General features: G+C 62.2%; 53 protein-coding genes, 1 tRNA gene and 1 pseudogene (2 of these 55 running past the window's edge). 26 read left to right on the forward strand and 29 right to left on the reverse strand.

Annotated elements, in window-relative coordinates:
- From NKI24_RS02705 to NKI24_RS02735, 7 genes are all read left to right on the forward strand, one after another.
- Positions 1–1102 carry the 3' portion of a heme lyase CcmF/NrfE family subunit gene (locus NKI24_RS02705; protein WP_352449040.1) on the forward strand. 887 nt of this gene lie to the left of the window's left edge, so 1102 of the gene's 1989 nt are visible here — the last part of the coding sequence; its start codon lies beyond the left edge, outside the window; its stop codon occupies positions 1100–1102.
- Positions 1099–1563: a cytochrome c-type biogenesis protein gene (locus NKI24_RS02710; protein WP_084641257.1), complete on the forward strand. Its 465-nt coding sequence runs from the start codon at positions 1099–1101 to the stop codon at positions 1561–1563. The genes NKI24_RS02705 and NKI24_RS02710 overlap by 4 nt, the downstream gene beginning before the upstream one ends.
- Positions 1564–1679: 116 nt before the next feature.
- Positions 1680–3236, forward strand: coding sequence for a Do family serine endopeptidase (locus NKI24_RS02715; RefSeq protein ID WP_352743232.1), 1557 nt, complete (start codon positions 1680–1682; stop codon positions 3234–3236).
- Between the two features lie 300 nt (positions 3237–3536).
- Positions 3537–4211, forward strand: a complete 675-nt coding sequence (locus NKI24_RS02720) for a response regulator transcription factor (protein ID WP_352454335.1) — start codon at positions 3537–3539, stop codon at positions 4209–4211.
- A gap of 6 nt (positions 4212–4217) precedes the next feature.
- On the forward strand, positions 4218–5687 hold the full coding sequence (locus tag NKI24_RS02725) for a sensor histidine kinase (RefSeq protein ID WP_352591936.1): 1470 nt from the start codon (positions 4218–4220) through the stop codon (positions 5685–5687).
- Positions 5687–8653 (forward strand): bifunctional [glutamine synthetase] adenylyltransferase/[glutamine synthetase]-adenylyl-L-tyrosine phosphorylase, encoded by a 2967-nt coding sequence (locus tag NKI24_RS02730; protein ID WP_352743235.1) that lies wholly within the window; start codon positions 5687–5689, stop codon positions 8651–8653. The genes NKI24_RS02725 and NKI24_RS02730 overlap by 1 nt, the downstream gene beginning before the upstream one ends.
- Positions 8654–8798: 145 nt before the next feature.
- Positions 8799–9278 carry an EF-hand domain-containing protein gene (locus NKI24_RS02735; protein WP_352679799.1) on the forward strand — a complete coding sequence of 160 codons (480 nt, stop codon included), beginning with the start codon at positions 8799–8801 and terminating at the stop codon, positions 9276–9278.
- Between the two features lie 110 nt (positions 9279–9388).
- Here NKI24_RS02735 and NKI24_RS02740 read toward each other — a convergent pair whose 3' ends face one another.
- The 4 genes from NKI24_RS02740 to pepN form a co-directional block, all read right to left on the reverse strand.
- Positions 9389–9826, reverse strand: a complete 438-nt coding sequence (locus tag NKI24_RS02740; RefSeq protein WP_352743238.1) for a type II toxin-antitoxin system PemK/MazF family toxin — start codon at positions 9824–9826, stop codon at positions 9389–9391.
- The gene (locus NKI24_RS02745; protein WP_352454340.1) at positions 9823–10083 is read right to left on the reverse strand and encodes a type II toxin-antitoxin system prevent-host-death family antitoxin; all 261 of its coding nucleotides are present in this window, start codon (positions 10081–10083) and stop codon (positions 9823–9825) included. Before NKI24_RS02745 ends, NKI24_RS02740 begins: the two co-directional genes overlap by 4 nt.
- Before the next feature lie 126 nt (positions 10084–10209).
- The gene (locus tag NKI24_RS02750) at positions 10210–12534 is read right to left on the reverse strand and encodes a PAS domain-containing sensor histidine kinase (protein ID WP_352622511.1); all 2325 of its coding nucleotides are present in this window, start codon (positions 12532–12534) and stop codon (positions 10210–10212) included.
- A 189-nt stretch (positions 12535–12723) separates the two neighbouring features.
- Entirely contained in the window at positions 12724–15369 is a 2646-nt protein-coding gene (gene pepN, locus NKI24_RS02755; RefSeq protein ID WP_352743241.1) for an aminopeptidase N, read from the reverse strand.
- Positions 15370–15523: 154 nt separating this feature from the next.
- Here pepN and NKI24_RS02760 point away from each other — a divergent pair, with 154 nt between their 5' ends.
- Both NKI24_RS02760 and NKI24_RS02765 read left to right on the forward strand, forming a co-directional pair.
- The gene (locus tag NKI24_RS02760) at positions 15524–15748 is read left to right on the forward strand and encodes a hypothetical protein (RefSeq protein WP_352743504.1); all 225 of its coding nucleotides are present in this window, start codon (positions 15524–15526) and stop codon (positions 15746–15748) included.
- Positions 15745–16722, forward strand: coding sequence for a DMT family transporter (locus NKI24_RS02765; protein WP_502901424.1), 978 nt, complete (start codon positions 15745–15747; stop codon positions 16720–16722). Before NKI24_RS02760 ends, NKI24_RS02765 begins: the two co-directional genes overlap by 4 nt.
- Here the strand turns inward: NKI24_RS02765 and NKI24_RS02770 are convergent, their stop codons facing one another.
- The 3 genes from NKI24_RS02770 to NKI24_RS02780 form a co-directional block, all read right to left on the reverse strand.
- On the reverse strand, positions 16723–17538 hold the full coding sequence (locus NKI24_RS02770) for a helix-turn-helix domain-containing protein (protein WP_352743243.1): 816 nt from the start codon (positions 17536–17538) through the stop codon (positions 16723–16725). It abuts the gene before it with no gap.
- A gap of 105 nt (positions 17539–17643) precedes the next feature.
- Positions 17644–18525 carry a uracil-DNA glycosylase gene (locus NKI24_RS02775; protein WP_352743245.1) on the reverse strand — a complete coding sequence of 294 codons (882 nt, stop codon included), beginning with the start codon at positions 18523–18525 and terminating at the stop codon, positions 17644–17646.
- Between the two features lie 37 nt (positions 18526–18562).
- Positions 18563–19207 (reverse strand): hypothetical protein, encoded by a 645-nt coding sequence (locus tag NKI24_RS02780; RefSeq protein WP_352743247.1) that lies wholly within the window; start codon positions 19205–19207, stop codon positions 18563–18565.
- Positions 19208–19436: 229 nt separating this feature from the next.
- Between NKI24_RS02780 and NKI24_RS02785 the strand changes: the two genes are divergently transcribed.
- On the forward strand, positions 19437–21116 hold the full coding sequence (locus NKI24_RS02785) for an electron transfer flavoprotein-ubiquinone oxidoreductase (protein ID WP_023677807.1): 1680 nt from the start codon (positions 19437–19439) through the stop codon (positions 21114–21116).
- Positions 21117–21227: 111 nt separating this feature from the next.
- Complete coding sequence (locus tag NKI24_RS02790; RefSeq protein ID WP_352743249.1) at positions 21228–21824, forward strand: DUF922 domain-containing protein; 597 nt, start codon at positions 21228–21230, stop codon at positions 21822–21824.
- 30 nt (positions 21825–21854) lie between these two features.
- Here NKI24_RS02790 and NKI24_RS02795 read toward each other — a convergent pair.
- From NKI24_RS02795 to NKI24_RS02815, 5 genes and pseudogenes are all read right to left on the reverse strand, one after another.
- Positions 21855–22704 (reverse strand): annotated as a pseudogene (locus NKI24_RS02795) (endonuclease/exonuclease/phosphatase family protein).
- A gap of 80 nt (positions 22705–22784) precedes the next feature.
- A complete protein-coding gene (locus NKI24_RS02800) occupies positions 22785–24287 on the reverse strand; it encodes an AMP nucleosidase (RefSeq protein WP_352620711.1) in 1503 nt (500 codons plus the stop codon).
- A gap of 80 nt (positions 24288–24367) precedes the next feature.
- Positions 24368–24562, reverse strand: coding sequence for a hypothetical protein (locus tag NKI24_RS02805; RefSeq protein WP_352449027.1), 195 nt, complete (start codon positions 24560–24562; stop codon positions 24368–24370).
- Positions 24563–24603: 41 nt separating this feature from the next.
- Positions 24604–24756, reverse strand: a complete 153-nt coding sequence (locus tag NKI24_RS02810; RefSeq protein ID WP_023677802.1) for a hypothetical protein — start codon at positions 24754–24756, stop codon at positions 24604–24606.
- A gap of 210 nt (positions 24757–24966) precedes the next feature.
- Positions 24967–25311: a DUF2147 domain-containing protein gene (locus tag NKI24_RS02815; RefSeq protein ID WP_023677801.1), complete on the reverse strand. Its 345-nt coding sequence runs from the start codon at positions 25309–25311 to the stop codon at positions 24967–24969.
- 459 nt (positions 25312–25770) lie between these two features.
- Between NKI24_RS02815 and NKI24_RS02820 the strand changes: the two genes are divergently transcribed.
- Positions 25771–26037: an SEL1-like repeat protein gene (locus NKI24_RS02820; protein WP_010915070.1), complete on the forward strand. Its 267-nt coding sequence runs from the start codon at positions 25771–25773 to the stop codon at positions 26035–26037.
- 378 nt (positions 26038–26415) lie between these two features.
- Positions 26416–27537: a branched-chain amino acid ABC transporter substrate-binding protein gene (locus NKI24_RS02825; RefSeq protein WP_352743252.1), complete on the forward strand. Its 1122-nt coding sequence runs from the start codon at positions 26416–26418 to the stop codon at positions 27535–27537.
- 98 nt (positions 27538–27635) lie between these two features.
- Here the strand turns inward: NKI24_RS02825 and NKI24_RS02830 are convergent, their stop codons facing one another.
- The 11 genes from NKI24_RS02830 to NKI24_RS02880 form a co-directional block, all read right to left on the reverse strand.
- Complete coding sequence (locus NKI24_RS02830; RefSeq protein ID WP_352743253.1) at positions 27636–29624, reverse strand: acetyl/propionyl/methylcrotonyl-CoA carboxylase subunit alpha; 1989 nt, start codon at positions 29622–29624, stop codon at positions 27636–27638.
- Positions 29625–29735: 111 nt separating this feature from the next.
- Positions 29736–30110 (reverse strand): hypothetical protein, encoded by a 375-nt coding sequence (locus NKI24_RS02835; RefSeq protein ID WP_023677798.1) that lies wholly within the window; start codon positions 30108–30110, stop codon positions 29736–29738.
- Between the two features lie 43 nt (positions 30111–30153).
- Complete coding sequence (locus NKI24_RS02840) at positions 30154–30534, reverse strand: hypothetical protein (RefSeq protein WP_245274740.1); 381 nt, start codon at positions 30532–30534, stop codon at positions 30154–30156.
- Between the two features lie 29 nt (positions 30535–30563).
- The gene (locus NKI24_RS02845; RefSeq protein WP_352743487.1) at positions 30564–30938 is read right to left on the reverse strand and encodes a hypothetical protein; all 375 of its coding nucleotides are present in this window, start codon (positions 30936–30938) and stop codon (positions 30564–30566) included.
- Between the two features lie 115 nt (positions 30939–31053).
- Positions 31054–31584 carry an O-acetyl-ADP-ribose deacetylase gene (locus NKI24_RS02850; RefSeq protein ID WP_352743255.1) on the reverse strand — a complete coding sequence of 177 codons (531 nt, stop codon included), beginning with the start codon at positions 31582–31584 and terminating at the stop codon, positions 31054–31056.
- A gap of 1 nt (position 31585) precedes the next feature.
- Complete coding sequence (locus NKI24_RS02855) at positions 31586–33193, reverse strand: carboxyl transferase domain-containing protein (RefSeq protein ID WP_352743258.1); 1608 nt, start codon at positions 33191–33193, stop codon at positions 31586–31588.
- Between the two features lie 4 nt (positions 33194–33197).
- Complete coding sequence (locus NKI24_RS02860; RefSeq protein ID WP_023677795.1) at positions 33198–33581, reverse strand: type II toxin-antitoxin system VapC family toxin; 384 nt, start codon at positions 33579–33581, stop codon at positions 33198–33200.
- On the reverse strand, positions 33578–33970 hold the full coding sequence (locus tag NKI24_RS02865; RefSeq protein ID WP_352449021.1) for an AbrB/MazE/SpoVT family DNA-binding domain-containing protein: 393 nt from the start codon (positions 33968–33970) through the stop codon (positions 33578–33580). Before NKI24_RS02865 ends, NKI24_RS02860 begins: the two co-directional genes overlap by 4 nt.
- 82 nt (positions 33971–34052) lie before the next feature.
- Positions 34053–35216, reverse strand: a complete 1164-nt coding sequence (locus tag NKI24_RS02870) for an isovaleryl-CoA dehydrogenase (RefSeq protein ID WP_352743260.1) — start codon at positions 35214–35216, stop codon at positions 34053–34055.
- Between the two features lie 48 nt (positions 35217–35264).
- Entirely contained in the window at positions 35265–35927 is a 663-nt protein-coding gene (locus NKI24_RS02875; protein WP_352743262.1) for a TetR/AcrR family transcriptional regulator, read from the reverse strand.
- Between the two features lie 148 nt (positions 35928–36075).
- On the reverse strand, positions 36076–36354 hold the full coding sequence (locus tag NKI24_RS02880) for an acylphosphatase (protein WP_352449018.1): 279 nt from the start codon (positions 36352–36354) through the stop codon (positions 36076–36078).
- Positions 36355–36551: 197 nt separating this feature from the next.
- On the opposite strand from NKI24_RS02880, the gene NKI24_RS02885 reads away from it, so the two are divergent.
- Positions 36552–37052, forward strand: a complete 501-nt coding sequence (locus tag NKI24_RS02885) for a MarR family winged helix-turn-helix transcriptional regulator (RefSeq protein ID WP_352449017.1) — start codon at positions 36552–36554, stop codon at positions 37050–37052.
- Positions 37053–37084: 32 nt separating this feature from the next.
- Here the strand turns inward: NKI24_RS02885 and NKI24_RS02890 are convergent, their stop codons facing one another.
- Entirely contained in the window at positions 37085–38191 is a 1107-nt protein-coding gene (locus NKI24_RS02890; protein ID WP_352743264.1) for a pyridoxal phosphate-dependent aminotransferase, read from the reverse strand.
- Between the two features lie 120 nt (positions 38192–38311).
- Between NKI24_RS02890 and NKI24_RS02895 the strand changes: the two genes are divergently transcribed.
- Together NKI24_RS02895 and NKI24_RS02900 are read left to right on the forward strand one after the other, a co-directional pair.
- Positions 38312–39964, forward strand: a complete 1653-nt coding sequence (locus NKI24_RS02895; protein ID WP_352449015.1) for a tetratricopeptide repeat-containing sulfotransferase family protein — start codon at positions 38312–38314, stop codon at positions 39962–39964.
- Between the two features lie 80 nt (positions 39965–40044).
- Positions 40045–41697, forward strand: coding sequence for a tetratricopeptide repeat-containing sulfotransferase family protein (locus NKI24_RS02900; protein WP_352449014.1), 1653 nt, complete (start codon positions 40045–40047; stop codon positions 41695–41697).
- Positions 41698–41960: 263 nt separating this feature from the next.
- Here the strand turns inward: NKI24_RS02900 and NKI24_RS02905 are convergent, their stop codons facing one another.
- Positions 41961–43112 carry a porin gene (locus NKI24_RS02905; RefSeq protein ID WP_352743266.1) on the reverse strand — a complete coding sequence of 384 codons (1152 nt, stop codon included), beginning with the start codon at positions 43110–43112 and terminating at the stop codon, positions 41961–41963.
- A gap of 449 nt (positions 43113–43561) precedes the next feature.
- Here NKI24_RS02905 and NKI24_RS02910 point away from each other — a divergent pair.
- The 4 genes from NKI24_RS02910 (at position 43562) to NKI24_RS02925 (ending at position 46583) form a co-directional block, all read left to right on the forward strand.
- Positions 43562–43652, forward strand: a tRNA-Ser gene (locus tag NKI24_RS02910).
- A gap of 187 nt (positions 43653–43839) precedes the next feature.
- Positions 43840–43965, forward strand: a complete 126-nt coding sequence (locus tag NKI24_RS02915) for a hypothetical protein (protein ID WP_352449012.1) — start codon at positions 43840–43842, stop codon at positions 43963–43965.
- A 124-nt stretch (positions 43966–44089) separates the two neighbouring features.
- Positions 44090–45286, forward strand: coding sequence for a porin (locus NKI24_RS02920; protein WP_352449011.1), 1197 nt, complete (start codon positions 44090–44092; stop codon positions 45284–45286).
- A 238-nt stretch (positions 45287–45524) separates the two neighbouring features.
- Positions 45525–46583, forward strand: a complete 1059-nt coding sequence (locus NKI24_RS02925) for a tyrosine-type recombinase/integrase (RefSeq protein WP_502895000.1) — start codon at positions 45525–45527, stop codon at positions 46581–46583.
- Between the two features lie 306 nt (positions 46584–46889).
- On the opposite strand, the gene NKI24_RS02930 is transcribed toward NKI24_RS02925, so the two are convergent.
- The gene (locus NKI24_RS02930; RefSeq protein WP_352743269.1) at positions 46890–47783 is read right to left on the reverse strand and encodes an alpha/beta fold hydrolase; all 894 of its coding nucleotides are present in this window, start codon (positions 47781–47783) and stop codon (positions 46890–46892) included.
- 230 nt (positions 47784–48013) lie between these two features.
- The gene (locus NKI24_RS02935; RefSeq protein ID WP_352743491.1) at positions 48014–50053 is read right to left on the reverse strand and encodes a lytic transglycosylase domain-containing protein; all 2040 of its coding nucleotides are present in this window, start codon (positions 50051–50053) and stop codon (positions 48014–48016) included.
- A 326-nt stretch (positions 50054–50379) separates the two neighbouring features.
- Here NKI24_RS02935 and dapA point away from each other — a divergent pair, with 326 nt between their 5' ends.
- From dapA to NKI24_RS02955, 4 genes are all read left to right on the forward strand, one after another.
- The gene (gene dapA / locus NKI24_RS02940) at positions 50380–51261 is read left to right on the forward strand and encodes a 4-hydroxy-tetrahydrodipicolinate synthase (protein ID WP_352449009.1); all 882 of its coding nucleotides are present in this window, start codon (positions 50380–50382) and stop codon (positions 51259–51261) included.
- Between the two features lie 25 nt (positions 51262–51286).
- Positions 51287–51766, forward strand: coding sequence for an SsrA-binding protein SmpB (gene smpB, locus NKI24_RS02945; protein WP_023768487.1), 480 nt, complete (start codon positions 51287–51289; stop codon positions 51764–51766).
- Between the two features lie 106 nt (positions 51767–51872).
- Positions 51873–52601 carry a GH25 family lysozyme gene (locus NKI24_RS02950; protein ID WP_352743271.1) on the forward strand — a complete coding sequence of 243 codons (729 nt, stop codon included), beginning with the start codon at positions 51873–51875 and terminating at the stop codon, positions 52599–52601.
- Between the two features lie 107 nt (positions 52602–52708).
- Positions 52709–53230: a hypothetical protein gene (locus tag NKI24_RS02955; protein ID WP_352743273.1), complete on the forward strand. Its 522-nt coding sequence runs from the start codon at positions 52709–52711 to the stop codon at positions 53228–53230.
- Between the two features lie 30 nt (positions 53231–53260).
- Here NKI24_RS02955 and NKI24_RS02960 read toward each other — a convergent pair whose 3' ends face one another.
- Together NKI24_RS02960 and NKI24_RS02965 are read right to left on the reverse strand one after the other, a co-directional pair.
- Positions 53261–53938 carry a uracil-DNA glycosylase gene (locus NKI24_RS02960; protein WP_352743275.1) on the reverse strand — a complete coding sequence of 226 codons (678 nt, stop codon included), beginning with the start codon at positions 53936–53938 and terminating at the stop codon, positions 53261–53263.
- Positions 53935–54516: a LabA-like NYN domain-containing protein gene (locus tag NKI24_RS02965; RefSeq protein WP_352449005.1), complete on the reverse strand. Its 582-nt coding sequence runs from the start codon at positions 54514–54516 to the stop codon at positions 53935–53937. Before NKI24_RS02965 ends, NKI24_RS02960 begins: the two co-directional genes overlap by 4 nt.
- A 279-nt stretch (positions 54517–54795) precedes the next feature.
- On the opposite strand from NKI24_RS02965, the gene rpoZ reads away from it, so the two are divergent.
- Positions 54796–55197: a DNA-directed RNA polymerase subunit omega gene (gene rpoZ, locus NKI24_RS02970; RefSeq protein ID WP_023677773.1), complete on the forward strand. Its 402-nt coding sequence runs from the start codon at positions 54796–54798 to the stop codon at positions 55195–55197.
- Between the two features lie 111 nt (positions 55198–55308).
- Positions 55309–56126, forward strand: partial view of a RelA/SpoT family protein gene (locus NKI24_RS02975; RefSeq protein ID WP_023677772.1) — the 5' end (the start) only. The gene runs 1411 nt beyond the window's last position; only the first 818 of its 2229 coding nucleotides appear in the window; it begins with the start codon at positions 55309–55311; the stop codon falls past the right edge of the window.

A 56126-nucleotide genomic window follows, 5' to 3' on the forward strand; every position in this document is an offset into this window, starting at 1 on the left:
GCTGACCTCGGTGCACGCATTCGCCACCGATCCGACGCGTGGCGTGTTCATCCTCTGCATCCTGACGCTGTTCATCGGCGGCTCGCTGGCGCTGTTTGCCTTGCGCGCCTCCCGGCTGACGGCCGGCGGCCTGTTTCACCCGATCTCGCGCGAAGGCGCGCTGGTCCTGAACAATCTGTTCCTGACCACCGCCACCGCCACCGTGCTGGTCGGCACGCTCTACCCGCTCGTCGTCGAAGCCCTGTCTGCCGACAAGATTTCGGTCGGCGCGCCGTTCTTCAACCTGACATTCGGCCCGCTGATGGTGCCGTTGCTGGTCGTCGTGCCGTTCGGGCCGCTCCTCGCCTGGAAGCGCGGCGACATTTTCGCCGTCGCCCAGCGCCTGATGGCGGCTTTCGCGGCGGCGCTGCTCGCCGTGCTGGTGACGGCCCTGTTCATCGATGGCGCTTCGGTGTTGGCGGCACTCGGTGTCGGCCTTGCCTTCTGGCTGATCTGCGGCGCGCTCACCGATCTCGCCGTCAAATCCGGCTTCGGCACCGTCGTGCCCGCCACCATGCTCAGGCGCTTCGCCGGCCTGCCGCGCTCGGTCTTCGGCACAGCGCTTGCGCATCTCGGCCTCGGGCTGACAACGCTCGGCATTGTCGGCACGCTTTGCTTCGGCACCGAAAAAATCTTGGCGATGCATGCCGGCGAGACCGTCGAACTGTCCGGCCACAAGCTGCGCTTCGAGGGGCTCTATCCGGCCCAGGGGCCTAACTACAGTGAGGATCGCGGCCGCTTCGCCCTGCTAGGCGCCGACGGCAGCGTCGCAGGCGAGATCACCTCGGCCAAGCGCTCATATCCGGTGCGCCAGATGACCACAACCGAATCCGGCATCAGGACGATCGGCTTCAGCCAGCTCTATCTTTCGCTTGGCGACGAGGGCAGCGATGGCTCTGTGGTCGTTCGTCTGTGGTGGAAGCCGCTGGTGACGCTGATCTGGGGCGGCGGACTGGTGATGATGGCGGGCGCGGCGATGTCGCTGCTCGACCGCCGCCTGCGCGTCGGCGCACCGTCGCGCCGCAAGGCTGCGGCCGGCGTGCCATCGGCGAGCCCGCAATGAAAAGGGTCACGCTGGCCTCGCTGGTCCTGCTGCTTGCGCTGTTGTTCGCCGGCGCCGCGCAGGCGGTCAAGCCCGACGAGGTGCTCGCCGACCCGGCACTCGAGGCGAGGGCGCGCGCTTTGTCGGAAGGCCTGCGCTGCATGGTCTGCCAGAACCAGTCGATCGACGAGTCCGATGCCGACCTCGCCCGCGACCTGCGCATCCTTGTGCGCCAGCGCCTGGTCGCCGGCGATACCGACCGGCAGGTGATGGACTATGTCGTTTCGCGCTACGGCGAATTCGTGCTGCTGAAGCCACGCTTCAATCTGCGCAATGTTTTGCTCTGGGGGACGCCAGTTCTTCTGCTGCTCGTTGGCGGGACATTCATCCTGCTGGCCGCCCGTTCGCGCCGTTCGACGGTGACCGCTGCATTAACTGCCGAGGAACAGGCGGCGCTGGACAAGATGCTCCGCCGCGATTGATCGATACATTACGAAAGTTTCATGTACCGGAAATGGCGCCGTAATGTGCGGCCCTCTATTTCCTTTGTCGAGGATGCCAATCAAGGGGCGTCCCTTGAAAAGAGGATACGAGAACCATGAATGTTGCCCCCAATTCATATCTACGCACCCGCAAACGCCTTCTGGCCGCAGCCGCATCCCTGGCCATTGCCGGCGCGATCGGCTTTGGTGCTGTTGCCACCGGGACAGCCCCGGTGCTGGCCGACGCCGTGCGTGTCGAGGCACCGCAGGTCCCGAGCTTCGCCGATGTGGTCGATCGCGTTTCGCCGGCGGTCGTCAGCGTGCGCGTCAAGGCCAAGATCCAGTCGACGGCCGATGACGGTTCCGGCCAGATGGACGACGAGGACGGCTTAGGCAATCTTCCCGACAACCCGCAGCTGCGCCGGTTCTTCCGCGAATTCCGCGGCTTTGGCGATCAAGGCGGCGATCAGGGCCCGAACGGAATGCGCCGTTTTGGACACCGTGACCGCAACAACGACCAGCCGCGGCCGGTGGCGCAAGGGTCCGGTTTCTTCATCTCCGATGACGGCTATCTCGTCACCAACAACCATGTCGTCGAGGAGGGCACCGCCTTCACCGTGGTGACCAATGACGGCAAGGAACTCGACGCCAAGCTGATCGGCACCGATCCGCGCACCGATCTTGCCGTGCTCAAGGTCGATGACGGCAGCAAGTTCACCTATGTGGACTTCGCCGATGATTCCAAGGTTCGCGTCGGCGACTGGGTGGTGGCTGTCGGCAATCCGTTCGGCCTCGGCGGCACGGTTACCGCAGGCATCGTTTCGGCCCGCGGCCGCGATATCGGCGCCGGCCCCTATGACGACTTCATCCAGATCGACGCCTCGGTGAATCGCGGCAATTCGGGCGGCCCGACCTTCAACCTCAACGGCCAGGTCGTCGGCATCAACACCGCGATCTTCTCGCCCTCGGGCGGCAGCGTCGGCATTGCCTTCGACATTCCCGCTTCGACCGCCAAGCAGGTCGTGCAGGATCTGATGAAGAACGGTACAGTCCAGCGCGGCTGGCTCGGCGTCGAAATCCAGCCGGTCACGCCCGAAATCGCCGAGTCGCTTGGCCTTGGGTCCGGCAAGGGCGCGCTCGTTGCCAGCGCGCAGGACAACGGTCCCGGCAAGAAGGCCGGCATCACCGCCGGTGACGTGATCACCCAGGTGGACGGCAAGGACGTTGCTTCGCCGAAGGAACTCGCCCGTCTGATCGGTGCTTACCCGCCCGGCAAATCTGTCGATGTCACGGTGTGGCGCAACGGCAAGAGCGAGGCGGTTAAGGTCGATCTCGGCAAGCTGCCGTCGAGCGACAAGCAGGCCTCGGCCGACCAGCAGCCTGCCCCCGCGCCGAAGACCGACACGCTCGCCGATCTCGGCCTGACCGTCACCAAGTCTGACGATGGCAAGGGCCTTGTGGTGACCGATGTCGACCCCGACAGCGATGCCGCCGATCGCGGCATCCAGCCCGGCGACGTCATCACCTCCGTCAATTCGGCGGAAGTGAACGGCACCGGCGACGTCGACAAGGCGATGGCCGACGCGGTGAAGTCCGGCCGCAAGGCGGTGCTGATGCAGATCACCCGCGACGACAGCAACCGCTTCGTCGCACTGCCTGTCGCCAAGGGCTGACGACCGGTTCGACTTTTCCGGTGCGGCGGTTTTCAACACCCCCGAGCCGCCGCACGGGAAAGCAAGGGCCTGAATACGCTAGTCAGTCATCGTGTTCCGCCCCAGCGGCAGCGGGCTTCCCATCGCCCGCTGCCGCTCGAACATGCCGCTCAAGGCGTGAAGCAGTTTTAGGCTACGACATGCTAAAACAAAGACTTACCGCGTATCCCTGAATCACTTTGTTCGCGATACGCCATGGAGAAGGCCACGATGCATATGCCGGCCACTCAATCTTCCAGCGAAATCGCGTATAACGGTTCTATGAAGATTCTCGTCATAGAAGACGATCGCGAGGCAGCCGACTACCTGCAGAAGGCGTTCGCCGAGGCCGGCCATACCGCCCATGTCGCCGGCGACGGCGAAACCGGCTTCGCGCTCGCCGATTCCGGCGACTATGACGTCATGGTCATTGACCGCATGATGCCGCGCCGCGACGGCCTGTCGGTCATTGCCGGGCTCAGGTCCAGAGGCAATACGACGCCCGTGTTGATCCTGTCGGCGCTCGGCGAAGTCGACGACCGGGTCACCGGTCTGCGCGCCGGCGGCGACGACTATCTGACCAAACCCTACGCCTTTTCCGAACTGCTCGCCCGCGTCGAGGTGCTGAACCGCCGCGCTAGCGCCAGGGAAGCCGAAACCGTCTACCGGGTGGGTGATCTCGAACTCGACCGGCTGTCGCACTCGGTGCGCCGCGCCGGGCGCGAGATAACGCTGCAGCCGCGCGAGTTCCGCCTGCTCGAATATCTGATGCGCCATGCCGGCCAGGTGGTGACGCGCACCATGCTGCTCGAGAATGTCTGGGACTACCATTTCGATCCGCAGACCAACGTCATCGACGTTCATATCTCGCGGCTGCGGGGCAAGATCGAGAAGGGCTTCGACAAGCCGATCCTGCACACGGTTCGCGGCGCCGGCTACATGCTGAAAAGCGGCTAGAACCCCATGACTCTTTCCGTGCCGGCCATCATGAAGACGACGGCAGCGCGGCTTTCGGCGCTCTACCTCCTGCTGTTCGCCATCTGCGCGGTGCTGCTCGTGTTCTACATGACCTCGCTGTCGGCGCGCATGCTGACCGGCCAGACCCAGGACACGATCAACGACGAGGTGCTCGGCCTCGCCCGCGCCTATCAGCGCGGCGGCTTGCCGCTGCTGGTCCGTGTCGTCGAGCAGCGCTCCCGCCAGCCCGGCGCCAATCTCTATCTGATCGCCGATGCCAACGGCCAGATCCTGACCGGCAACGTGCAGAGCCTGGAGCCGGGGGTGATCGAGGCCGAGGGCTGGACCACCGAACCGTTCTCATACCGCCGCTTCGGCGAGGGCGAGCTCGAGCGGCAGCGCAACCCGGTCTCCGACCCGAACGAGCCCGCCCAGAGCGAAGTCCAGGCCGAAGGCGAGAAAGGCCACAACGCCATTGCCCTGGTGCTGCGCCTACCCAACCAGATGATCATGCTGGTCGGCCGCGACCTCGGCGAGCCGGAGCGCTTCCGCGCCGTCATTCGCCGCGCCTTGATGCTGGCGCTCGGCATGATGGGCGTCGGCGGGCTGCTGATCTGGTTCTTCGTCGGGCGCGCGGCGCTGAAGCGCATCGACAGCGTGTCGGAGGCGAGCCGCCGTATCATGGGCGGCGATCTTTCCGGCCGGCTGCCGGTCACCGGCGCCGGCGACGAGTTCGACCGGCTGTCGGAAAACCTCAATTCCATGCTGGCCAGGATCGCCACGCTGAACGAAGGCCTGAAGCAGGTCTCCGACAATATCGCCCACGACCTGAAGACGCCGCTGACCAGGCTGCGCAATCGCGCCGAGGCGACGCTTTCCGGCAAGCACAACACCAGCGACTACCGGCAGGCGCTGGAAGGAACGATCGCCGAATCCGATCAGCTGATAAAGACCTTCAACGCCATCCTGATGATCTCGCGACTGGAAGCCGGCTATTCCTCGGAAAGCACCACCAGGGTTGATCTGGCCGCTGCCGTGCACGACGTCGTCGAACTCTACGAGCCGGTAGCGGAGGAGGCGGGCGTGACGCTCGAAACTTCGGTGCAAGGTTCCTTCGCCGTCAACGGCAATCGCGAGCTGATTGGCCAGGCGCTGTCCAACATCGTCGACAACGCGATCAAATATTCGACCGACTCGACCTCCAGGCCTACGGTTCGCGTGACGCTGGAGCGTGTCGGTAGCGAGATCAGACTCGCCGTCTCCGACAACGGCCAGGGCATTCCCGATGATGTCGACCGCGCCAGGGTGACCGAGCGTTTCGTGCGGCTGGAAAAGAGCCGCTCGCAACCGGGTTCCGGCCTTGGCTTGAGCCTCGCCAAGGCGATCGTGACGTTCCACAATGGACGGCTTGAGCTTCTGCCCGGCAATCCCGGATTGTCGGTCGTCATGAGTTTTCCCGGGCGGGAGGATCGCTGATGGTGGCGAGGATGGCAGTGCGACGCCTCGAAACGGACTGGCTGTTGAAGCCGGCGATAAAGCTCGTTCCGCTGGATGCAAGCCGCGCCAGGCAGGAATTGTCGGAGATCGCCGACGCCGCGCGGCAAAAAGAACTGCCGCGACTGGCGAAATTCTTGGCAGGCAAGGGGGTCGTCCAGGATTTCCTCGCCGCCGTGTTCGACCTGTCGCCGTTCCTGCGCGATACCGCGCGCCGCCGGCCGCGGATACTCGATGCGCTTTTCGACGGGAGCGTCGAGGCGCGGCTGTCATCGATCGGCGCCGCGGTCGACAAGGCGGCACGCGTAGAGGCCGTCTCCGAAAGCAGCCTGATGATGGAGCTGCGCCAATGTAAGGCGGAGGCGCATTTCCTGATCGCCTTGGCCGATCTCGCCGGCGAAGCCGAGACCTCCCTGACGGTGCGGCGACTGAGCGACCTTGCCGACGCCTGCACGCGTGCGGCCGTCGATTTCCTGCTCCGCGACGCGCATGAGCAAGGCAAGCTCCGATTGCCGGATGCCAAAAATCCGGCGCGACGCTCGGGCTGGATCCTGCTCGGCATGGGCAAGCTCGGCGCGCATGAGTTGAACTTTTCCTCCGACATCGACCTCGTCGTCTTCTTCGACCCCGATGCGCCAGCTGTCGTCGATCCGCTCGATGCAACCGAGCTGTTTTCGCGCCTGACCCGCCGGCTGGTCCGCATTCTCCAGGACCGCAGCGAGCATGGTTATGTCTTCCGCACCGATCTCAGGCTTCGTCCCGACCCCGGCTCGACGCCGCTGGCGATCCCGGTCGAGGCGGCGCTGCGCTACTATGAGGCGCGCGGCCAGAACTGGGAGCGCGCCGCCATGATCAAGGCGCGCCCGGTGGCCGGCGATGTTGCTGCCGGCGCCGTGTTCCTGAAGGAACTGCAGCCCTATATCTGGCGCAAATACATGGACTACGCGGCGATTGCCGACGTCCATTCGATCAAGCGCCAGATCCACGCCCACAAGGGCCATGGCGAGGTCGCGGTCAAAGGCCACAACGTCAAGCTCGGCCGCGGCGGCATCCGCGAGATCGAGTTCTTCGTCCAGACCCAGCAACTCATCGCCGGCGGCCGCTTTCCCGAACTGCGCGGCCGCGAGACCGTGCCGATGCTCGGCGAGCTCGCCGCGCGCGGCTGGATCACCGCCGACGCGCGCGATGCGCTCACCAGGCAATACTGGTTCCTGCGCCGCGTCGAACATGCCATCCAGATGGTTGCCGACCAGCAGACGCATATCCTGCCGGAGGACGAAGAGGGGCTGGAGCGCGTCGCCCGCATGCTGGGCTTTGCCGATGCGGCAGGCTTTGCCGAAACGTTCCGCGCGGCGCTGCACCAGGTCGAGCGCCACTATGCAGCGCTGTTCGAAACCGCGCCGGAGCTTTCGGCCGGCATCGGCAATCTGGTCTTTACCGGCGACGTCGACGATCCCGATACCTTGCAGACCTTGCAGCGGCTCGGCTTCCAGCGGCCGAGCGACATCTGCCGGGTTATCCGCGGCTGGCACTTCGGCCGCTACCGCGTCACCAGGTCGGCGGAAGCGCGCGAGCGGCTGACCGAACTGACGCCGGCGCTGCTGCAAGCCTTCGGCCAGACGCGGCGGGCGGACGAGGCAGTGATCCGCTTCGACGAATTCCTTGCCGGCCTGCCTGCCGGCATCCAGCTGTTTTCGCTGCTGCAGTCGAATCCGGCTTTGCTGAAGCTGATGGCGACTATCATGGGCGCGGCACCGCGGCTGGCCGCCATCATCACGCGCCGGCCGCATGTCTTCGATGGGCTGCTCGATCCGGCGCTGCTGAGCGAACTGCCAAACCGCGCCTATCTGTCGGCGCGCCTTGCCGCCTTCCTCGAAGGCGACAGAGCCTATGAAGACGTGCTCGACCGGCTGCGCATCTTTGCTTCGGAGCAAAAATTCCTGATCGGCGTCAGGCTGCTTGCCGGGTCGATCGACCCGCCGCGCGCCGGCCGCGCTTTTTCCGATCTCGCCGACCTGACCATCGAGGCGGCATTGCAGGCGGTGATGGCGGAATTCGCTTTGCGTCATGGCTATATTGCCGGCGGCCGGGTCGCGCTGCTCGGCATGGGCAAGCTCGGCAGCCGCGAACTGACGGCGGGCTCCGACGTCGACCTCATCCTGCTCTACGATCACGACGCCGATGCGGAGGAGTCCGACGGCGACAAGCCGCTTGCCCCCTCGCATTACTACAGCCGGCTGACACAGCGGCTGATCGCCGCTGTTTCCGCGCCGACCGCCGAGGGCGTGCTCTACGAGCTCGACCTTCGCCTGCGGCCGTCCGGCAACAAGGGGCCGGTGGCCACCCATGTCGACGCCTTCAAGAAATATCAGCGCCAGGACGCCTGGACATGGGAGCACATGGCGCTGGCGCGCGCCCGCACGATCGGCGGCGATGCCAAGCTCTGCCGCGAGGTCGAGGGAGAGGTTGCCGCAGTGCTCGCTCTGCCGCGCGATCCAGCCAAGGTGATGGCCGAGGCATCCGAGATGCGCGCCATGGTCGACAAGGAGAAGCCGCCGCGCGATCCCTGGGACATCAAGCTGATCCCGGGCGGCCTCATCGATCTCGAATTCATTGCCCAGATTGCGCTGATCACCGGAAAGATCGAAGCCGGCCGCAGGGCCACCGGCACGGCTGAGGTCCTGTCGCGCCTGGCGCCGGATTTCGCCAGCGCCCAGGTCAGGCAGGAACTGGTGGATGCCTATTCGCTCTATCTGGCGCTGACCCAGATGATACGGCTTTGCCTCACCGGCGCGTTCGAACGCGACGACGTTCCGCCAGGGCTTTCGGATCTGCTTCTGGCAGTCACCGACCTGCCGGATTTCGGGGTGCTTGAAGCGCATGTCGGGGAGACGTCGCAGAAGGTCAGAAAGGATTTCGACCTTCTGCTTCGTGCGAAACAACCGTGACGGCAACCAGCCGTACGGGCGAGAGCATCGGGCCCAAAATTGCGACCTGCTTTGGGAGGTTCCGATGTTCAATCAAAGAGATAGAGCGGGGGATTGAAGGTCCGCCGCTCTAGCATCGGGGGTGACGATGCAACAGGAGAAGACCATGAGAAAGACAACCAGACTTGCACTCGTTTTCGCAGCCCTGGCCGGCGCCGTCGGCACCGCTGCCTATGCAGACGAGCACTCCGGGGCCGGGCCGCGCGACGGCATGATGATGCGCCTCGGCAAGGTCATAAAGGACAATGACGGCACCATCACCTTCGACCAGTTCTCCGACGCCATGAACGCGCGGCTGAAGAAGATGGTCGCCGACAATGGCGGCAAGCTGACCGTGGCACAGCTCGCCGACGCGCTGGAGAAAGCACGCTTCGAGCAGATGGCCAGGCGCATCATCGCCCGTTACGACACCAAGGGCGACGGCACGCTGACCGCCGATGACATCACAACCCGCCAGAAGAAGGTCTTCGCCATGCTCGACCGTGACAATGACGGGAAAATCGAGAAGAACGAACTGCCGAAGGGTCCCGGCGGTCACCGCCAATGGGACGGCGAGGGCAATGATGGCAGTGACGGCATGCAGTGAGAATTGATAACGCTCCGGCGGTGCGAGCCGCCGGAGACTTATGTGCGCGTCGACGCCTGAATCACCAGATCGGCCCAACTGCGAACGGACGGTGTTTCCACCGCATTCAGCTACTCTGTTCGGCGAGTCCGGTGCAGGGCGCGGCTTGTGTGGACCTGCAAAATCCGGTCGCGCAGATGGGCATAGAAGCGCGGCGGCAGCATGCCGTAATCAAAGCGGGACGGCTTCGTCCCTGGAATGGGCCTCAAATCGGGACCCGGCCAAAGGAATTCATTGATCTCGGTCACGATGATCCACGACGGCATATCGTCGAGACCGAGGTGGGTTTTGAGTGGCGCAGGTATTTCTATTGCATCCGCATGATCAGCCGGAGCTGAGTGGGTAATCGGAACCACCGTTACAACTTCACGCCCCTCCACGATGCGACGGGCGGCGACAATTGCGCAGGGCCGGCTCTTGCGGCCTTCCTCCGCGCCTTTTTTGTTTTCTCTCGCCCAGAGATAGGAATAGGAAATCACCAGACCGGGGACAGGTTTTGGGAGGCTCACGGTGTCCAGTCTTTGAGCATTGCATCAAGTCCGGCGTATTGGGTCGGGACGGCGCTTTCGCCGATGGCGTTCAGCGTCTCGTCGTCCAATTCCTCGACCGGGCGGGCGACCCGTCCTCTGACCAAAACCTCGAACATAGCCGCTGACAGGAGTACTGTATGGGTCCGCCCATTCTTTGTGATTGCAACCGGCGTGCGCTGGGCGGCATCCTGAAAGCGTCCGACATTCTGCTGGAATTCCGTTGAAGTCACTCGCATCACAAGCCCTCCTGTTTATCTAAAATAGATAAAATAGACAGATTTATCAAGGGAAAGTTCTCGCGTTGCAGGGCGGCGCGCAAGCGCATGTTCGACTGATCATGCTGGGCCTGATCACGAAATCATTCAGGCAGCCGCCCTGACCGCCTGCGCGGCTTTCTTGATCGGAATGCGTACCGAGACGATCGTGCCGACGCTTTCGGTCGAGCGGATCTTCAACGCGCCACCCTGAAGCTCGGCCAGCGAGCGCGAGATGGCGAGGCCGAGGCCGGAGCCGGCATGGCTCTTGGAGAACTGGTTTTGCACCTGTTCGAATGGCCGCCCGAGCTTGCTCAGCGCCGCCTTCGGGATGCCGCAGCCATTGTCCTCGATCGTCAGGATCAGCGCGCTGGAAATGCTGCGGGCTCTGACCGAGATGTGGCCGCCTTGCCCGGTGAACTTCACCGCATTGGACAGAAGGTTGATGAGGATCTGCTTGATCGCCCTGCGGTCGGCGAACAGCGTCAGCGAATCGGCGATGCGGGTTTCGACGGTAATCGACTTTTCCGCCGCCTGCAGAGAAACGACGCGAACCGTCTCCCTGATGAGCGGGCAGAGATCGATTTCTTCCTGATCCAGGGCGAACTGGCCGGCCTCGATCTTCGACATGTCGAGGATGTCATTGATCACACCGAGAAGATATTTGCCGCTGCCGTTAATGTCGGTGGCATACTCTTCGTAGCGCGGCGAACCCAGCGGCCCGAACAGCCGCCGTTCCATCAGTTCCGAGAAGCCGATGATCGCGTTGAGCGGGGTGCGCAACTCGTGCGACATGTTGGCCAAGAATTCGGATTTGGCCCGGTTTGCCGCTTCGGCGCGCTCGGTTTCCTTCATGTATTTGCGATTGAGTTCGACGAGCTCACGCGCCCGTTCTTCTTCCGCGCGGCGGGCAAGGCTGAGGTCATGGATTGTCGCCATCAGCCGGCGCTCGCTGTCGACCAGCTTCTCCTGGTGCAGCTTGATCTGGGTGATGTCGGAGCCGACGGAGACGGTACCGCCGTCCCTTGTCCGCAACTCATTCACCTGCAGCCAGCGGCCGTCGGCAAGCTGGCGCTCGAAGGTCACGCCTCCTTGCGGTCCGTTGGTGTTGGCAAGCCGCCGCTCCGAGGCGAAGGCCAGCATGCGTTCCTCCAGAACGGCGCGCGGAGCGCCCGGCATCACGTCGCGATCCAACAGGCCGTTGTCCTGCTGGTATTTGGAATTGCACATGATCAGGCGCTCGGACGAATCCCACAGCACGAAAGATTCGTTGATGTTTTCGATGGCCGTCCTCAGGCGCAGGTCCGCCGCTTCGGAGCGCAGCGCCAGATGCCGCTGCTCGGTGACGTCGACGGCGATGCCGATCAGCTGGATCTCCGGCGCTTCCGGGTCGATAACGTGTGCTCTTGCGCGCATCCAAACCCATTGCCCGTCGGCATGGCGCATCCGGAACACCTGGTCGATATGGTCGATCTCGCGTGCGACGATCCTGTTGGCGAGTTCGAACAAATCGCCGTCCTCGGGATGAATGATTTCATCGACTTCGCCGAACGACAGCATCGTGTCACAAGGCTCGTAGCCCAGCATGTCGTACATCGAGCGCGACCAGTACATCTTGCCGCGCACCATGTCCCAATCCCACAGGCCGCAGCGGCCGCGCACCAGTGCCATGTCGATGCGCTGGTGGGCTTCGAGATAGATGCGATCGGCGGCCTGGGCGCGCGCCGCCTGGCCGAAATAGGCGTAGAGGATGATGATCAGCACGCCGGCCGTCAGCACGAACAGCGTGACGTTGAGTGAGACAGTCTTGCGCCAGGCGTCAAAAACTGCCTCCTGCGGCACGAACGCTGCCGCGGCACCCCTTCGGCCATTCGCCAGGCTCACTGCCGCGTACCAGTCCTGTCCGCCGATGTTGACCTCCATTACCCCGGCGCGGTCGCCGAACATGAACAGCGGCTGCCCGCCCTGCACGACGCCATCGAGCGATCGCCCCTCCCAGTGCATCGACTGCGGCGATACGGCAATGATCTTGAAGGCGCTATCGGTGATCGCCAGTACGTGGCTTCGGCCCATCGCGCCCTGACGACCGGTGCTCTCCAGCAGGTCCTGGATCGCGCCGGGCGCGGAAACCATGGTCGCGTCGGCGATCGAACTGGCCAGTTGGCCGGCGGCCAGCGCAAGGATCGCCTTGGCGTCGCGCTCGATCTCGTCGCGCTCGTTCATCAGCGACAGAAAGCGCAGTACTGCGATGATCAACAGAAACATGATGATGAGGGCCGGGATCGATCGCCGCAACAGCGGCTCGGCTGCCAGCAGCCGTCGGTAGGCAGGTTCGGCGATGAGCCGCGTATTGCCCGCGAGTCCGTCGCTTCGCGCCTCGCGACGCTCAAACGCCGTCCCACCGGGCGCGCCCCACGCGTCCGCCTTCGCCATAAATGGCACTCCCCGATTTTCTGTCCCGCTTGACGATCCGGCAACGCCGCACTTCCGAATCGTCACTAAAGAATCAAAGGTGATTCGCCTTGTCCAGAGGCGCGGCGAAAAAAGATTAAAAATCGACTAAAATAATGGGGTTTTCGGGTGGTCTTCCCTTTTTCCCACAAGGGGAGAACGGGAGGTCGCTTACGCCAGGGTGCGCTCGACGATGTCTCGCAAATCGGCCGACAGCTTCTCGGTATTGGCGATCGAAAGCAACGCCTCCCTTGCCTTGGCCTGCCGCACCGGTTCGAGCGAGCGCCACGACCTGAGCGCCGTCGCCAGCCTGGCGGCCACCTGCGGGTTGCGTTTTTCGACCTGCAGCACCGTTTCGACGAAAAGCCGGTAGCCTTGGCCGTCGGCGCGATGGAAGCCGGTCTGGTTGGCGCTGGAAAACGTACCGATGAGTGCCCGTACTCGGTTCGGGTTGGCCATCGAGAACGCCGGGTGGCTGGTCAAGGCGCGCACCGCGTCCACGGTTTGCGGGCTGGGCACGCTGGCCTGGGTCTGGAACCATTTGTCCATGACCAGCGGATCGGTTGCATATTTCGCCTCGAAATCGGCCAGTGCCTTGGTCGCCTCAGGTGAGCCATGGTGACGGTGCGCAAGAACGGTCAACGCCGCGGCACGATCCGTCATGTTGGTCGCCGATTGGAAGTGCCCGGCAGCGAGTCCCGCACCTCCCGGCAGCAAGGAGAGATAGTCCAGCAGGACATTGCGCAGCGCCCGCCGCCCGGCACTGGCCGCGTCCGGGCTGAACGGGCCATTGTCGGCGAGCCGATCGTAAAGTTTTGAGAATATCTCGCGGTTGGCCTCGGCGATCGCAACTGCCAGCGCCTCGCGCGCCGCGAAAATGGCGTCGGGGTCGATGTTCTTGCCGATGTCGCGGGCGATATCGGCCTCGCCGGGCAGCGCCAGCGCCAGCGCCCGATAGGCGGGTTCGAGCGCTTCGTCGCCGGCTGTCTTGCCGGCAAGCCCGGTCAGCCGGGCGCTGAACTCGGGTTGCCTGTGGTCCAGGATCTGGCGGAAGGCTGCAATCAGCGCATCGGTCAAAAGAGTGTTGAACGACTGCCAGCGCGAGAAGGCGTCGCTGTCGTGGCCAGCCAGAAAAAACTGGTCGTCGGGCCGCTGCTCGACCGAAAGCGTCACCGGCGCCGAAAAGCCGCGGTTGAGCGACATGGCTGGACGCTCGGCAATCCCGGAAAACCTGACGACATGGCGGCGTTTGCGGATATGGATGACACCGTCCTCGACGTTCGCCCCTTCGGCGCCGCTGTGGGCTATTGCCTCGCCACCGGCGCCAACCAGGCCGAAGGCAAGCGGAATGTGCATCAGCCGCTTGCGGCTTTCCGCCGGTGTTGGCGGCACCGACTGCTCGATTTCGAGCGTGAATTCCCGCGCCGCCGGATTATACGCCGAACTGACGGTCAGGTTCGGCGTACCGGCCTGATGATACCACAGCGAAAACTGCGACAGGTCGCGACCTGAGACGTCTTCGAAAACTTTGATGAAGTCTTCGATCGTCGCCGCCTGGCCGTCGTGACGTTCGAAGTAGAGGTCCATGCCGGCGCGGAACGTCTCGGCGCCGAGGATGGTATGGATCATGCGTACGACTTCCGAGCCTTTTTCGTAGACCGTCGCCGTGTAGAAATTGTTGATCTCGCGGTAGCGGCGAGGCCGGACCGGATGCGCCAGCGGCCCTTGGTCCTCGGGAAACTGATGGGCGCGCAGCGTACGCACCTCGGCGATGCGCTTGACGGCGCGCGAGCGCTGATCGGCCGAGAATTCGTGGTCGCGGAAAACCGTCAGCCCTTCCTTCAGGCAAAGCTGGAACCAGTCGCGGCAAGTGATTCTGTTACCTGTCCAATTGTGGAAATACTCATGCGCGATGATGGCTTCGATATTGGCGAAATCGGCATCGGTCGCAGTTTCCTGGTCGGCAAGAACGTACTTGTCGTTGAAGATGTTGAGGCCCTTGTTCTCCATTGCGCCCATATTGAAGTCGGACACGGCGACGATGTTGAAGACATCGAGGTCGTATTCGCGGCCGAATGCCTCCTCGTCCCATTTCATTGACCGTTTCAAAGCGTCCATGGCGTAGCCGGCGAGCCTCTCCTTGCCCGGTTCGACATAGATTCCGAGCTCGACCTTGCGGCCAGACAGGGTGACAAAACAGTCCGAGATCTTGCCGAGGTCGCCCGCCACCAGCGCAAACAAATAGGACGGCTTGGGGAAGGGGTCGTGCCAGACCGCATAGTGCCAGCCGCCGGCAAGCTCGCCGCCATCGGCCGGGTTGCCGTTGGACAAAAGCAGCGGCGCCTCACGGCGCTGAGCTTCGATGCGGACCGTATAGACCGACAGGATGTCGGGACGGTCGAGGAAATAAGTGATGCGGCGAAAGCCTTCGGCCTCGCATTGTGTGCAATAGACGTCGCTCGAGCGATAGAGGCCCATTAGCGCTTCGTTCTGCGCCGGCGCCAACACGGTTTCAATTCTCAGCTGGAAGCACCTTGTCGCAGGGGGGCTGATGATTGTCAGTTGATCGGGCGTGGCGAGAAAATCCGCAGGGCTCGGTTCCTGGCCGTCGATGGCGATGCTGCGGAGCGTCAGCCCGTCGCCATCCAGCACCAGCGGCACCGACGCCGCAATCCCGTCGCGGCGTTCGACCGTCAGCACGGCGGTCACATGCGTTGCTTCAGGCGAAAGGCGGAAAGTCAGGCTGGTTTCCGGAATGAGATAATCACTGGGGCGATAGTCTTCGAGCTTGAAGACCTGGCCGGTATCTGTGCGCATTCCTTGATTTTTCCTGTCGATCCGGGAGCGGCGGGCGGGTCCGCTGGTCCAAATAATTTGAAGCCTGCGCTCTTTACACGAAACGCTCCCTCGACAAAACTGCAGCGACGTCTATTTCAGGCGATCATTTCCCAAGCATCATCGCGAGGCTTCCATGACCGTCGTCACGCCGAAATTCGGAACGAGCGCCTCTGTGTTGCGTCGCGAGGATATGGCCTTCATCAAGGGCGCGCGGGAGGCGGGTACGATCGGGTCGACGCCTGCCGCGCTCAATGCGGTGACCGACGCGCACTACCGCACCTACGGCATCAGGCATATCGACATGCCGGCAACGCCGGCGTGCATCTGGGCGGCGATCGAGGAAGCAAAAGGGGCGTGACAGCCAGACCGGATTTGCCAGTGCTTGCAGTTGGCGACCTTGCCGGCGAGCACAGCACGCTGACCGGGATCTTGCTCAAGATCGTATCGGTGGCGGTCTTCGTCGGCATGTCGTCCTGCATCAAGGCGGCAGGCACCGTCCCGGCGGGCCAGATCGTCTTCTTCCGCTCCTTCTTTGCCATTTTTCCGATCATCGCCTTCCTCGCCTTCCAGGGAAAACTCGGAACCGCCTTTTCGACAAAGCGCCCGCTCAACCACATTGCGCGCGGCGTCGTCGGTGTCTGTGCCATGGGGCTCGGCTTCTTCGCGCTGACGCGGCTGCCGCTGCCGGAGGCGATCACACTGAACTACGCGCAGCCGCTGCTGGTCGTGGTGTTCAGTTCGATCTTCCTCGGCGAAGCCATCCGCATCTATCGCTGGAGTGCGGTTGCCGTCGGCCTGGTCGGGGTGCTGATCATCTCGTGGCCGGAACTGACGCTGCTCAGTTCGGGCGCTGCCCTTGGCGATCAGGAGGTGCTTGGCGTCATCGCCGCCCTCATAGCCGCGGCGATCTCGGCCATCGCCATGCTCCTGGTTCGCAACCTCGTCCAGAGCGAGCGGACGGCGACCATCGTGCTGTGGTTTTCGGTAACCGCGAGCGTCATGGCGCTGCTTTCGCTGCCATTCGGCTGGCAGGCGCTGACGCCAGCGCAGGCGGGGCTTCTGATTGCCGCGGGTTTTTGCGGCGGGCTTGGCCAGATCCTGATGACCTCGGCCTATCGCCATGCCGAGGCTTCCGTCGTAGCACCTTTCGAATACACTTCGATGATCCTCGGCGTCGTCGTCGGCTATCTGGTCTTTGGCGACGTCGCCACGATCAACATGCTGGTCGGCGGCATGATCGTGGTTGCGGCGGGGATTTTCATCATCTGGCGCGAGCGCCAGCTGGGTCTCGAACGCACCCGCACCCGCAAGGCCGTCGCGCCGGAAGGGTGATCAGCCCGTTGCGTCGGTCCGCTCTTTCGCCAGCCGCATCAGTACCGCTCGCGTCTGCTCGTCGGCAGGGAAAAAAGATTCGATCGCCAGCTCCGACAGCGTCACGTCGAGCGGCGTGCCGAACACGGTGATGGTGCTGATGAACGACAGCACCGCGTCGCCATGGGCAAGCTTGAGCGGATGGACAATCGCGTTCGGTTCGACCGGCGCCGGCCGGCTGCTTTTAGGGCCGGACGGATAGGCCCGAAGCTCGCGCTCGAGCTCGACCAGAACCGGATCGGCGGCAGCGTCGTTCTGCCGCTTCAGCCGCTCCAGAAGATGCGTCCGCCATTCCGCAGGGTTGACGATGCGCGGCGCGATGCCGCCGGGATGCAGGCTGAGGCGCAACACGTTGACCGGCGGCTTCAGCAGGGACGCGTCGGCGACATTGGCGAGGAACGGGCCGATGGCGGCGTTCGCCGACACCAGGTTCCAATGCCGGTCCACGGCAAGCGCCGGGAACGGCTCGTGCGCCTTGAGCACGGTCTCGACCGCCGCCATCGCCGGTGCCATCGAGGCATCGTCAAGTGGTCGTTCGCTGAAGCTCGGGGCAAAGCCGGCGGCCAGCAGCAGCTGGTTGCGCTGCCTGAGCGGGATCGAGAGCTGCTCTGCCAGATGCAACACCATATCACGCGAGGGTGCGGCGCGGCCGCTTTCCACGAAACTCAGATGCCGCTGCGAGATCTCGGCCTCCACAGCAAGGTCGAGCTGGCTCATGCGCCGGCGTGTACGCCATTCGCGAATGAGACTGCCGGCGGAAATCTGGGCTGCTGTCATGACGGGATGACTAGGCCGGCAGTGGGCGCATTTCAATTACCTGCGAGGTCATGATGCCGCCCTTCCTTCCTCGCAAGGGGAGGACGGAAGACGCGTTCTGCACCGTTACCCAAGTGCCCGCAACTTCGCCTTCACTTCGAGGAAATCCCGCCACGCCAGCTTCTTGTGCGCCGGCGTTCTCAACAAATAGGCCGGATGCAGGGTCGGCATGGCGGGAATGGCGACGCCAGACGGGGTCGTGTGGACGCGCCAGTTGCCGCGCAGCCGCAATATGCCTTCGGAGGTGTTGAGCAGGGTCTTTGCCGACGGGCCGCCGAGATTGACCAGCACCTTCGGATTGACCAGTTCGATCTGCCGCTCGATGAACGGCCGGCAGATCTCGGTCTCGTGCGGCGTCGGCGCGCGGTTGCCCGGCGGCCGCCAGGGAATCACATTGGCGATGTAGGCAGATGTCCGGTCAAGACCGATCGCGGCCAGCATGCGGTCGAGCAGCCGGCCCGAGCGGCCGACGAACGGCAAGCCCTCTATGTCCTCGTCGCGGCCCGGTGCTTCGCCGACCAGCATCACCGCGGCAGTCGGATTGCCGTCGGCGAACACCAGGTTCTTGGCGGTGAATTTAAGATTGCAGCCGTTGAATGCCGCCATGTGGTGGCGAAGCTCGTCGAGGCTTGCCGCCGATCTCGCCAGTTGCCGCGCCAATGCCGCCTGCGCCTCGTCGGGCACCGTTGACATGGCCGGGGACGTTCGCACTGCCGGTGCCGTATTCGGTCTCTCGCCCATTTCGGCGCGCGACACGCTCGTCGAGCGATGAGGCGATGCATTTTCACCGGCCGGCAGAGCGGCCGCCGCAGGCACCCGCTCGGGCGGCCTGGCTTCTGCAAACCTGTTTACCGGCTGTTCTTCAAGTGCCTCGTCGACGCCGGCGCTGGCGTAGAAGGCCAGCAGCTCGGCGAGATCGGCTCGGCTAGTGTGGGGGGCGGCAGTCATGGTTTCACATTCGGCCGCGGAGCTTGAATTTGCAAGTTCAGCTCGACGGTATGCGTGGATCCTGCACCAGATAGAACGTCCAGCGCGGCGTGTAGTCGGTGATCAGGAAATAGAAGCTGGCGGTCTTCAGCGGGTCGATCTTGCCGTTCTTGAACAGCAGGCGGTCATACGGTTCGAAATTGCGGTCGAAATCGGCGTAGCTGCTCGACCAGATATTTTCGGGCGTTTTGTTGCGCTGGTCGAACGACAGGCCGTCGCCGAACACGCTCGGCTGGTCGAGGATCTCCTGGAGTTCGAACTGGAACTCGACCCAGGCTTGGCCGCTATTGTTGAGCACGTCGATGCGCATATACATCAGACCATTGGCGAAGTCTCCCGCCTTGCCGAACGGCTGGATCGGCCTTGTCGTGCGAATGGCCAGCGTTACCGGCGTCGCTGAATTCAGCTCTTCGGTGATGACCAGCGGATCCTCCTTCGTGCCGATGCCGGAAGCCCCGGTGATGCGGAAACCGCCGCGCTCGTCGGAAAAGGAATAGGCGCCGGTCGCCCAGACCAGTTGCTGCTCGGCACGGGCATCGAGGGCCGTCAGTGGCAGAAGCGCCAAGAGCGCCGCACGGCAAAACCGGCCGGGCCTGAAAAAAAAGCGCGTCGATGAAAAGCCAGCCGGCCCGAATATGCGCATGGCGGGAAGTATGGCCGATAAGCAAGCCGTCGAACAATTAAAAACATCAGTGCGACATATCTGTGCAAACGGAATAGGATTGAAGATTGATGCTCGTCACCGCGGCAGGACGCGACTTTTTGACGAAATCGGTATTGTCACGTCCGCGCCGGTTTCCCGTCGCTATTTGATGCGCTATGCAGCGCGTGAGCCAGCAGGATGCCGGGAATAGCGAGCCAGTGAGGGATCGATGAGCGATATCGAACGCGAAAGCATGGAATTCGACGTGGTCATCGTCGGCGCCGGCCCGGCCGGCCTCGCCGCCGCGATCCGTCTCAAGCAGGTCAATCCCGAGCTTTCCGTCGTCGTGCTGGAAAAGGGCGGCGAAGTCGGCGCGCACATCCTGTCCGGCGCCGTCGTCGATCCGATCGGCATCGACCGGCTGCTGCCCGGCTGGCGCGAAGAGGAGGGTCATCCCTTCAGGACACCGGTCACCGACGACCATTTCCTGGTTCTCGGCCCCGCCGGTTCGTTCCGTCTGCCCAATATCCTGATGCCGCCGCTGATGAACAATCACGGCAACTATATCGTCTCGCTCGGCAATGTCTGCCGCTGGCTGGCGACCAAGGCCGAGGCGCTGGGCGTCGAGATCTATCCGGGCTTTGCCGCGGTCGGCCTCCTCTACAACGAGGCCGGTGCGGTCACCGGCGTCGTCACCGGCGACATGGGCGTCGAGAAGGACGGCACGCATGGTCCGGGCTTTGCGCCGGGCATGGCGCTGATGGGCAAATATGTCTTGATCGGCGAGGGCGCGCGCGGCTCGCTGGCCAAGCAACTGATCGCGAAACACCACCTTTCCGACGGTCGTGAGCCCGGAAAATACGGCATCGGCCTCAAGGAACTCTGGCAGATCAAACCGGAAAACCACCGGCCGGGCCTTGTCCAGCATTCCTTCGGCTGGCCGCTCGATATGAAGACCGGCGGCGGCTCCTTCCTCTACCATCTCGAGGACAACCAGGTGGCAGTCGGCTTCGTCGTTCACCTGAACTACAAGAACCCTTATCTGTCGCCCTTTGACGAGTTCCAGCGCTTCAAGACCCATCCGGCGATCCGCGGCACCTTCGAGGGTGCCAAGCGGCTGGGCTATGGTGCCCGCGCCATCACCGAAGGCGGCTGGCAGTCGGTGCCGAAACTGTCCTTCCCCGGCGGTGCGCTGATCGGCTGCGCGGCCGGCTTCGTCAACGTGCCGCGCATCAAGGGCTCGCACAATGCCGTGCTCTCCGGAATGCTGGCGGCCGAGCATGTCTGTGATGCGATAGCCGCCGGCCGTACCAATGACGAGCTGGCCTCCTACGAGGCCACCTGGCGCGCCACCGATATCGGCAAGGACCTGAAGAAAGTGCGCAACGTCAAGCCGCTATGGTCGCGCTTCGGCACCATTGTCGGCGTCGGCCTTGGCGGCCTCGACATGTGGCTGAACACGCTGTTCGGCTTCTCGCCCTTCGGTACGATGAAGCACGGCAGGGCCGACTATGCGACGCTGGAACCGGCCGCCGCGCACCAGAAGATCGCCTACCCGAAGCCGGACGGGGTGCTGACCTTCGACCGGCTGTCGTCGGTGTTCCTGTCCAACACCAACCACGAGGAGAACGAGCCGGTGCATCTGCTCGTCGCCGACATGGACCTGCAGAAGCGCTCTGAGCATGACGTCTATGCGGGACCCTCGACGCGTTACTGCCCGGCCAGCGTCTACGAATGGGTCGACAAGGATGGCAATGCCGCCGCCGATCCTGCGGCCAAGGATGTGCGCTTCGTCATCAACGCGCAGAACTGCGTGCACTGCAAGACTTGCGATATCAAGGACCCGAACCAGAACATAAATTGGGTGCCGCCACAGGGCGGCGAGGGCCCGGTCTACCAGAACATGTAAGTCACAAGGTTTGCTCCGGACTAAACAAGATGAGGAGCAGCGCAACCGTAGGATTGTTGAATAAACCGCCTGCCTGTGTTTCCTTTCTGCGGCGACAGGGAGGAAGGAAAAATGCGCCTGGCAGTTCTGACGAGCGTTGTGGCGATCGGGGCATTGTGCGCCCCTGCAGCCTTGGCCGGCACTAAGGTGCTGGTCAAGACACGAACTTACAACATTGCCGGAACCACCGGCGCGGCCCTGATCGAGGCCATGGATCGCAGTGGGCCGAAGCACGGCTTCATGACCCACGCCATCGCGCAGACCGGCTACAGCGTCGATGATTGGACCTTCGACGCCCAACGGGAAAACGGCGTCTGCCGCCTGCGCCAGGCCAACGGGACGCTCAATCTCTTCTATACCTATCCCAAACTAGTCTCAGCCACGTCGCCTGCGCTGCAGAAGCGCTGGAAGCGGTTCTTCGCTGGCGTCCGCGCCCATGAAGAGACCCATGGCCGCATCGCCAGACAGATGATGCGGGCCACCGAAAAGTCGCTTCGAGGGCTGACAGTCGGTGATGACCCGCACTGTTTCGAGGCACGTCGCGAGGCAAAGCGCCGGATCAATGCCATCTATGCCGAATACGAGGCAAAGCAGATCGCCTTCGATGCGCACGAGCATCGCGACGGCGGCCCTGTCGAGCACCTCATCCGCGCTTTTGTGGGCCAGTAATAAGCCAGGTCGAGATTGGACTGCGGATTTTCAGCTTCGCGTCCCGCCAGGCAGCGCCGCAAGCGCGGTCGCCGTCTGGTGCTCGTCGAGCGGCTTTTGTTCATCCGACCGTAGCGAAAACTCCACCAGCACCGGCAGATGGTCTGAGCCGGTGTCCTCAAGGGTCGACGCCGAACGGATAACGATGGCACCCTTGCTGAAAACCTGGTCGATCGGCAGTCCGGCGAAGCGCAGGAAATCCGGCAGCCTTCTGTAGAGCCAGGTCGGCCCGACCGATGGCATTACAGTCAGCTTGCCAAGCGATGCGACGCGTCGGACGGCGGCGCTCCATGGCGCTGCGTTGCAGTCGCCTGCCAGGATCGACGTCTCGCCAAGCGAGGCGATTTCGTCAGACAACCCTCCAATCTGCCGTGATTGGTTGTGCGGCCATGGCCAGGTGAGGTGGATGGCGGCGACATCGACGTCGGTTCCGCCGAAATCGACCGTGGCGATCGCCATCGCGCCGCGGCTGTCGCAGTGCGGCTCCGTGCCTATGGCAAACGGTCGTCTGGACAGCAGCGCAACGCCGAACACGCCATTGGGATATGGGCAGAGGATCCGGTGGGGATAGGCGCCGGATAGCAGCCCAAGCTTTGCCTTTCGACGTGGTGGCAAAGGAGGCTATCGCAAACAGCAATGCGGCCGCGGCCTGCAGGCGAAACGAGGTGGCGAGCAGCGGCAGCGCGCAAAGCGCCATCAGCACCGAAAAATGGACGCGGAAATGAGCAAAGGAATCGAGGGCCGGATGCAGCGATCCGAAGGACCCGGCCACCAGAGCGGCCGAGAGTGCAAGCATTGCAACGAATGCGAGCGCAACCGTCATGTCCCGAACACGTGCCATCGCTTTGTCTATCGGCAGAAGTGCGGCTCAATCAAGATGACGAAATGTCCTGACCTGGACAGACACATGCGATTCGGCATTTACTGGAAGGCAGTTTCCGAAAAGCTCCTGAGTTTGCGCGAATGCAGTCGCTCCATCGGCATTTCAGCCAGCTTCTCCATCGCCCTGATGCCGATGGTCAGGTGCTGCGCTACTTGCCGCTTGTAGAACTCGGTCGCCATGCCCGGCAACTTCAATTCGCCATGCAGCGGCTTGTCGGATACGCAAAGCAGCGTGCCATAGGGCACCCGGAAGCGGAAGCCGTTGGCGGCGATCGTCGCCGATTCCATGTCGAGCGCGATCGCCCGCGACTGCGACAGCCGCTGGACCGGCCCGCGCTGGTCGCGCAGCTCCCAATTGCGGTTGTCGATAGTGGCGACGGTGCCAGTGCGCATGATGCGCTTGAGATCATATCCGGAAAGCCCGGTGACCTCGGCGACCGCTTCCTGCAGAGCCACCTGGATTTCGGCTAGCGGCGGGATCGGCACCCAGACCGGAAGATCGTCGTCGAGGACATGGTCTTCTCGTACATAGGCATGGGCCAGCACATAATCCCCGAGCGCCTGCGTGTTGCGCAGGCCGGCGCAATGGCCGAGCATCACCCAGGCATGCGGCCGGAGCACCGCAATATGGTCAGTGATCGTCTTGGCGTTGGAAGGCCCAACGCCGATATTGACCATGGTGATGCCGCCATGATTCGGCTTCTTCAGATGATAGGCCGGCATCTGCGGCAGGCGAGGGGGCGCAGCACCCTCACCGGGCGCACCGTCCCCTGCTTTGGTCACGATGTTGCCCGGCTCAACGAACTCGACATATCCGTCACCGCCATTGGCCATCAATTCGCGTGCACGGGCGACGAATTCGTCGATGTAGAACTGGTAGTTGGTGAACAGCACGAAGTTCTGGAAATGCTGGGGACTGGTCGCCGTATAATGCGACATCCGGTGCAGCGAATAGTCGATCCGTTGCGCGGTGAACGGCGCCAGCGGCCGTGCCTCGCCCAATGCCACTTCGAACGTGCCGTTGGCGATCTGGTCGTCGGTGCCGTCGAGATCCGGCACGTCGAACAGGTCACGGATCGGCCGTTTGATGCGCTCGGCAGCAGTGCCGTCGACATGCGTGCCTTCGAGGAAGGCGAAATGCAGCGGGATGGGAGTGGTCGATTCCGAAACCGTGACGGGAACGCCGTGGTTGCGCATGATCAGCCGAAGCTGTTCGGTGAGGTAGCTTTCGAAAAGAGCAGGCTGGGTGACGGTGGTTGAGAAATGCCCCGGCGTCGGCATGTGGCCATAGGCCTGCCGCGAGTCGATTTGCGTGAAGGAACTCGTGGTGACGCCGATCTCCGGATAGAAAGCCCGGTAGCGTTTGTTGTTGTCGCCGCCCGCGGCGAGCGCGGCAAATGAATCGCGCAGGAACTTGGTGTTGCGGTCGTAAAGCACCTGTAGGGCCGCGACGGCCTTCTTGGCGTCGTTGAAGCTCTGCCGGCCAAACGGCTCCGGCGTGACCACCGATTCAATGGCTTGGGGATAGATTCGCTTTTCCATGACCCAATATAGAGAGTTGGACGCGCGGTTGGGAGGGGGTAAGGCGGCCTCAATACGCGCTGTCGGCGTTTTTCGGTCTGCTAACCGCGCTGCAGGCTAACCAGCAGCACAAAGCCGAGGCCTGACTTCCTCAACGCAGGCGCCTCGATCGTCGAGCCGGCATTGGTGCGCATCGTCGGCACGGCCAGTACCGGTACCGAAAGAACAGTCACGATGAGCGCCGCGCGCGGCAGCAGCCGAAGCGTCTTGAGGGTGTTGGCGGCGAGGCGGTTCATTGGCGTTTTGCTTTTCTCTAAAGGTTCAGCTCTTTGTCGTTTCAGTGGTGAAGATGGTTCAAGCAACCGAGTCGGCAGGAACTGGCGACGTCCCAGGAGCGGGACGGCCGGCCGGCTTCGGCGACAAGGACGGCGAACAACATGCCGAACAGGCTCATCAGCAGGCAGACGATGGTGAAGCGGCGGGCAAGCATTGCGCGGTGTCTCCTTCAACACGCATGACAATGCCTTGCCCCGGCTGAACCGGCTCTGATCCCGGCGTTCATCTGCGGTTCAAAAATGGCTGATGATCTCTGAGAGGGTCCGCTTTGAGTGCAGCGACCCATGGCGACGCCATGGCTGCGAGACCGATAACATGAAAACGGGGCCGACTGGCCCCGCTCACCCCGGCAGGAAGGGCACGATCAGAGCTTGTGCCAGGTCTGGCTCTTGCAGATCAGCCCGCCGAGCACGCAGCCGCTCATCTTGAGCGAACTGCCGGAAAGCGAAGCCTTGCCCGAATAGGTCTTGTCGGTTTCCGGGTCGGTTATGGTGCCGGCATATTTGTTGTCGCCGGCAACCTTCAGTGAACCGATGTTCTTGCCGGCAAATTTGCCGGATTTGAGCGTAATCGAAAATGCCCCGCCGCCACCCGAAATGGCGGCAGTCGATCCGGCTTGCGTTTTCCAATTGCCTTCGATCGGATCGGCCCATGCCGCGCCGGTCATCATTATTGCGGCCGCGAGGGCCAGGCTCACTTGTCGAAACATGTCTTTCCTCCCTCAGGTAAGTCCAATCGGGCTCCGTCCCGGGTGTCTGCCCCTTACGCAAACGTAAGCTAGTCCAGCTCCCGGAAAAACAAAAGCGGTGCCGCGACGGAAGGGTTGCGGGTTTTTGCCCGCTCCCGAACGGCCGCGCCGGCGAAAAATGAAACGGGCCGCACACGTCTTTGTCTTCTGTGGTTAGCGGAGTCTTGATCCGCGCCTCGCAAGTTTTCTTCAAATCTTGTGCAAACCGGCGCGATTGCTGGCTTTGTATCCTTAACGAATTTTCGCGTTTACCTCTTGTTTTAGCTTTGTTTTCCTCAAATTAAGCACGCCATTTAACGACGGATTCAAGCCTCCGGGGCATTCTCGAAAGCATCGAAAGAGCGGCCGCCCCCGACGGTAATCAAGGACACCGAGGGACAGACGGAGACAGCTCTCGGGAGCCAGAACAGGGGATTTGAAATGGCACGTTTTGAAATGCTTGAAGCCGGCTTCGGCGCCATGGGGGCAACTGCCCAGGCCGATATTCTTTTCGAGTTGGGCATGATGTATGCGACTGGTCGCGATTGCGAGACCGATGTTGTCGCCGCCCACAAATGGTTCAACATCGCCGCGATCAAGGGTTCGGCCCGCGCCGCGGAACTGCGCTCCGAATTGTCTGCCGCCATGTCGAAGGTCGAGATCGCCAAGGCGCTGCGCGAAGCTCGCGAATGGATGACGATGCACTGAATTCGCCGGCATCGACTTCACAAGGGTACTGACCTCACAACAGGGACGCTTCGGGTCAAGGCCGCGCAGAGGGCCGGGCTCGAAAAATCAAGGCGGCGCAAGACGGCTGAGCCAACAAGATCAAGAACACGGCGGCAAGCTGTGCAATAGACAGGGAAGGCGAGCGGGTCCTGGCGCCGATGCGTTGGGAAGCTCATGGCAAAAGCCGCGACCGGCCGGAACAAGGCTGGCGCGGCTTGTCTTTGGGACTGCGTGTTGCAGGCCCAATCGAGTGCCGACGATGCGTCTAGACAGCCCCGGTGAAGGATGAAATTCTCCCGCCACTCTGGAAGAGGCGCGGCCGGGATGGTCGCGCGAGAATGGAGGAGTTGTGTCACCATGAAGAAATTCAGTATTTTGAGCGCCGCCATATTTGGCCTGATGATGACCGCGCCGGTCGCCTTCGCCGACGACATCACCTTTTCGGTGGTCGGACCGATGACCGGTCAGCTTGCCACCATCGGCGATCAGTTCAAGCAGGGCGCGCAAGCCGCCGCCGACGCGATCAACGCGGCGGGCGGCGTCGACGGCCGCCAGGTCAAGCTCGACATCGAGGATGACCAGTGCGATCCGAAGCAGGCGGTTTCGGTCGCCAACCGCATCATCGCCAACGGTGTCAAGTTCATCGATGGCCACGCCTGCTCAGGCTCCAGCATCCCGGCCTCCGCCGTCTACGCCGAAGCCGGTGCGCTGATGATGAGTCCGGCTTCCTCGAACCCGGTACTAACCGACGCAGCGGCGAAGGCCGGCTGGCCGACGATCATGCGCCTCTATACGCGCGACGATGCGCAGGGCGCTTTCATTGGTCCATGGATCGCCAAGAAATATGCCGGCAAGAACGTCGTCATCATGCACGACAAGAGCGCCTATGGGCAGGGCGTGGCCGATGCCGTGAAGGCAACGATGAATCAGAACGGTCTCAAAGAGATCCTCTACGAGGGCATCAACGCCGGCGAGAAGGACTATTCCGCTCTTGTTACCAAGCTCAAGGAGCTGAAAGCCGACGTCGTCTATTTCGGCGGCTATCACCCCGAAGCCGGCCTGATCCTGCGTCAGTCGGCGGAGCAGAACCTCAAGTTCCAGTTGATCATGCCGGACTCGATCGCTTCGCCGGAATTCTGGCAGGTTGCCGGTCCGGCCGGCGAAGGCACCATGTTCGTCTTCCCGTCGGACCCGCAGGCGAAGCCCGAAGCCAAGGAAGCCATCGCCAAGATCAAGGCCGGCGGCTTCGTGCCGGAGGGCTTCACGCTGTTTTCCTATGCGGTGATCCAGGCCTTCGCCGAAGGCATCAAACGCGCCGGCAGCGACGATCCGGCAAAAGTCGCCGAAGCGTTGAAGAACGGTCAGCCGATCAGCACGGTTGTCGGCTCGGTCACCTTCGACGAGAAGGGCGACCTCAAGAACGCGAGCTACGACATCAACCAGTGGCATGACGGCAAATACGCGCCGATCCAGCCGTGATGGCCGCGGCGCCGTAAGACGCGCTGCTGTAATCGAACATGGCCGGGGTCAAACCCGGCCATATTGTTTTTGGCGACGCCTTTGTCACGCGTTCGAGATCACTTCGTGGATAGGGAAACAGCAGTCAACTGAGATTCCTCGGCAAAGCGAACCAGCACGGTGCCGTCGGTTACCTGCGCGCCTTCGGCAGCAATCTCGGCGATAACCCCGTCATGGGGCGCGGCAATGGTGTGCTCCATCTTCATCGCCTCCAGGATCAGCAGCGGCTGGCCCTTGATCACGGACTCGCCTTTGGCTGCACGCACCAATTTGACCAGGCCGGGCATTGGCGCGCGCAGGCTGCCGGAAGCGGCGGCGGCTTCGTCGGCTCGCGCCAGCGGATCCGGCACGGCAAAACCGTAGCCGATTGCACCATCGAAGACCGTGACGTGGCCCGGCCAGCGGGCGAGGCGAGGCGCGGCGCGAAGATCATGCGAATTGACGCTGTCATAGGGCGCATCCAGCGCCACCTCGAACCGTCCGTCCGGCCGCACCGACACGCGCGCGCCGATCTCCTGCTCGCCAAACTTCAGCAGAATGCGCCGCACTACAGCGTGGAAATGCGCATAGCCGGCCAGCGACAACCAGGGATCGTCCGAGGACGGCAAGTCGCGCGCACCGGACGCGGCAAGTGCCGCGGCGGCAATCGTCTCACCGCTCGGCGGCGGAACCGCCGTCAACGCCTGCAGATGCCTGGCGATCAGGCCGGTATCGACATCGCCCGCCGCAAAATCCGCATCAGCGACCAGCGCGGCAAGAAAGCCAGTGTTGACCGTCGAGCCGGCGATTTCGGTCTGCGACAGTGCCGCGCCAAGCGCTGTGAGCGCCGTCCGTCTGTCCTTGCCATGAACGATCAGCTTGGCGATCATCGGATCGTAGAACGGCGAAATCGCATCGCCAGCGCGTACGCCGGTTTCGACGCGCATGGTCGCACCCTCCGGTGCCGGCTGCGGAAATTTCAAATGGTGCAAGGTGCCGGTCGCCGGCAAAAACCCTCTTGCCGCGTCCTCGGCATAGATGCGCGCCTCGAAGGCGTGGCCGGAGAGCGCGATCTCGCTCTGCGTCTTCGGCAGTTTTTCGCCGGCGGCTACCCGCAACTGCCACTCGACTAGGTCGATGCCGGTAACCATTTCGGTGACGGGGTGCTCGACCTGCAGACGGGTGTTCATTTCCATGAACCAGAAACGGTCGGCCTTCAGACCTTGCGAGGCATCGACGATGAACTCGATGGTACCGGCGCCGGAATAGTGGATTGCCTTGGCGGCTTTCACCGCCGCCTCCGTCATCGCCTTGCGCAGTGCCGGCGTCATGCCGGGGGCAGGGGCTTCCTCGATCACCTTCTGATGGCGGCGCTGCGCCGAGCAGTCGCGTTCGTGAAGATGCACGGCGTTGCCGAAATTGTCACCAAACACCTGCACTTCGATGTGGCGCGGCTTGTCGACATATTTTTCAACCAAGACGCGGTCATCACCGAACGCGGCTTTCGCCTCGCGCCGCGCGCCCGACAGTGCTTCAGAAAAATCATCGGGATGCTCGACACGCCGCATGCCCTTGCCGCCGCCGCCGGCGCGCGCCTTGATCAGGACGGGGTAGCCTATCTCGCGCGCCTTGGAGGCGAGCAACACGATCTCCTGCGCTTCGCCATGGTAGCCCGGAACGACAGGCACGCCGGCCTTTTCCATCAGCCGCTTGGCGGCGTCCTTCAGTCCCATGGCACGGATCGAGGCCGCCGACGGCCCAATGAAGATCAGCCCAGCCGCCGCGACCTGGTCGACGAATTCGGGGTTTTCCGAAAGAAAGCCGTAGCCCGGATGGATGGCCTCGGCACCTGTGGCCAAGGCCGCCGCGATGATCTTGTCGCCGCGCAGATAGCTTTCGTTGGCGGGAGAGGCGCCGATATGCACCGCTTCGTCGGCCATTTCGACATGCAAGGCGCGATCGTCGGCGTCGGAATAGACGGCGACGCTGCGCACACCCATCCTGCGTGCCGTGCGGATCACCCGGCAGGCGATCTCGCCACGGTTGGCGATCAGGATCTTGGCGAACATCGGGCCTCCACAGGCAGAGCTGCCGCCAACGGCGCGAATTCTCGTCACGCGAACTGCGGCAATGCCCTGCTTTGTAGTCTGGCGGTCAAAGGGTAGGCAAGCGAGGCCTGCCTACTTTGAGGCCGCGATTTCGCAAGCTCCCCCGGTCGTGACCCTGTAACGGTCGCGGGTGACCTGGCAGGATTTCATCGCCATATCCTCGGCAGCCTTTTGCGAGGGCGCATTCAAGCGCGAGCCGCACAGGATGTACAACGAACGCACCCGGGAATACGGAGTGGTCGCATAAGCTGAATGGCCGCTGGCCGCCACATAGGCCTTATATGCCTTGGTGCATGGCCGATCCGCGGTCGCCGGAAAATACGGGTAGAAGCGGACGTCGCCCTTGCTTCCAGCCAGCGATTCCGCCGCGCCGACATTGGGGCTCGAGATTAGAAGCAACCCGGTTATCAGCGAGAAGACTGCTTGTTTGACGCTTATAGATTTCATTTTTCCCACCCATTGAATACGTCGAAGGCCGACGAGTGTCGGTCTATTTGGAGGCAGCTATGGCGCAGGCCCCTGCAGTCGTGACCTTGTACTTGCTGCGCGCGGACTGGCAGGATTTCAACGCCAGCGCCTCCGCAGCCTTCTGGGATGTTGCATTCAGATAAGCACCGCAAATAGTGAATTCGGTTGCCCAGTTGAATGGCGTCATCGCATAGGCCGAGTGACCGCCAGCCGCCACATAGTCCTTGTAATTCTTGCCGCAGCCTCCGATTGTACCCGGTGCAAAATAGACCGGAAAGCGGCTGTCGCCCTTGCTTCCCGCCAGCGATTCGGCGGCGCCGACATTCGGTGCAGAGGCCACAAGCAGTGCAAGTACCGACATGGTTGCTCGCTTGATTGATAAAGATTTCATTGCCAAACCCATTTGAACCCCAAACACTGAAATATATTCGCCTACTTGGAGGCAGCGATTTCGCAGCCGCCGCCTGTTGTAACTCTGTAACTGTTGCGGGCGGCCTGACAGGATTTCAACGCCAATTCTTCGGCAGCTTGCTGTGACGGTGCATTCAAGCGCGAGCCGCAGATGATGTACAGAAAACGCACCCGGGAATACGGAGTGGTTGCATAGGCTGAATGGCCGCCGGCCGCTACATAGGCCTTGTAGGCCCTGGTACACGGATCCTTCGGGCTCTGCGGCAAATAGGGATAGAAACGGGTCTCGCCCTTGCTTCCCGCCAGCGACTCCGCTGCGCCGATGCCAGGCGTCGCTAATATAAGCAATCCCGCAAGTATATGCGCAGTTGTTCTCTGAAAAACCCGCCGCCTCATCTTCGCCCAATCCCCATTGGTATTTGCGATGATCAATAGCCGTGATTCTTTCGTCTGGCCAGATCGAGAAGCAAAAAATAGTCTGGAGATGTGGTGGGTTGTCGCCCGCGCAGGGTCACACCCTGCCGAGTGCAGCAACGACCCGCTGATACAATTCGGCCGTTGGCTCGTCGAAGCAGCAGAAAATGACGGTTTCCGGAACGATGTTCTGGCCGATGAAGGCACTCACGGTACCGACAGCAATTTGCGTCGCCTGATCCTTTGGGTAGCGGTAGACGCCGGTCGAGATCGCTGGAAACGCCACCGTCCGGCAGTCCTTTGCGGCGGCGATTTCGAGCGACCGGCGATAGCAGGAGGCGAGCAGTTCGGCTTCTCCTTTGCTGCCGCCTTGCCAGACCGGCCCGACCGTATGGATGATGTAGCGCGCGGGCAGCTTGTAGCCCTTGGTGATTTTTGCGTCTCCGACCTTGCAGCCATTCAAGGTCCGGCATTCTGCCAGAAGCTCGCGGCCGGCCGCGCGGTGAATGGCGCCGTCCACGCCACCGCCGCCGAGAAGCGAGGTATTGGCTGCGTTGACGATGGCATCGACCGCCAGCTTCGTGATGTCGCCCGTTTGAATGCGAATCCTCTGGCCGATTTCGCTCATCTCACATCCTGAACACGCCGAATTTTGTCTCCTCGATCTCGGCGTTGAGCGCGGCCGAAAGGCTGAGCGCCAGCACCTCGCGGGTCTTGGCCGGATCGATGATGCCGTCGTCCCAGAGCCTTGCCGACGAATAGAGCGGGTGGCCTTCATGCTCGTACTTCATCAGGATTGGCTTCTTGAATTTCGCTTCCTCTTCGGCGCTCCACTCGCCACCCTTGCGCTCGATGCCTTCGCGCTTGACCACGGCCAGCACCGTTGCCGCCTGCTCGCCGCCCATCACCGAAATGCGAGCATTCGGCCACATCCACAGGAAGCGTGGCGAATAGGCGCGTCCGCACATGCCGTAATTGCCGGCACCGAACGAGCCGCCGATGATCACGGTCACCTTCGGCACCTTGGCCGTTGCGACCGCCATGACCAGCTTGGCGCCGTCCTTGGCGATGCCGCCGGCCTCGTATTTTCGCCCGACCATGAAGCCGGTGATGTTCTGCAGGAAAATCAGCGGGATCTTGCGCTGGCAGCACAGCTCGATGAAGTGCGCGCCCTTCAGCGCGCTTTCCGAAAACAGCACGCCATTGTTGGCGACGATGCCGACCGGCATGCCGCTGAGATGGGCGAAACCGGTGACCAGCGTGGTGCCATAATTCTGCTTGAACTCATCGAACTCGGAACCGTCGACGGTGCGGGCGATTACCTCGCGCACGTCGTAGGGCTGGCGCAGATCCGTCGGCACGATGCCGTAGAGTTCGTGTGGATCGTGAAGCGGCGGAATCGATTTCTGTAAGGCAAGGCTTACAGTCTTGTTCCGATTCAGGTTTTTGACGATACGCCGGCATATGGCCAGCGCATGCTCGTCGTCGAGCGCATAGTGGTCGGCAACGCCGGAAAGCCTTGTGTGCACGTCGGCGCCACCGAGGTCCTCGGCGGTGACGTCCTCGCCGGTGGCCGCCTTCACCAGCGGCGGCCCGCCGAGAAAGATGGTCGCCTGGTTGCGCACCATGATTGTCTCGTCCGACATCGCAGGCACATAGGCGCCGCCGGCCGTGCACGAACCCATGACGCAGGCGATCTGCGGAATGCCGGCGGCCGACATGTTGGCCTGGTTGTAGAAGATGCGGCCGAAATGATCGCGGTCGGGAAACACCTCGTCCTGGTTGGGCAGATTGGCGCCGCCGCTGTCGACCAGATAGACGCAAGGCAGATTGTTCTGCAATGCGATCTCCTGTGCACGCAGATGCTTCTTCACCGTCAGTGGATAATAGGTGCCGCCCTTCACCGTGGCGTCATTGACGACGACCATCACTTCGGTGCCTTCGACGCGGCCGATGCCGGCGATGAGGCCGGCCGAAGGGATGTCCTCGCCATACATCGACCATGCCGCGAACTGGCCGATTTCGAGGAAGGGCGAGCCTGTATCGAGCAATTGGGCTAGGCGTTGCCGCGGCAGGAGCTTGCCGCGGGAGACGTGCCGCTCACGCGCCTCTTCCGAGCCACCGCGCTCGATGGCGGCGGCTTTTTCAGCAATATCGGCGACCAGCGCCCGCATGCGCTCGGCATTGGTGCGGAAGGCATCGGAGGCGGACGACATCTGAGAGGTGAGGGGGGCCATGGCGCTACCGGATCAGCTCGATCTTGCAGCCGACATCGAGGTCGCCCCAATCGCGATCAGCGGTGACGGCAATGGCATTCTCGCGAATTGCCAGCGCCAGGCAAGCCCGATCGCCCAGCGACAAGCCGCGATGCCGCGTCAATTGGCGAAGCTGCCCGGCGGCGATGCCCATCGCGTCGTCGAAAACGGCGATCGGCATGCCGAGACTGGCGAGGTCGTCCGCGGCCTGTTCCATGCTGCGTCCCTTGTCGATCAGCTTGGCGATGATTTCGGCCGCATTGACTGAACTGCATTGTGCGTCCGGCGCGAACCCCAAAGCATTGTCAGTGCCTTGCTCGTTGAGCAGGATTGCGAGCGCCGCCGAACTGTCCATGACGTAGGGCTTCATTTCGTCCGCTTTCCCGTTGTCCCTTCGGCGTGAAGCCGGTCGAGACGCTTGTCGCTTCGACGCTGCTCTTCCCGTCGCTCTTTCAGAAATTCGTCGACGACGCTTTCACCGGGCTGTTTCAACGCTGACAATTCGGCCTGGACGCGTCGCAGATTCTGCAGCCACGATCTTACCCGCAGCTCGCCGTTTTCGACATGAAGGATCATGTCCTCGCCAGGCTTCACGCCCATCTCCTCGCGCATCGCGGCAGGAATGACGAAGCGCCCGCCCTCGCCAAGCTTGACACGCTCGCGTTTCGCCGGAGCACGAAGCTGTGGTTGGCGAGCGCCGGCATCGAACCGTGCTTGCGGATCTTCGTCAAATCCGGACTTTCCCGTTTTGCCAGCCATGGTCCGTCTCGCCCGTGTTGTGGCACATATTCCGAAGTGTGCCACATCGTGCGGCTTCTGGCAAAATCTCAAAAAGACGCCATCAGGCGCCCTCCACCATGATTTCCCGCCCGATCAGCCAGCGACGGATTTCGCTGGTGCCGGCACCGATCTCATAAAGCTTGGCGTCGCGCAAAAGCCGGCCGGTCGGGTAATCGTTGATGTAGCCGTTGCCGCCCAAAAGCTGGATCGCGTCGAGCGCCATCAGCGTCGCCTTTTCGGCGGCGAAGAGGATGCAGCCGGCGGCGTCCTTGCGGGCCGTCTCACCGCGATCGCAGGCGGCGGCCACGGCATAGACGTAGGCGCGCGCCGCGTTCATCGTCGCATACATGTCGGCGAGCTTGCCTTGCACCAGCTGGAATTCGCCGATCGGCTGACCGAACTGCCTGCGTTCATGCACGTAAGGGATCGCCACGTCGAGGCACGCTGCCATCAGCCCGACCGGGCCGCCGGCCAGCACGGCGCGTTCGTAGTCGAGGCCCGACATCAGCACCTCGACGCCGCGCCCTTCCTCGTGCAGCACATTATCGAACGGCACTTCGACATCCTCGAACACCAGCTCGCCGGTGTTCGAGCCGCGCATGCCAAGCTTGTCGAGCTTTTGCGCCACCGAAAAACCGGCAAAAGCCTTTTCGACGATGAAAGCGGTGATGCCGCGCGAATTGAGTTCCGGATCGGTCTTGGCGTAGACGACCAGCGTCTCGGCATCCGGCCCGTTGGTGATCCACATTTTGGTGCCGTTCAGCACATAGCGATCGTTGCGCTTTTCGGCGCGCAGGCGCAGCGACACCACATCAGAGCCGGCACCCGATTCCGACATCGCCAGTGCGCCGACTTTTTCGCCGCTGCAGAGCGAAGGCAGATACTTTTCCTTCTGCGCCTGCGTCGCCCAGCGGTTGATCTGGTTGACGCAGAGGTTGGAATGGGCGCCGTAGGAGAGGCCGACCGAGGCCGAGGCGCGCGAAATCTCCTCCATCGCCACGACATGGGCGAGGTAGCCCATGCCGCTGCCGCCGAAATCGGGATCGGCGGTGATGCCGAGCAGGCCGAGCCCGCCGAGCTCCGCCCACAGATGTGCCGGGAATTCGTTCGAGCGATCAATCTCGGCGGCGATCGGTGCGATCTTTTCCTGGGCGAAGCGCCGCACCAGGTCGCGCAGCGCCTCGATGTCTTCGTCAAGCCCGAAGTTGAGCGTATGCGTGTACATGCCGTTCCTCCCGGCGCACGACCGCGAAAATCGGGATCATGCGCGAAATCAAAGTGCTGCAGCGTCCGTTGCGCGCTCGAATGGACGCACGGCGCCGTGGCTCGTCCTCGCGCCATCGCTCTTTGCTCCAACAAGGCGCATTGTCATTGCTAGATATGTAGCGGTGACTTCGGCGATCGACAGCCGTTCGCCCGGCCGGAACCAGACGATGACGCCGGTCATCATCTGGATCAGCGCCATGGCGGTGAGCCCGGTGTCTTCGATGCTGAATAACCCCGCTTCGACGCCGTCGCGCAGGATGGCGCGCAGCTCCTTCTCGTAGGCCGTGCGCATGCGCAGGATCTGCGTGAGTTTTTCATGCGACAGGCTGCGCAGCTCCATGTTCGAGACATGGGTGGAGTGGCGGCGTTCGATATGGAAAGCGATGTGGTTTTCGACATAAGCGGCAAGCCGCGCTGCCGGATCGGCGCCGACAGGGCGTGTTGCGCGCCACGCCTCGATCAAGCCTTCCATATGCTCACGCATCAGCATGAACAGAAGGTCCTGCTTGGTCGGGAAATAGCGGTACAGCGCCGCTGCCTGGACGCCGACCTCGGCCGCCAGCTGGCGCATCGACATCGCCTCGTAGCCGAGACGCGCAATCAGGCTGACCGCCGCCTCGCGGACCGCAGCTTCGGTCTTCTCTCCGTCGGAACCGGTCGTACGCGCCATGACAAGCCGCCTTTTCGCGGACAATAAAACAAACGTTCAATTAATTCAAGGACCGAGGCATGTCCGGGCAGGGCAATGGCTTCAGGTTTGCTCTATCTGCACCCTGGAGATTTGTGCGATGGAAGCGAATGAGCAGGATCATGCCTTGCTAGGCAACAATCCTGAAACCCGCGGACATATCGCGAACCTCGATCTCCTCGACGTCGACCTTCGAAACCGCTGCCCCCGGCGGCCCTTGCCAAAGCCGTTCGATCATTGTCGAGACCGCCGCACCGGTCCCTGCGATCAAGGCTGTCACCGAGCCGTCAACTTCGTTGCGCACCCACCCGGCAAGGCCAAGCGCCGACGCCTCGCGCCGCGCCCAGACCCGGTAGCTGACGCCTTGCACCTTGCCGTATATGCGTACCTGCACCGTACGATCGGTCATCGCGCTCTCCATCCTCTGAGTCGAGTCTGGCGCATCGCCGTGCAAATTCAACCGCGCAACGTGCATCGAAGGTCTCTCTCCGGTCGCTATCCGCCAGCTTCACGTGCGAGATAGGCGGCGTCTCCATTAATGATTGACTAAGTCAAATAATAGGCGATCATGGCCCTGACGGAGCGGTCCGTCAGAAGGAGGTCGACATGCCGGCCGATCGGAATGCCCTTGTCGCGGAGATACGTGGCTTCAATCGCTTCTACACGCGCCTGATCGGGCTGCTCAACCTGACCTTCACGCACAGCGCCTATACGCTGGGCGAGGCGCGGCTGCTGTTCGAATTGGGCGGCCGATCCCGCGCTGTCGCCAATAGCGGCGGTGAGGCAGGGTTTCTTGCACGGGCGTTCCACCTCGATCTCCGGCCGGCGGCCTCCGAAATCGCTGCCGAACTCCGGCTCGATCCGGCCTATGTCACACGCGTCCTGAGGAGGTTCGCCGCCGCTGGCCTGACCGAGACACGCTCTGACCCAGCCGATCGGCGCAGACGTATCCTGTCGCTGACCGCTCGCGGAAGTGCTGAGCTCGCCAGGCTTCAGGCTGCGGCGGATCGCGACCTCGCCCGGCTGACGGCCGGCCTCGCCGATGACGCGGCTGCCGAATTATCGGACACCTTGAAGCGCGTCATGCGCCTGCTCGGGGAGAAATAGCGGGCAGCACTGGAATCCCGGCGTTGCGCTCTTCAGTTCCCCCGCGCTGCCGCCAGTGCGCCAGGCAGTTCCTCGGCAAAGATGTCGAGCTCGTGGTCGAGGCCGACAGTGACCCGGATGCAGCGGTCGAGAACCGGCACCATCGGCTTGCGGATGAAGACGTCGCGTGACAACAGCGCCTGCAGCACTTTCAGTGCGAAGGCGCCGTCGCGGCCGCAGTCGATGGTGACGAAATTGGTCGCCGAAGCCAGCGGCTTCAGCCCGTTCGCTTCGGCTATTGCGGCGATACGCCCGCGGCCGGCGGCGACCCGCGCCACCACGCTATCCAGCCAGGCCTGATCGGCAAGCGCCTCGACACCGGCGATCTGCGCCATGCGGCTGACGCCATAGTGGTTGCGGATCTTCTCAAAGTCCCGAATCACCTGGGCCTCGGCCACCGCATAGCCGCAGCGTACGCCGGCCAGCCCATAGGCCTTGGAGAAGGTGCGCATGCGGATGACGTTCGGCCGCGCGACATCGATCGGCGGCAGCGCTGAGGCTGGCCCTAATTCGCCATAGGCTTCGTCGAGCACCAGCATTGTGGTCTCCGGCAAGGCTTCGATGAAGCGGCTGAGCTCGGCGGCTTCCCACCAGCTGCCCATCGGATTGTTCGGATTGGACAGGTACACCAGTGGCGCCTTTTCCCTGGCCACTGCCGCCAGCAGGCCGTCGAGGTTTTCCCGATCGTTCTCGTAGGGCACTGCGACCAGCCGGCCGCCGACGCCGGCAACATGAAAGTTGAAGGTCGGATAGGCGCCTAGCGAGGTCACCACCGCATCGCCCGGCGCCACATACATGCGCGCAACCAGGCTGAGCAGCCCGTCTATCCCTTCGCCGACGACGACGTTTTCGGCGCCGACACCGAGATGCCTAGCTACGGCTACCTTCAAATCGTGATTGTCAGGGTCGCAGTACATCCACATGTCGCCGGCAATCTCGGCCATACGGGCAACGACGCGCGGCGAAGGGCCAAAGCTGCTCTCGTTGGCGCCGATACGGGCGCGAAAGGCGCGGCCGCGGTCGCGCTCCTGCGCCTCAGGGCCGACAAACGGCACCGTGGAGGGAAGCGCGGCGATGAGCGGCGTAAGGGGAGGGCGCATGGCAAAGGCTCATTCGAAAAGGGGCCTTCTTGCTAGCCTGCCGGCTTGGCCTGCGCAAGTTCCGCGGCAGGCGGGAACGTCAGGCTGGATTCTCCCGGATCATTTTGCTAGCGAGACATCATGAGCAACCGACTGCCGCCCGCTTGGTCCAAGCACATAAAGTCCCGCCCGGCGCCGAACGTGCAACCGCCGAAAGCGAAACCGCCGTCGCGCGCGCAGGCCGACGATGCGCTGCTGCGACAGGCGTATGGCTTGCAGCAGGCCAAGCGGTTGGCGGAGGCTGAGGAACTGTGCCGTCGCGTGCTGGAGCGCACGCCCAACCATCCCTTGGCTTCGTACATCATGGGCACGCTATTCGTCGGGCTCGACGATGAAATGGCGCTGCGATATTTGGCCCGAGCCGTCGGCGAGGAGCCTCAAAACCCCTTTTATCACCTTAGTCTGGGTGAAGTTTATCTAAAAGTCAGCGAATATTCGCCCGCAATCAGGCATATTCAGCAAGCATTGAAGTTGAAGCCCGATTTGCTGGAGGCGCTTTGCGCATTGGGACGCGCTTACGTCGAATTCGACAAGGCTGACATGGCTGTCCCGGTTTACGAGAAAGCGCTCAAGATCAACCGTGATCATCCTCGCGTTCGGACAGGACTGGCCAGCGCACTCACCGGTCTCGGTCGCGTGGACGAAGCCGAAGTCTATCTGAAAGAAGCGATCGAACGTCGCATCGCGATGCCCGCTGCCTATAACGAGCTTGTGCATGCGCGCAAATTCACCGAAGAGCCGGCCGAACTTAAGTCCATTCTGCGCGAACTGGGCTACCCAAAACTTGACCCCGAAAGTGCGATGAGACTTCATCACGCAGCCGGCAAGGTGCTGAACGACCTTGGGCGCTACAAAGACGCGATAGATCATTTCAAGAAAGGCAAGCGGGCCGCAGGCTATAAGTTTGACCTGGAAGCCTATCGCCGCTGGGTCGACTCTACGATCGAACTCTTCAACCCGGACATGGTGGCTGCCAAGGCGGGTCATGGAAGCCCATCGGAAGTGCCCGTGTTTGTGTTGGGAATGCCCCGGTCGGGGACCACCCTGACCGAGCAGATTTGCGCGAGCCACCCGGATGTTCACGGCGCAGGAGAACTGAGCAAGCTAAGGCGAGCCGCAAATGCTACCGGCCTCACCAGGCTTTCGGCACGGGCTTTGGGCCAATCGATAGTGCCGATCACCCCTGACCTGTCCAAAATCCTGGCCGAGGAGCACCTGTCCTACCTTCGTGAGCGTGCGCCGACCGCACTTCGCGTCGTCGACAAAATGCCCCAGAATTTCGAACTGATCGGTCTCATAGGCCTTCTCTTTCCCAACGCGCGGATTATTCACTGTCGCCGCGACGCCATCGACAATTGCCTCTCATGTTTTTTCCTGAATTTCTCCAAGGGACACAGCTACATCGCCGACCTGCAGACGCTCGGGCTGTACTACCGTGAATACGATCGCCTGATGCGGCATTGGGACAAGGTTTTTCCAGGACGCATCTTCGAAAATCGCTACGAGACGCTGGTTGCGGATCAGGAGGCACAATCGCGCCGTCTTATCGATTATCTTGGATTGCCCTGGGACGATGCCTGCCTGCGCTTCTTCGACAAGGAGGGATCGGTCAACACGGCCAGTCGCTGGCAAGTCCGGCAGCCGATCTACAGGTCATCTGTCAAGCGCTGGAAAAACTATGAGGGCAAGATCCAGCCGCTGATCGACGCCTTGGGCGACCTAGCCGAACTTTGAACAAGGAGGGCGCCCGACAGGATAGGCCAGCCCTTCAGGCCAGGCTGGATTCTCCCGGACCATTTTGCTAGCGAGACATGATGAGCAACCGACTGCCGCCCGCTTGGTCCAAACACATAAAGTCCCGCTCGGCGCCGAAAGTGCAGCCGTCGAAAGTGAAATCGCCCTCGCGCGCGCAAGCTGACGACATGCTGCTGCGACAGGCGCTCGAACTTCAGCAAGCCAAGCGGCTCCCGGAGGCGGAGGAATTATGCCATCGCGTTCTCGCCCGCACGCCCAACCACCCGCTTTCGCTCTACATCCTCGGCACGTTGGGCCTCGGTATCGACGACGAGTTGGCTCTCAAATATTTTGCGCGGGCAGTAAGCCAGACGCCTCAGAATCCATATTTCCACCTTAGCCTGGGAGAGGCCGGTCTGAAGCTTGGCGACAGCTTGCTTGCGATCAGGCACCTGCAGCGCGCCTGCGAATTGAAACCCGATCTGGTGGAAGCGCTTTGCGGACTGGCGCGTGCCTACGTCAACTTCGACAAGGCCGAGATGGCTTTGCCCCTTTACGAGAAGGCGCTAAAGATCAACGGCGACCATCCCATGGTCCGGATTGGTCTGGCTGGTGCGCTCACCAGCCTCGGCCGCATGGACGAAGCCAGAGCCTATCTCGATCAGGCAATAGAACGTCGCGTCGATGTTGGGGCAGCCTACAATTACCTGGTCGACACGCAAAAGTTCACCGAAAAACCTGCCGAGCTCGACTCTATCCTGCGCGAACTCTCCAATCCCAGGCTCGAACCCGTTGCTGCATCGCAGCTCCACCACGCGGCAGGCAAAGTGCTGAACGATCTTCAGCGCTATGAAGAGGCGATAGACCACTTCAAGAGGGCGAAAAAGGCCGCTGGTCACGATTTCGACCTGGAGTACTACCGCCGAAGCGTCGATTCCATGATCGAGATATTCAGCCCATCACTATTGGAAGCCAAGGCTGGCCACGGCAGTCCGTCTGAAGTGCCTGTGTTTGTGCTGGGCATGCCCCGGTCGGGGACGACGCTGACGGAGCAGATCTGCGCGAGCCATCCGGATGTCCATGGCGCCGGGGAGCTTACGAAGCTGCGGCGAATCGCGAACTCGATGGGCTTTAGAACACTGTCGGATGAAGACCTGCGCAATTCGATTATGTCGATGACGAGGGATCAGTCGAGGGCGCTGGCCGAAGAATACCTGTCTTATCTGCGCCAGCACGCGCCTGCCGCGCCCCGCATCGTCGACAAGATGCCGCACAACTTCGAGTTTATCGGCGTCATTGGAATTCTCTTTCCCAACGCACGCATCATTCATTGCCGGCGCGATGCCATCGACAATTGCGTCTCCTGCTTCGTCTTGCATTTCACCAAGGACCACGGCTACAACGCCGACCTTGAGACACTCGGGTTGTACTACCGCGAATATGATCGCTTGATGCGGCACTGGGACAAGGTCTTTCCCGGACGTATTTTCGAAAGCCGCTATGAGACGCTGGTTGCGGATCAGGAGACGCAATCGCGCCGTCTCATCGATCATCTCGGCTTGCTTTGGGACGATTCCTGCCTGCGCTTTTTCGAGAGGAGCGGATCGGTCAATACCCCCAGCCGCTGGCAGGTCCGGCAGCCGATCTATAGTTCATCCGTCAAACGCTGGAAAAAGTATGAGAGCGCAATTCAGCCGCTGATTGACGCCTTGGGCGATCTGGCTGAAATTTGAACAAGTAGGATGCGCCCGATCGGCCGAGGTCGATCGTGACTTGCTGTCGAGATACATTGATCCGGTAGGCCAGCTCTTCAGATCGGCCCAAGTTTTTCTTTTGCACGAACAAGCGTGCGGAGCGAGCATTGCATTCGACCAGCCCTGCGATCGGCTGCTCAGCAGCAGCCTGCATTATGCATCGAGAGTTGACAGCTGCGTCGCGCCGATACGAAAAACCCGGCGGTTACCCGCCGGGTTCAATCTCAATCTAGCTCGGACTGTTAGAATGAGCGCTGGAAGCGGAGCATGCCGCCGACGCTGTCCTTGTCGTCGGCATTGGTCCAGTTGCGATCGTAGGCTTTGTCAAACTGGCCGTCGCGGGCCCAATCGACTTCGGCAGTGATCGTGAGACCGGGAACGATATCGTAGGCAATGTTCGCGGCGACGCCGTAGTTTTTGTCATCGTCAGCCGACGCCTGGAGGTTGAACGAGGTCTTCTCGTTTATGGTGTAAGTGCCACCACCCCAGACTGCCCAGTTGCCGCCCCATTGCTTGTAGAAGTTGCGGTCGATGTTGTCGTCCGAACCGTAACCGGCCATGAGGAACAGTGTCAGGTTCTGTATCGGCGTAACGTCGACGCGAACCTTGCCGGCCCACTCCTCCCAGGTGCTGTCATAGGCGGCGACACCGGTGATCGAGCCCCAGCCCTGCGTGTATTTGATACCGCCGACGACATACGGGACATAGCTGTCGATGGAATCATTGCCGCTGTTGCTGTCTTGGAAAATGCCAGGATCCGCAGCGGCACTGCCCGAACCGGTTTCCAACGATGCCACGGCCGAGAAGCCGTTTCCGGCATCGAAGTAATACTGGACGACGTTGGTGTCGAAGCCGCCGTAGGGGACCAGCGTATCCTGAATGACGTTGCCGGCGTAGCCGATGAAGGTACCAAAGGCCGATTCGTCCTTGCCGACGCGCAGACCACCAAGCTGGACCCAGGCAAAGTTCAGCGAAACGCTCGTACCGCCGTTAAAGTTGTCATCAAGGTAATCGTTGTGGTTACCCCAGTTGAAGCGGGTCTCGGTGTAGGTCTTCAGGGTGCCGAGCTCGGTTTCCTGGCCGGTCCAGGTCTTCAGCGTGAAGCGGGCGTGCTTGTAGTAGGTATCCTGCGAGTCGCCGTCCTGCTGATCGGTGGTCTTTGCACCGTCGAATGAGCCGACGTCACCGATGCCGATGTCATAGCGGACATAACCGCCGATGCGCAGGCAGGTTTCGGTGCCGGGGATGTAGAAGTAGCCAGCGCCGTAGACGTCGCAAATCTTGACGTATTCAGCGGGTTCCGGCTCGGCGACAACGACGGCGTCGGCGGCGCGCGCACCGGAAACTGCGATCAGTGCCGCAGCGGAGCCGAGAAGAAGGCTCTTGATGTTCATTTTCTGACCTCCAGTCAAAAGTTAAAAAACGGGTCTGGGTATTCTTTGCTGAAGGACAGCGTTCCCTGCCCCATCCCCACTACCGAAAAAGATGCGCACCGCGCCGCTCCTTCAAACCCGACATTACCCATGAGACGGCGGCGTTCAACCACGATCGTACCGGCAAAAGGTTTGTGTTGGCGCTATACCCCAGCGTTGTTGCACAAATGACACGATTTGGCCTCACTCCGAAAGCTCCCGTTAACCAACAGCCCTTCGCAAGCCGTTGCAAACGGCGGATTCCGGCGATGGTCGGCCCGAAATGTGACCATGGCCCGAGTCGCGAACCGGGGAATTGCCGCAGAATCGCCATATCGCCGCGCGGCGCTTTGGCGAAGGGTCGATTTTTCAAGGATAATAGCGTCAGCTTGTTGATTGTGCCGGCGCTTTTCTTTATCCACCGGCGCAACGGAGAGGTGGCCGAGTGGTCGAAGGCGCTCCCCTGCTAAGGGAGTAGAGGTCAAAAGCTTCTCGTGGGTTCGAATCCCATCCTCTCCGCCACCCTACGCCCTGCGGGCTTTGGGTGGCAGGCCACCCGAAACCGCATTTTGGGCGTAGGGTGTCGCCCGAAGCTACGAAGTAGCGTAGGGGGACCATGTGGTACGTCTAATTTCTGCAACTCCGTAACGGCGATGTCGGATCGACCAACGATCTTCGACGCCGTTTTGATTCGCACCGATCAGGCTATGTGACTTCGACTAAGGCTTATCTGCCTGTAATCTTGAAGGCCTACATCGGGGTTGAAACCGAGGCCAACGCGCGGCAACTCGAGCGATATTTCAAGACCGGTTCGGGCCAAGGCCTTTGCGAGTAAACGTTTTTGGCCGACAGGGCCTCACTGACGGCCTTAGGACTATCTATTTGAAATATAAATAAAAACGGACCCAACGAGCTGCTTTTCGCCGGCCACCGTCCCGATTCTGACTGGAGGTCAGAAAATGAACATCAAGAGCCTTCTTCTCGGCTCCGCTGCGGCACTGATCGCAGTTTCCGGTGCGCGCGCCGCCGACGCCGTCGTCGTCGCCGAGCCGGAACCCGCTGAATACGTCAAGATCTGCGACGTCTACGGCGCTGGCTACTACTACATCCCCGGCACCGAAATCTGCCTGCGCATCGGCGGCTATGTCCGCTATGACATCTCCGTGGGCCAGGCTGGCTCGTTCGACGGCGCCAGGTACCAGGACCTGTCGGATGCCTTGGATGGTGAAGACAACGTCAACGACGGCTATTACAAGCAGGCTCGCTTCACGTTGAGGACCTACACCGGCCAGGAAACCGAGATGGGCACCTTGAAGACCTACACCGAGACCCGCTTCAACTGGGGAACCGGTTATCAAGACGTGCCTGGGTTCGACGAGCACTTTTCCAGGTTTGGTAGCAGAGGCGTTTCGCTGAATTTCGCCTGGATCCAGCTCGGTGGTCTTCGCGTCGGTAAGGACGAAACAGCCTTCAACACGTTCACCGGCTACGCCGGCAACGTCATCCAGGATACGATCGTTCCCTACGGCGGCTTCGACACCAATGTCGTCCAGTACTACTTCGATGCCGGCAACGGCTTCTCGGCCGTGGCGTCGTTGGAAACCGGTGAAGGCTTTATCCTTAACAGCGCCAATACTGCCATCACTCTCGGTCACGACTCGGTCGACAGCTATGTTCCGTATCTCGTTGGCGGCGTGAAGTACACGCAGGGCTGGGGTTCCATCAGCGGTGTTGTTGCCTATGACAGCAGCCTGGAAGAATGGGCCGGCAAGGTTCGCCTCGACGTGACGCCGATGCAGAACCTGTCGCTGTTCCTGATGGCCGGCTACGGCTCTGACGACAATCTCCCGCGCAACTTCTACAAGCAGTGGGGCGGTAACTGGGCAGTCTGGGGTGGTGGCACCTACACCATCAACGAGAAGACCTCGTTCAACCTGCAGGCGTCGTATGACGAAGCCAAGGAAGCTGGCGTCGCGGCCAATATCGCCTACGATATCGTTCCCGGCATGACGATCACGGCCGAAGTGGACTGGGCTCATAACAGCCACCACATCGATAGCGACTCGCTGCCCGGTTATGAATACAACTGGACCGGCATCCCGGGCGACAAGAAAAACGCCGTTGGCGGCTTCCTCCGCTTCCAGCGCTCGTTCTAAGGGCTGGACTTAAGGCAAGTGAAATCCAGCCCGGGCGCCTTAACGCCCGGGCTGTTTTTGTTTTCGCGACTGGTCGCAAACAGAAGGAAAAGGGGGTTCGGTAGCTGAACAGGGTTGTGGAACGATGTCGTTGGGATCCGCCACTGGTGGATGAAATCGGCCACAACGCTTAAAACTCTTGAAAGGGCACCGCCAAGCAGGTAGGTCTAGGCCTATCCACTCGGGGGTGTGGCGAATAATGACGAACGATGCGATTCAAGAGGGAGGAACCTCTGATCATTTTTCGATGTTTTCTTCTCAAACTGCAAAAATAAAATACAGTTACAACAAGATACGAGAAGTAAAGTCGCACAGGATCGGAGAACTTTTTTCAGCATACCGGGACATACTTTGGGATGACGGGCGGCATAAATACAATGTCAGCTCCTTCATCGGCGAAATAGACGAGATCCTCCTTGGGGAGCGTTTCAGCGCCTTTGACCAAAGCACCCTCGACAATCTTATCGGCACCTTGCGCCAGCGCGGCAACAGCAACGCAACCATCAATCGGAAGATGGCTGCCCTCAGCAAACTGCTGCGCAAGGCTCACAAGATGGGAGATATCCACAGCCTGCCCGAGTTCCGCCGCCAGAAGGAGCGGGCGGGACGGATTCGTTTCCTCGAAAGGGACGAGGAGGCCCGGCTGTTCGCTGCCATCAAGAGCCGCAGCGAGGACGCTTATCGGCTTTCCGTCTTTCTCGTCGACACCGGTTGCCGCCTCGGCGAAGCGCTGGGTTTGATCTGGAACGATATCCAGGAGCACCGCGTCAGTTTCTGGATCACCAAATCCGGCCGCAGCCGCACCATTCCGATGACCGAGCGGGTAAAAGAGGTGATCAAGCTGCCGGCCACCGAGGGCCGCCGGCCCAAAGGCCCGTTCACCAAGCTCAGCCAGGCGCAGTTTCGCGCCATCTGGAACGATGCCAAGGCCGAAGTCGGGCTTGGCGCCGACGATCAGGTCGTGCCGCATATATTGCGCCATACTTGCGCCTCGCGTCTCGTCCAGGGCGGCATCGACATCAGGCGTGTGCAGATGTGGCTCGGTCACCAGACGCTGTCGATGACCATGCGCTACGCCCATCTGGCCACCAACGATCTCGATGGCTGCGTCACCGTGCTGGAAACGCCGCGGTGCAGTGGCGCGGACAGAGGCGGTGCAAGCGCTTTGTCTTCTCCACCTCCGGCGAGGCGAGAGCCAAAAAGCGAGCCGGCCGGAAGCAAGGCCCCAAAGCCCGCAAAGAGAAACGCCAAGTCCTGACGGATCTGACGTGAGACATCAGCCCGCTCAGGGTTGCGCTGCCCCTCATTGCCCTGCCGGGCATTTCTCCCCGTATAGCGACGGGGAGAAAGGCGTCCTTGCGAAAGAGTCGCTAATCCCCAGCGTTGCAGACACCTCCCTTCTCCCCGTCGCTATACGGGGAGAAGGTGCCGGCAGGCGGATGAGGGGCAGCGCCGACATCGATAAAAAGTATCTCACCGCTAATTCCAACGGAACTGTCAACGGCCGTCGGAATGCTTTGACCGACGCAAAACCTGCGCGTGAATTACTTCGCTCGGTCGAGCTTTACTTCCTGCCACCCCGCCGCTCCGCCCGATCGAAAAAACCAGCGATCCTGCCCGGCAGGATCCCGGACTCCAAAAACGGTGCATGGCCCTGGCCGTCGGCGGTGATCGTCTCGATATCGGTATGGCGCGTCCGCATCTGCTCGAGCGTTTCGGCGGACAGCAGCTTCGAATTGGCGCCGCGTATGACGAGCATCGGGATGGCCGCCAGCGCGTCGAACTGTGGCCAAAGATAGGGCAGCGGCCGGCTGGGATCGAGCCCCGCCAGCGTCTCGACCAGTTTCGGATCGAAATCGGGCAGAAATCCCTCCTCGGTCTCGCGGTAGAGGGCTGATGCCATCCGCTCCCAATCCGCATCGGTCAGCGCCGCAAAATCCGCGCCATGGGTGCTGCGCAGGCCGCGGACCACCTCTGCGTACGTCTTCGGCTTGGGCGCGAGGTCGAGATAGGAGCGGATATGGGCGAGACCTTGCGCCTCGATCACCGGGCCGATGTCGTTGAAGACGATGGCCTTCAGCACGGCCGGCCGCATCGCCCCGAGCACATGGATGATCAGTCCGCCGCGCGACGTCCCAATGAAGGCTGCCTTCTCGATGTTCAGCGCCGCCAGCCCGGCAAGGATATCGCCCGCCTCGCTGCCGTTATTGTAATGGGCGATATCGGCATCGTAGGCGGACTGCCCGCGCCCGCGATAATCGAAGGCGACAACCCTGCGCTTCGCCTGCGTCGACAGATAAAGCGCCAATTCGTGAAAGTCACGGCAATTGCGGGTCAGGCCGGGCAGGCAAACGACTGGCCAGTGGCCGGAATTCGCTTCGCCGTAGATGCGGGCGTGCAGGGACAGCCCGTCCGGCGCGGCGTAGAAGAAATCGGAGAAGCCTTCGTCGTTTGGCATGTACACTCGATTCCGTGCTGCTGTCAGATCGTTGCGACTGCTACAGGCGAGGGCAGGGGCGGTCAAATTGGGGGCTCTTCCTTCTCTCCTTGTGGGAGAAGGTGGATCGGCGCGTTAGCGCCGAGACGGTTGGGGGTGTTGGACGGAGCGTTGTCGGAACCAAGCTGGAGCACCCCTCATCCGACCGAGCTTCGCTCGGCCACCTTCTCCCACAAGGAGAGAAGGAAAGGCTAACCCCGGCCGTTCACCAGATCTCCGACAATATCGTACTTGCCGGAGATACGCATCTTGTAGACCTCGTAATTCTCCATCACGCGCTGAACGTAACTTCTTGTTTCCGTATAGGGAATCCGCTCGATCCAGTCGACGACTGCATCGACGTCCTTGCCGCGCGGGTCGCCGTATTTCGTCACCCACTGGGCGGCGCGGGCGGGGCCGGCATTATAGCCGGCGAAGGTCAGCACGTAGGAGCCGTCGAAGCGGCCGAGCTGCTCGCCGAGAAAGGCGGCGCCCAGCGTTGCATTGTAGCCGGCATCAGTGGTCAGCCGGGCCTGCGAGAAAGTCATGCCGGCCTTCTTCGCCAATTGCTTGGCCGTGCCTGGCATCAGCTGCAGCAGTCCGCGTGCGCCGGCGCTGGAGACGGCGCCGATGTTGAACTCGCTTTCCTGGCGGGCAATCGCATAGGCCAGCGCCTTGCCCGAGCCGGAAATGTTGGCGGTGTCGGGAATGACGCCGAGCGGATGCGACAGCGCGCCGACGTCGATGCCACGTGCGCCGGCGATCTTGCCGACCTTCAGCGCCATGAAATGGTTGCCTTGTCTTTCCGCCAGCATCGCAAGCAGCGCCAGTTCGCCGGGGCTGCTCAACTGCCCGGCAAGGTCGCGGTAGAGGGTTTCGGCATAGCGGTCATAGCCTGCCTGCTGCAGCCGCTCGATGGCGCTGACCGCCTCGCGGGTGGCAAAATTCCGGCGGTCGGCGGCACTTGGCTGGGGGTAGACGATGTTGAGGATCTGCCGGCCGACGCGCTCGCCGGCGAGCTGGCCGTAAAAGGTCGTGCCGTAGCTGGCGGCGCGGCTGAAATAATCCTTGGCACTGCCGGGCCCGCCGACTTCGGCGGCACGGCCGAGCCAGTAATAGGCGCGCGACAGCGACATCGGCCCTTGGGCGAGCTCCGCGATTTGCGCAAAATGCTTGGCGGCGGTGCTCGGGTCGTTGAGGCCGCGCAGCGCGTACCAGCCCGCATGGAATTCCGCCTCGGCAGCATTGGCGGGACTTTCGGCGGCATGCGCGGCGACTATTCTGTAGGCGGTCTTCATGTCGCCCTGGTCGACCAGCTCGCGCGACAGCACCCGGCGTTCGACCCACCAGGCGTCCGGATCGACCAGAGCGTCGCGGTCGCCCGGCGCCTTCAGCACCAGCGCGGCGGCATCGGAAAATTTCTGTTGCTTGCGCAGATATTCGGCTTCGGCAAAGAGATAGCCGGCCGCCCGCTGCGCTGCCGGCACCGCCTTCAGCAGCTTGGCCGCGTTCTTGTCGCCTTTGGTGACTGCCGCCCAGGCATCGGCCAATTGCTGGGCGCCGGCGAGACCGGCGACGCGCAGCGCCGAAGCGACCCGATCGGCATAGAACATGCGCTCCATGCGGAAGCGATGGTCGGCGGCCGGGATCAGCGCGCCGAACTCGCGGATGACCGCCGCCTCGTCCGTGGCTTCGAGCTTTTCGGTGCGCCAGAATGGCGACAGCACCGAGCGCGCCGCCTTCGTATCGCCCAGCGCTACATAGGAGCGGGCAAGGATCACCACGCCCTCGAAGGTCAGCGGCTGGCTGCCGTCGAACGCCCGCACCACGACCTGTGGCGCGGGGTTCTCGCGATAGAGCGCGCGCTCGCTGTTCTTGCGCAAGGCGATCGTGCCCGGCCAGTTCGGCAGCATCTTCGCGGCATCGGCGATTTCGCCGCTCGGCACCTGGTCGCCGCCATAGAGGGCAATCGCCCAGGCAAGGATGTGCCGATCGAGCGATTTGGCCGGCAGCGTTTCACGCACTTGGCGCGCGCGCTGAATGTCGTTTGCCGCCAGCGCATTGAGACCGCTCTTCAGCGCCGCGACGCTGGCGGATGGCGAAGGGGACTGCTGCAGTGCATCGTTCTGCGGCTCCGTCATCGGGATCGCCGACGTGACCTGCCCATCGACGCTGCCGCCGATCGCCGCGCCGGGGATCAGCACAACGATCGCGCCGAGAAGCGCGAAAAGACGAGGCCGCCTGGTCGGCATGGATTTGGTCATTTCCTATTCTTCGAGCTACCACTGGCACAGATGAACTGCAGCCTATTCGTCTGTGATGAAGGGCCCGTAAAGAAAACCTTATCGAGGTCGTTCGAATTGCAATTGCTGGCGCAATGCTTGCCGCGCAACAATGTCGAGACTATGGTGCGCCGCTTCGCTTTCGGCTAGAAGGCGCGCACGACAAACACCTACAGCGCCACGGGTCTTCTCAGACGCGCAAAGGACGTTGTAGCAATTTAAATTTGGCGCATGACCCTTTCCGAAATCGACTGCGATTTTCGGGGTCATGCGCTAGTCCCAAGGAGTTGGACGACATGCTAAGAGGCTCGCTGACCGCGCTCGTCACACCGTTCGAAAAGAGCGGCCGTTTCGACGAGAAAGCCTTTCGCGCGTTCATCGCCTGGCAGATCGCCGAAGGCACGACCGGCGTGGTCCCTGTCGGCACCACCGGCGAGTCGCCGACGCTGTCGCATGACGAGCACCGCCAAGTCGTCAAGGTTTGCATCGAGGTCGCCAAGGGCCGGGTTCCGGTCGTCGCCGGCGCCGGCTCCAACAACACCGACGAGGCGGTCGGCCTGGTCCAGTATGCCGAGAAGGCGGGCGCCGACGCGGCCCTTGTCGTCACGCCTTATTACAACAGACCGACGCAGCGCGGCCTCTATGCGCATTTCGCCGCCGTCGCCAAGGCGACCAGCCTGCCGATCATCATCTACAACATTCCACCGCGCTCGGTGGTCGACATGAGCCCGGAGACGATGGGGCAATTGGTGCACGACTTTAAGAACATCGTCGGCGTCAAGGATGCCACCGGCAAGGTCGAGCGGGTTTCGGAGCAGCGCGCCACCTGCGGCAAGGATTTCATCCAGCTCTCCGGCGAAGACGCCTCGGCGCTCGGCTTCAACGCGCATGGCGGCGTCGGCTGTATTTCGGTGACGGCAAATGTCGCACCCAGGCTTTGCGCTGAATTCCAGGAGGCAACGCTTTCCGGCGACTGCGCCAAGGCGCTCGACCTGCAGGACCGTCTGTTGCCGCTGCACAAGGCGATTTTCATGGAGCCCGGCGTTTCCGGCGCGAAATATGCGCTGTCGAAGCTGGGCAAGGTCGAGAACGTGCTGCGCTCGCCGCTAATGACGGTCGAGCCGTCGACCGCCGAGAAGATCGACGCGGCGATGAAGCACGCCGGCTTGATAAACTAGGGATGAGGCGCCACCTCTCCGCATCATGAATCAAGTCAGAAAAGCCGATCCCAACAACAAGACCGTTGCGGAAAACCGCAAGGCGCGGTTTTCCTATGAGGTGCTCGACACGATCGAGGCCGGCCTGGTGCTGACCGGTACGGAAGTGAAATCGCTGCGCCAGGGCCAGGCCAACATCCAGGACAGCTACGCCTCGGTCGAGGGCGGCGAGATCTGGCTGATCAACTCCTATTTGCCGGAGTATCTGCAGGCCAACCGCTTCAACCATGAGCCGCGCCGCCGCCGCAAACTGCTGCTCAACAAGCGCGAGATGGCCAAGCTGGCGCAAAGCGTCGACCGCGAAGGCATGACGCTGGTGCCGCTGAAGATCTACTTCAACGACCAAGGCCGTGCCAAGCTGCTGCTCGCCGTTGGCCGAGGCAAGAAGCTGCACGACAAGCGCGAGACCGAAAAGCAGCGCGACTGGTCGCGCGAGAAGGGCCGGCTGCTGAAGGAGCGAGGGTGAGGAGCGGTCCGCGAAGCGGAGGAAAAGCCAGCGATTTGGCTTTTCGAGCGACGAACGCCCGGAGCCATAGCGGCGGGCAGCGCGGACCAAAAGGGATAGGTCTCGTTTGAAAAACCGGATCGTCTTATGGGGCGCGGCCGGTCTGCTCGTGGCGGGCCTCGTTCTGGCCGGCGGCTATACCTACTTCCAGACGTTTTCTCCGGACCGCGGCAAATATCCGGTCAGGGGCATCGACGTCTCCCATCATCAGCGGCAGATCGACTGGCGGCGTGTTGCCGCCGACGATGTCGCCTTCGCCGTGATCAAGGCGACGGAAGGCGGCGATCATGTCGACGATGCCTTCGCCGCCAATTTGCGCGCGGCCCGCGCCGCCGGTCTTGCCGTCGGTGCCTATCATTTCTTCACCTTCTGCAGACCGGGTGCGGATCAGGCACGCAACTTCATCTCGGTGGTGCCGCACGATCAGCCTTTGCTGCCGCCGGTGGTAGACATCGAGTTCGGCGGCAATTGCCCGCAGCGGCCAACTCCCGAACAGCTGAGCGCCGAACTCTCCGCCTTCCTCGGCCCGGTCGAGGCGGCGTTCGGCAAGACGGCGATCCTCTATGTGACCGACGAGGTGGCGCAAGCCTATGCCGGGCAGCTAGCCAGCCGCCCGCGCTGGCTGCGTTCGCTGGCGCTGCGGCCGGGCCATGACGACTGGATCTACTGGCAGTACCACAACCGGGGCCGCGTCGACGGCATCAGCGGCGACGTCGACTTGAATGTTCTCCAGGGCGGACCTGCGACGCTGGCCGCATTGTTTGCCGCAGCGCCTGAAGCGACAGCGTCGGATTGATGCTATTCCTGTCCACCAAAACACCCTCGATGGCACGAAGACAGAGCGACGATGCGTTCCCCTTGTGGCTATTCATATCGCAGGCGGCGCCGTGCTAAGTACATTTGATGCCGGAGCGACCTTCATCAACCAATGACAGCAACGCCCCGCCTGCTGCGATGGACGGCGGCGACCCCCGCCTGGCATTTGTCTATGCGGAGGCGGTGCGTGGCCTCCAGCACCAGCAGGGCGTGGTTGAAAGTCTCAATACGCGCGCCGGCAATCTGATCTTCGCAACCGCGTTCGCGAGTTCTCTCCTCGGAGGCAGGGCGCTCCTGGATGGCGTGGGGCCTTGGGACTGGCTGGCGCTGACATTGCTTTTTCTTATCGGGCTGCTGGTCGCGATTATGGTGTGGCCGTATTATAACTATACGTTCCGTTTCGATCCAGAGAAGCTGCTCCAGGACTTCGTCGATCAGCACCCTCCCGCAACCCTGGACGGGATGCACCGAGCGCTTGCGCTGCGCATCAAATCCGACATGGCCAGCAATTGGCGGATCATCCAACGCCTGCGCGTCGCGCTGCAGTTCGCACTGTTTCTATGGTTGCTGGATCTCCTGGCCTGGTTGGCCGCGATCGCCCGAATCTAGGGGCTGTGCGCCGGCGGGCCTCGTCCGACTCTAGGTCTTCAGAAAAACTTCTATCTGATTGAAAACGTTGACGAACATCGCTTCCGTCAGCACGCCCGTATTGGTGTTGTAGCGCGAGCAATGGTAGCTGGAAAACAGCGCGATGCCATTGGCCTGCTGCTGCCCACCATGCCGGAACGGATAGGCGGCAACGCGTTGGCCGAGCGCCCGCACGGTCGACTGGTGCGCGATCGAGCCGAGCGCCAGCACCGCGCGCAGATTTGAAAACCGTGCGATCGTCGGCACCAGGAACGTCCGGCAAGTCGCTATCTCGGCGCCAACCGGCTTGTTCTCCGGCGGCACGCAGCGCACCGCATTGGTGATCGCCGTACCGACAAGCTCCAGCCCGTCATCTGGTCGCGCTTTGAATTCGCCGCGCGCAAAGCCGTGCGCGATCAGCGTGTTGTAGAGCAGGTCGCCGGCAAAATCGCCGGTGAAGGGGCGTCCCGTCCGGTTCGCGCCGCGCAGGCCCGGCGCCAGCCCGACGATCAGCAACCGCACCGCATCCTCGCCTTCCGGCGGCAAAAAGGTCGGCACCGGCGCGTTGAACCAGGACGGCTCACGCTGCCGCCATTCGGCTCTGAAATCATGCAGCCGCGGACAGAGCGGGCAGTCGCGATCGGGCTCGGGAGAGACGGCCGGCGGCGCGGTCAAGGCGACGATCGTCAATAGTCTTCCTCGTCGGCCTCGGCCGGTTCGGGCCGGCGCACCGGCCGCTCCGACGGATCGCGGCCGACTTCGTTCTTGAGTGTCATCAGGTCAATGAAATGGTCGGCCTGGCGGCGCAGATCGTCGGAGATCATCGGCGGCTGCGAAGCCATGGTCGAGACGATCGACACCTTGCGCCCGCGCCGCTGCAGCGCCTCGACCAGCGTGCGGAAATCGCCGTCGCCCGAAAAGATGACATAATGGTCGACGACATCGGCAAGCTCGAGCGCATCGACGGTCAGCTCGATATCCATATTGCCCTTAATCTTGCGCCGGCCGGTCGAGTCGGTGAATTCCTTGGCCGGCTTGGTCACCACCTTGAAGCCGTTATAGTCGAGCCAGTCGATCAGCGGCCGTATCGAGGAGTATTCCTGATCCTCGACCAGCGCGGTATAGTAATAAGCGCGCAGCAGATAGCCGCGTTTCTGGAAGCTCGCCAGAAGTTTGCGGTAATCGATGTCAAAGCCCAGCGCGCGCGAGGTGGCGTAGAGATTGGCACCGTCGATAAAGAGAGCGATTTTTTCACGAGGATCGAACATGGAAAAATGTCCTTTTTCGAAATAAGCGGTCGTCTAAATGGGTGGCGACTATCGGCCGGTCTGATAATAGACCTGTTCGCCTTCATCGTTCGAGATAACGCCAGTTTTACGGCAATCCAAGGCACCATGCCGCACCGCAAGCAATTGTGATCGGCGCTGTGTCGTCGCAGGCGGCCCGCGTCAGAGCTGCGCACCGCCATAAAAGCTTGTATTTTGGCGGCGTTCGGGTTATGGACCGCGCCTGTTTTCCATCAAATCCAGGCATGAAAGGGGCAACTCATGGCCCGCGTAACCGTTGAAGATTGCATCGACAAGGTCGACAACCGCTTCGAGCTGGTGCTCTTGGCCGGCCACCGCGCCCGTCAGATCAGCCAGGGCGCGCAGATCACCGTACCGCGCGACAACGACAAGAACCCGGTCGTTGCGCTCCGCGAAATCGCCGAAGAGACGCTGTCGCCGGACGACCTCAAGGAAGATCTCATCCATTCGCTGCAGAAGCATGTCGAGGTCGATGAGCCGGAAGCCGATGGCGAGGCGATTGCCGACCAGACCGGCAGCGCCGTTGCAGCCACCGATGCCGACGACGCCGAGGACAACGTCACCTTCGATCGCATGACCGAAGAAGACCTGTTGGCCGGCATCGAAGGCCTGGTGCCGCCGGAAAAAAGCGACGATTATTGATCTTACCGACAACTGCCGACACTTTCGCGTCGGCAGTTTCGTGGCTATCTATGACATGCGCCGTACGCCAGTGCGGCGCATGATTCATTTCAGCATTGCGAGATCCCGCCCATGATGCGTCAGTATGAGCTTGTCGAGCGCGTGCAGCGCTACAAGCCTGACGTCAACGAGGCGCTGCTCAACAAGGCCTATGTTTACGCCATGCAGAAGCATGGCCACCAGAAACGCGCCTCCGGCGACCCGTATTTCTCGCATCCGCTCGAAGTCGCCGCCATCCTCACCGAAATGCACATGGACGAGGCGACGATCGCCGTTGCCTTGCTGCACGACACGATCGAGGACACCACGGCGACCAGGGCCGAGATCGACGAATTGTTCGGCCCGGAAATGGGCAAGCTGGTCGAGGGCCTGACCAAGCTGAAGAAGCTCGACCTCGTCTCGAAGAAGGCCGAGCAGGCGGAGAACCTGCGCAAGCTGTTGCTGGCGATCTCGGAAGACGTGCGCGTGCTTCTGGTCAAGCTCGCCGACCGCCTGCACAATATGCGCACGCTCGACCATGTGCCGGAAGCCAAGCGCCTGCGCATCGCCGAAGAGACGATGGACATCTACGCGCCGCTGGCCGGCCGCATGGGCATGCAAGGCATGCGCGAGGAGCTGGAGGAGATTGCCTTCCGCTTCATCAATCCGGAAGCCTACCGCGCCGTCACCGCACGGCTGGCCGAAATCTTCGAGCGCAACAAGGGCGTGCTGTCGGAGATCGAGAAGGCGCTCTCCACGCTGTTCGACAAATATTCGATCAAGGCCGAGGTCAAGAGCCGGCAGAAGAAGCCGTGGTCGGTATTCCGCAAGATGGAGGCCAAGGCGCTGTCGTTCGAGCAGCTGTCCGACATTTTCGGCTTCCGCGTCGTTGTCGAGACGGTCGAGGACTG

The sequence above is a fragment of the Mesorhizobium sp. M0701 genome (assembly GCF_040320365.1).
GTDB lineage: Bacteria > Pseudomonadota > Alphaproteobacteria > Rhizobiales > Rhizobiaceae > Mesorhizobium.

What these genes read in the sequence shown, in the direction of transcription:
- NKI24_RS02710 (WP_084641257.1), top strand. Translation starts at nt 1,099, where the DNA reads ATGAAAAGGGTCACGCTGGCCTCGCTGGTCCTGCTGCTTGCGCTGTTG.
- NKI24_RS02715 (WP_352743232.1), top strand. Translation starts at nt 1,680, where the DNA reads ATGAATGTTGCCCCCAATTCATATCTACGCACCCGCAAACGCCTTCTG.
- NKI24_RS02720 (WP_352454335.1), top strand. Translation starts at nt 3,537, where the DNA reads ATGAAGATTCTCGTCATAGAAGACGATCGCGAGGCAGCCGACTACCTG.
- NKI24_RS02725 (WP_352591936.1), top strand. Translation starts at nt 4,218, where the DNA reads ATGACTCTTTCCGTGCCGGCCATCATGAAGACGACGGCAGCGCGGCTT.
- NKI24_RS02730 (WP_352743235.1), top strand. Translation starts at nt 5,687, where the DNA reads ATGGTGGCGAGGATGGCAGTGCGACGCCTCGAAACGGACTGGCTGTTG.
- NKI24_RS02735 (WP_352679799.1), top strand. Translation starts at nt 8,799, where the DNA reads ATGAGAAAGACAACCAGACTTGCACTCGTTTTCGCAGCCCTGGCCGGC.
- NKI24_RS02745 (WP_352454340.1), bottom strand. Translation starts at nt 10,083, where the DNA reads ATGCGAGTGACTTCAACGGAATTCCAGCAGAATGTCGGACGCTTTCAG.
- NKI24_RS02750 (WP_352622511.1), bottom strand. Translation starts at nt 12,534, where the DNA reads ATGGCGAAGGCGGACGCGTGGGGCGCGCCCGGTGGGACGGCGTTTGAG.
- pepN (WP_352743241.1), bottom strand. Translation starts at nt 15,369, where the DNA reads ATGCGCACAGATACCGGCCAGGTCTTCAAGCTCGAAGACTATCGCCCC.
- NKI24_RS02760 (WP_352743504.1), top strand. Translation starts at nt 15,524, where the DNA reads ATGACCGTCGTCACGCCGAAATTCGGAACGAGCGCCTCTGTGTTGCGT.
- NKI24_RS02770 (WP_352743243.1), bottom strand. Translation starts at nt 17,538, where the DNA reads ATGACAGCAGCCCAGATTTCCGCCGGCAGTCTCATTCGCGAATGGCGT.
- NKI24_RS02775 (WP_352743245.1), bottom strand. Translation starts at nt 18,525, where the DNA reads ATGACTGCCGCCCCCCACACTAGCCGAGCCGATCTCGCCGAGCTGCTG.
- NKI24_RS02780 (WP_352743247.1), bottom strand. Translation starts at nt 19,207, where the DNA reads ATGCGCATATTCGGGCCGGCTGGCTTTTCATCGACGCGCTTTTTTTTC.
- NKI24_RS02785 (WP_023677807.1), top strand. Translation starts at nt 19,437, where the DNA reads ATGAGCGATATCGAACGCGAAAGCATGGAATTCGACGTGGTCATCGTC.
- NKI24_RS02790 (WP_352743249.1), top strand. Translation starts at nt 21,228, where the DNA reads ATGCGCCTGGCAGTTCTGACGAGCGTTGTGGCGATCGGGGCATTGTGC.
- NKI24_RS02800 (WP_352620711.1), bottom strand. Translation starts at nt 24,287, where the DNA reads ATGGAAAAGCGAATCTATCCCCAAGCCATTGAATCGGTGGTCACGCCG.
- NKI24_RS02805 (WP_352449027.1), bottom strand. Translation starts at nt 24,562, where the DNA reads ATGAACCGCCTCGCCGCCAACACCCTCAAGACGCTTCGGCTGCTGCCG.
- NKI24_RS02810 (WP_023677802.1), bottom strand. Translation starts at nt 24,756, where the DNA reads ATGCTTGCCCGCCGCTTCACCATCGTCTGCCTGCTGATGAGCCTGTTC.
- NKI24_RS02815 (WP_023677801.1), bottom strand. Translation starts at nt 25,311, where the DNA reads ATGTTTCGACAAGTGAGCCTGGCCCTCGCGGCCGCAATAATGATGACC.
- NKI24_RS02820 (WP_010915070.1), top strand. Translation starts at nt 25,771, where the DNA reads ATGGCACGTTTTGAAATGCTTGAAGCCGGCTTCGGCGCCATGGGGGCA.
- NKI24_RS02825 (WP_352743252.1), top strand. Translation starts at nt 26,416, where the DNA reads ATGAAGAAATTCAGTATTTTGAGCGCCGCCATATTTGGCCTGATGATG.
- NKI24_RS02830 (WP_352743253.1), bottom strand. Translation starts at nt 29,624, where the DNA reads ATGTTCGCCAAGATCCTGATCGCCAACCGTGGCGAGATCGCCTGCCGG.
- NKI24_RS02835 (WP_023677798.1), bottom strand. Translation starts at nt 30,110, where the DNA reads ATGAAATCTATAAGCGTCAAACAAGCAGTCTTCTCGCTGATAACCGGG.
- NKI24_RS02840 (WP_245274740.1), bottom strand. Translation starts at nt 30,534, where the DNA reads ATGGGTTTGGCAATGAAATCTTTATCAATCAAGCGAGCAACCATGTCG.
- NKI24_RS02845 (WP_352743487.1), bottom strand. Translation starts at nt 30,938, where the DNA reads ATGAGGCGGCGGGTTTTTCAGAGAACAACTGCGCATATACTTGCGGGA.
- NKI24_RS02850 (WP_352743255.1), bottom strand. Translation starts at nt 31,584, where the DNA reads ATGAGCGAAATCGGCCAGAGGATTCGCATTCAAACGGGCGACATCACG.
- NKI24_RS02855 (WP_352743258.1), bottom strand. Translation starts at nt 33,193, where the DNA reads ATGGCCCCCCTCACCTCTCAGATGTCGTCCGCCTCCGATGCCTTCCGC.
- NKI24_RS02860 (WP_023677795.1), bottom strand. Translation starts at nt 33,581, where the DNA reads ATGAAGCCCTACGTCATGGACAGTTCGGCGGCGCTCGCAATCCTGCTC.
- NKI24_RS02865 (WP_352449021.1), bottom strand. Translation starts at nt 33,970, where the DNA reads ATGGCTGGCAAAACGGGAAAGTCCGGATTTGACGAAGATCCGCAAGCA.
- NKI24_RS02870 (WP_352743260.1), bottom strand. Translation starts at nt 35,216, where the DNA reads ATGTACACGCATACGCTCAACTTCGGGCTTGACGAAGACATCGAGGCG.
- NKI24_RS02875 (WP_352743262.1), bottom strand. Translation starts at nt 35,927, where the DNA reads ATGGCGCGTACGACCGGTTCCGACGGAGAGAAGACCGAAGCTGCGGTC.
- NKI24_RS02880 (WP_352449018.1), bottom strand. Translation starts at nt 36,354, where the DNA reads ATGACCGATCGTACGGTGCAGGTACGCATATACGGCAAGGTGCAAGGC.
- NKI24_RS02885 (WP_352449017.1), top strand. Translation starts at nt 36,552, where the DNA reads ATGCCGGCCGATCGGAATGCCCTTGTCGCGGAGATACGTGGCTTCAAT.
- NKI24_RS02890 (WP_352743264.1), bottom strand. Translation starts at nt 38,191, where the DNA reads ATGCGCCCTCCCCTTACGCCGCTCATCGCCGCGCTTCCCTCCACGGTG.
- NKI24_RS02895 (WP_352449015.1), top strand. Translation starts at nt 38,312, where the DNA reads ATGAGCAACCGACTGCCGCCCGCTTGGTCCAAGCACATAAAGTCCCGC.
- NKI24_RS02900 (WP_352449014.1), top strand. Translation starts at nt 40,045, where the DNA reads ATGAGCAACCGACTGCCGCCCGCTTGGTCCAAACACATAAAGTCCCGC.
- NKI24_RS02905 (WP_352743266.1), bottom strand. Translation starts at nt 43,112, where the DNA reads ATGAACATCAAGAGCCTTCTTCTCGGCTCCGCTGCGGCACTGATCGCA.
- NKI24_RS02920 (WP_352449011.1), top strand. Translation starts at nt 44,090, where the DNA reads ATGAACATCAAGAGCCTTCTTCTCGGCTCCGCTGCGGCACTGATCGCA.
- NKI24_RS02925 (WP_502895000.1), top strand. Translation starts at nt 45,525, where the DNA reads ATGACGAACGATGCGATTCAAGAGGGAGGAACCTCTGATCATTTTTCG.
- NKI24_RS02930 (WP_352743269.1), bottom strand. Translation starts at nt 47,783, where the DNA reads ATGCCAAACGACGAAGGCTTCTCCGATTTCTTCTACGCCGCGCCGGAC.
- NKI24_RS02935 (WP_352743491.1), bottom strand. Translation starts at nt 50,053, where the DNA reads ATGCCGACCAGGCGGCCTCGTCTTTTCGCGCTTCTCGGCGCGATCGTT.
- dapA (WP_352449009.1), top strand. Translation starts at nt 50,380, where the DNA reads ATGCTAAGAGGCTCGCTGACCGCGCTCGTCACACCGTTCGAAAAGAGC.
- smpB (WP_023768487.1), top strand. Translation starts at nt 51,287, where the DNA reads ATGAATCAAGTCAGAAAAGCCGATCCCAACAACAAGACCGTTGCGGAA.
- NKI24_RS02955 (WP_352743273.1), top strand. Translation starts at nt 52,709, where the DNA reads ATGCCGGAGCGACCTTCATCAACCAATGACAGCAACGCCCCGCCTGCT.
- NKI24_RS02965 (WP_352449005.1), bottom strand. Translation starts at nt 54,516, where the DNA reads ATGTTCGATCCTCGTGAAAAAATCGCTCTCTTTATCGACGGTGCCAAT.
- rpoZ (WP_023677773.1), top strand. Translation starts at nt 54,796, where the DNA reads ATGGCCCGCGTAACCGTTGAAGATTGCATCGACAAGGTCGACAACCGC.